At 62.0% G+C, this 57507-nt stretch carries 55 protein-coding genes and 1 other RNA gene (2 of these 56 cut by a window edge); 37 read left to right on the top strand and 19 right to left on the bottom strand.

The window, feature by feature from the left end; genetic code table 11:
- From ACFY5D_RS16905 to ACFY5D_RS16895, 3 genes are all read left to right on the top strand, one after another.
- Window positions 1–1037, top strand: the 3' portion of a protein-coding gene (locus ACFY5D_RS16905; protein ID WP_387532430.1) for a hypothetical protein. Its footprint begins 172 nt before the window's first position; the window shows 1037 of its 1209 coding nt (coding positions 173–1209); its start codon lies off the left edge, out of view; it ends in the stop codon at window positions 1035–1037.
- Between the two features lie 17 nt (window positions 1038–1054).
- Entirely contained in the window at window positions 1055–3481 is a 2427-nt protein-coding gene (locus tag ACFY5D_RS16900; protein WP_387532427.1) for a lanthionine synthetase LanC family protein, read from the top strand.
- Between the two features lie 274 nt (window positions 3482–3755).
- Entirely contained in the window at window positions 3756–4181 is a 426-nt protein-coding gene (locus ACFY5D_RS16895; RefSeq protein WP_387532424.1) for a Fur family transcriptional regulator, read from the top strand.
- A gap of 118 nt (window positions 4182–4299) precedes the next feature.
- On the opposite strand, the gene ACFY5D_RS16890 is transcribed toward ACFY5D_RS16895, so the two are convergent.
- The 5 genes from ACFY5D_RS16890 to ACFY5D_RS16870 all read right to left on the bottom strand — a co-directional run bounded on the left by ACFY5D_RS16890 (window position 4300) and on the right by ACFY5D_RS16870 (window position 9482).
- Window positions 4300–5175: a metal ABC transporter permease gene (locus tag ACFY5D_RS16890; protein ID WP_387532421.1), complete on the bottom strand. Its 876-nt coding sequence runs from the start codon at window positions 5173–5175 to the stop codon at window positions 4300–4302.
- Window positions 5176–5179: 4 nt separating this feature from the next.
- Window positions 5180–5980 carry a metal ABC transporter ATP-binding protein gene (locus ACFY5D_RS16885; RefSeq protein ID WP_387532896.1) on the bottom strand — a complete coding sequence of 267 codons (801 nt, stop codon included), beginning with the start codon at window positions 5978–5980 and terminating at the stop codon, window positions 5180–5182.
- Window positions 5981–5984: 4 nt separating this feature from the next.
- A complete protein-coding gene (locus tag ACFY5D_RS16880; RefSeq protein WP_387532418.1) occupies window positions 5985–6998 on the bottom strand; it encodes a metal ABC transporter solute-binding protein, Zn/Mn family in 1014 nt (337 codons plus the stop codon).
- Window positions 6999–7065: 67 nt separating this feature from the next.
- Window positions 7066–8133 (bottom strand): hemolysin family protein, encoded by a 1068-nt coding sequence (locus ACFY5D_RS16875; RefSeq protein WP_387532415.1) that lies wholly within the window; start codon window positions 8131–8133, stop codon window positions 7066–7068.
- Window positions 8130–9482 (bottom strand): hemolysin family protein, encoded by a 1353-nt coding sequence (locus ACFY5D_RS16870; protein WP_387532412.1) that lies wholly within the window; start codon window positions 9480–9482, stop codon window positions 8130–8132. The genes ACFY5D_RS16875 and ACFY5D_RS16870 overlap by 4 nt, the downstream gene beginning before the upstream one ends.
- Window positions 9483–10168: 686 nt before the next feature.
- Here ACFY5D_RS16870 and ACFY5D_RS16865 point away from each other — a divergent pair.
- From ACFY5D_RS16865 to ACFY5D_RS16855, 3 genes are all read left to right on the top strand, one after another.
- A complete protein-coding gene (locus tag ACFY5D_RS16865; protein WP_387532409.1) occupies window positions 10169–13957 on the top strand; it encodes a multifunctional oxoglutarate decarboxylase/oxoglutarate dehydrogenase thiamine pyrophosphate-binding subunit/dihydrolipoyllysine-residue succinyltransferase subunit in 3789 nt (1262 codons plus the stop codon).
- A gap of 128 nt (window positions 13958–14085) precedes the next feature.
- Window positions 14086–14691, top strand: a complete 606-nt coding sequence (locus ACFY5D_RS16860; protein WP_387532406.1) for a GDSL-type esterase/lipase family protein — start codon at window positions 14086–14088, stop codon at window positions 14689–14691.
- A gap of 126 nt (window positions 14692–14817) precedes the next feature.
- Entirely contained in the window at window positions 14818–14892 is a 75-nt protein-coding gene (locus ACFY5D_RS16855; protein WP_374954809.1) for a 50S ribosomal protein bL37, read from the top strand.
- 138 nt (window positions 14893–15030) lie between these two features.
- Here ACFY5D_RS16855 and rsrA read toward each other — a convergent pair whose 3' ends face one another.
- Complete coding sequence (gene rsrA / locus ACFY5D_RS16850; protein ID WP_387532403.1) at window positions 15031–15297, bottom strand: mycothiol system anti-sigma-R factor; 267 nt, start codon at window positions 15295–15297, stop codon at window positions 15031–15033.
- On the bottom strand, window positions 15297–16016 hold the full coding sequence (locus tag ACFY5D_RS16845) for a sigma-70 family RNA polymerase sigma factor (protein WP_387532400.1): 720 nt from the start codon (window positions 16014–16016) through the stop codon (window positions 15297–15299). Before ACFY5D_RS16845 ends, rsrA begins: the two co-directional genes overlap by 1 nt.
- Window positions 16017–16353: 337 nt before the next feature.
- On the opposite strand from ACFY5D_RS16845, the gene aroA reads away from it, so the two are divergent.
- From aroA to ACFY5D_RS16825, 4 genes are all read left to right on the top strand, one after another.
- A complete protein-coding gene (gene aroA / locus ACFY5D_RS16840; protein WP_387532397.1) occupies window positions 16354–17700 on the top strand; it encodes a 3-phosphoshikimate 1-carboxyvinyltransferase in 1347 nt (448 codons plus the stop codon).
- A 4-nt stretch (window positions 17701–17704) separates the two neighbouring features.
- Entirely contained in the window at window positions 17705–18808 is a 1104-nt protein-coding gene (gene rsgA / locus ACFY5D_RS16835; RefSeq protein WP_387532394.1) for a ribosome small subunit-dependent GTPase A, read from the top strand.
- A gap of 81 nt (window positions 18809–18889) precedes the next feature.
- Window positions 18890–19690: a histidinol-phosphatase gene (hisN, locus tag ACFY5D_RS16830; protein ID WP_387532391.1), complete on the top strand. Its 801-nt coding sequence runs from the start codon at window positions 18890–18892 to the stop codon at window positions 19688–19690.
- Complete coding sequence (locus ACFY5D_RS16825) at window positions 19690–20361, top strand: metal-dependent transcriptional regulator (protein WP_387532388.1); 672 nt, start codon at window positions 19690–19692, stop codon at window positions 20359–20361. The genes hisN and ACFY5D_RS16825 overlap by 1 nt, the downstream gene beginning before the upstream one ends.
- Window positions 20362–20423: 62 nt before the next feature.
- On the opposite strand, the gene ACFY5D_RS16820 is transcribed toward ACFY5D_RS16825, so the two are convergent.
- Window positions 20424–21782: a DUF2568 domain-containing protein gene (locus ACFY5D_RS16820; RefSeq protein WP_387532385.1), complete on the bottom strand. Its 1359-nt coding sequence runs from the start codon at window positions 21780–21782 to the stop codon at window positions 20424–20426.
- A 429-nt stretch (window positions 21783–22211) separates the two neighbouring features.
- Between ACFY5D_RS16820 and ACFY5D_RS16815 the strand changes: the two genes are divergently transcribed.
- On the top strand, window positions 22212–24059 hold the full coding sequence (locus ACFY5D_RS16815; RefSeq protein WP_387532382.1) for an HNH endonuclease signature motif containing protein: 1848 nt from the start codon (window positions 22212–22214) through the stop codon (window positions 24057–24059).
- A gap of 178 nt (window positions 24060–24237) precedes the next feature.
- On the opposite strand, the gene ssrA is transcribed toward ACFY5D_RS16815, so the two are convergent.
- The 10 genes from ssrA to ACFY5D_RS16765 form a co-directional block, all read right to left on the bottom strand.
- Window positions 24238–24608: a transfer-messenger RNA gene (gene ssrA / locus ACFY5D_RS16810) on the bottom strand.
- Between the two features lie 100 nt (window positions 24609–24708).
- Complete coding sequence (gene smpB, locus ACFY5D_RS16805) at window positions 24709–25212, bottom strand: SsrA-binding protein SmpB (RefSeq protein ID WP_387532379.1); 504 nt, start codon at window positions 25210–25212, stop codon at window positions 24709–24711.
- Window positions 25213–25247: 35 nt separating this feature from the next.
- Window positions 25248–26657, bottom strand: a complete 1410-nt coding sequence (locus tag ACFY5D_RS16800; RefSeq protein ID WP_387532376.1) for a peptidoglycan DD-metalloendopeptidase family protein — start codon at window positions 26655–26657, stop codon at window positions 25248–25250.
- A gap of 98 nt (window positions 26658–26755) precedes the next feature.
- Window positions 26756–27670, bottom strand: a complete 915-nt coding sequence (gene ftsX, locus ACFY5D_RS16795; protein ID WP_387532373.1) for a permease-like cell division protein FtsX — start codon at window positions 27668–27670, stop codon at window positions 26756–26758.
- Window positions 27667–28473 carry a cell division ATP-binding protein FtsE gene (gene ftsE, locus ACFY5D_RS16790; RefSeq protein ID WP_387532370.1) on the bottom strand — a complete coding sequence of 269 codons (807 nt, stop codon included), beginning with the start codon at window positions 28471–28473 and terminating at the stop codon, window positions 27667–27669. Before ftsE ends, ftsX begins: the two co-directional genes overlap by 4 nt.
- Before the next feature lie 320 nt (window positions 28474–28793).
- Window positions 28794–29909 (bottom strand): peptide chain release factor 2, encoded by a 1116-nt coding sequence (gene prfB, locus ACFY5D_RS16785; protein WP_387532367.1) that lies wholly within the window; start codon window positions 29907–29909, stop codon window positions 28794–28796.
- 111 nt (window positions 29910–30020) lie between these two features.
- The gene (locus ACFY5D_RS16780) at window positions 30021–30563 is read right to left on the bottom strand and encodes a hypothetical protein (protein ID WP_387532365.1); all 543 of its coding nucleotides are present in this window, start codon (window positions 30561–30563) and stop codon (window positions 30021–30023) included.
- The gene (locus tag ACFY5D_RS16775) at window positions 30556–31071 is read right to left on the bottom strand and encodes a hypothetical protein (protein WP_387532362.1); all 516 of its coding nucleotides are present in this window, start codon (window positions 31069–31071) and stop codon (window positions 30556–30558) included. The genes ACFY5D_RS16780 and ACFY5D_RS16775 overlap by 8 nt, the downstream gene beginning before the upstream one ends.
- Window positions 31064–31567: a TadE family protein gene (locus ACFY5D_RS16770; RefSeq protein ID WP_387532359.1), complete on the bottom strand. Its 504-nt coding sequence runs from the start codon at window positions 31565–31567 to the stop codon at window positions 31064–31066. Before ACFY5D_RS16770 ends, ACFY5D_RS16775 begins: the two co-directional genes overlap by 8 nt.
- Window positions 31568–31619: 52 nt before the next feature.
- Entirely contained in the window at window positions 31620–31778 is a 159-nt protein-coding gene (locus ACFY5D_RS16765; protein ID WP_387532357.1) for a hypothetical protein, read from the bottom strand.
- Here ACFY5D_RS16765 and ACFY5D_RS16760 point away from each other — a divergent pair, their 5' ends adjacent.
- The 6 genes from ACFY5D_RS16760 to ACFY5D_RS16735 all read left to right on the top strand — a co-directional run bounded on the left by ACFY5D_RS16760 (window position 31779) and on the right by ACFY5D_RS16735 (window position 37568).
- Complete coding sequence (locus ACFY5D_RS16760; RefSeq protein WP_387532355.1) at window positions 31779–33329, top strand: recombinase family protein; 1551 nt, start codon at window positions 31779–31781, stop codon at window positions 33327–33329.
- Window positions 33330–33773: 444 nt separating this feature from the next.
- On the top strand, window positions 33774–33938 hold the full coding sequence (locus tag ACFY5D_RS16755; RefSeq protein WP_387532352.1) for a hypothetical protein: 165 nt from the start codon (window positions 33774–33776) through the stop codon (window positions 33936–33938).
- Window positions 33939–34068: 130 nt separating this feature from the next.
- Window positions 34069–34365 (top strand): hypothetical protein, encoded by a 297-nt coding sequence (locus tag ACFY5D_RS16750; RefSeq protein WP_387532349.1) that lies wholly within the window; start codon window positions 34069–34071, stop codon window positions 34363–34365.
- A gap of 181 nt (window positions 34366–34546) precedes the next feature.
- Entirely contained in the window at window positions 34547–34966 is a 420-nt protein-coding gene (locus ACFY5D_RS16745; protein ID WP_387532346.1) for a hypothetical protein, read from the top strand.
- 134 nt (window positions 34967–35100) lie between these two features.
- The gene (locus ACFY5D_RS16740; RefSeq protein WP_387532344.1) at window positions 35101–37110 is read left to right on the top strand and encodes a hypothetical protein; all 2010 of its coding nucleotides are present in this window, start codon (window positions 35101–35103) and stop codon (window positions 37108–37110) included.
- Window positions 37110–37568, top strand: coding sequence for a hypothetical protein (locus ACFY5D_RS16735; RefSeq protein ID WP_387532341.1), 459 nt, complete (start codon window positions 37110–37112; stop codon window positions 37566–37568). The genes ACFY5D_RS16740 and ACFY5D_RS16735 overlap by 1 nt, the downstream gene beginning before the upstream one ends.
- Window positions 37569–38099: 531 nt before the next feature.
- On the opposite strand, the gene ACFY5D_RS16730 is transcribed toward ACFY5D_RS16735, so the two are convergent.
- Complete coding sequence (locus ACFY5D_RS16730) at window positions 38100–39332, bottom strand: hypothetical protein (protein ID WP_387532338.1); 1233 nt, start codon at window positions 39330–39332, stop codon at window positions 38100–38102.
- A gap of 564 nt (window positions 39333–39896) precedes the next feature.
- Between ACFY5D_RS16730 and ACFY5D_RS16725 the strand changes: the two genes are divergently transcribed.
- From ACFY5D_RS16725 to ACFY5D_RS16630, 20 genes are all read left to right on the top strand, one after another.
- The gene (locus ACFY5D_RS16725) at window positions 39897–40655 is read left to right on the top strand and encodes a DUF732 domain-containing protein (protein ID WP_387532335.1); all 759 of its coding nucleotides are present in this window, start codon (window positions 39897–39899) and stop codon (window positions 40653–40655) included.
- Between the two features lie 151 nt (window positions 40656–40806).
- Window positions 40807–41127, top strand: a complete 321-nt coding sequence (locus ACFY5D_RS16720) for an HNH endonuclease (protein WP_387532332.1) — start codon at window positions 40807–40809, stop codon at window positions 41125–41127.
- A gap of 166 nt (window positions 41128–41293) precedes the next feature.
- Window positions 41294–41533 (top strand): hypothetical protein, encoded by a 240-nt coding sequence (locus ACFY5D_RS16715; protein WP_387532330.1) that lies wholly within the window; start codon window positions 41294–41296, stop codon window positions 41531–41533.
- Between the two features lie 107 nt (window positions 41534–41640).
- Entirely contained in the window at window positions 41641–42999 is a 1359-nt protein-coding gene (locus ACFY5D_RS16710; RefSeq protein ID WP_387532327.1) for a hypothetical protein, read from the top strand.
- A gap of 59 nt (window positions 43000–43058) precedes the next feature.
- Window positions 43059–44561, top strand: a complete 1503-nt coding sequence (locus tag ACFY5D_RS16705) for a phage portal protein (protein WP_387532324.1) — start codon at window positions 43059–43061, stop codon at window positions 44559–44561.
- Window positions 44561–45286: a hypothetical protein gene (locus ACFY5D_RS16700; RefSeq protein WP_387532322.1), complete on the top strand. Its 726-nt coding sequence runs from the start codon at window positions 44561–44563 to the stop codon at window positions 45284–45286. Before ACFY5D_RS16705 ends, ACFY5D_RS16700 begins: the two co-directional genes overlap by 1 nt.
- A 324-nt stretch (window positions 45287–45610) precedes the next feature.
- Window positions 45611–46129: a hypothetical protein gene (locus tag ACFY5D_RS16695; RefSeq protein WP_387532319.1), complete on the top strand. Its 519-nt coding sequence runs from the start codon at window positions 45611–45613 to the stop codon at window positions 46127–46129.
- A 35-nt stretch (window positions 46130–46164) separates the two neighbouring features.
- A complete protein-coding gene (locus tag ACFY5D_RS16690) occupies window positions 46165–47043 on the top strand; it encodes a phage major capsid protein (protein ID WP_387532316.1) in 879 nt (292 codons plus the stop codon).
- 188 nt (window positions 47044–47231) lie between these two features.
- A complete protein-coding gene (locus ACFY5D_RS16685) occupies window positions 47232–47648 on the top strand; it encodes a hypothetical protein (RefSeq protein WP_387532313.1) in 417 nt (138 codons plus the stop codon).
- A gap of 2 nt (window positions 47649–47650) precedes the next feature.
- Entirely contained in the window at window positions 47651–47989 is a 339-nt protein-coding gene (locus ACFY5D_RS16680; protein ID WP_387532310.1) for a hypothetical protein, read from the top strand.
- The gene (locus ACFY5D_RS16675; protein WP_387532308.1) at window positions 47986–48300 is read left to right on the top strand and encodes an HK97 gp10 family phage protein; all 315 of its coding nucleotides are present in this window, start codon (window positions 47986–47988) and stop codon (window positions 48298–48300) included. The genes ACFY5D_RS16680 and ACFY5D_RS16675 overlap by 4 nt, the downstream gene beginning before the upstream one ends.
- Window positions 48300–48674: a hypothetical protein gene (locus ACFY5D_RS16670; protein WP_387532305.1), complete on the top strand. Its 375-nt coding sequence runs from the start codon at window positions 48300–48302 to the stop codon at window positions 48672–48674. Before ACFY5D_RS16675 ends, ACFY5D_RS16670 begins: the two co-directional genes overlap by 1 nt.
- A 27-nt stretch (window positions 48675–48701) precedes the next feature.
- The gene (locus ACFY5D_RS16665; protein ID WP_387532302.1) at window positions 48702–49358 is read left to right on the top strand and encodes a hypothetical protein; all 657 of its coding nucleotides are present in this window, start codon (window positions 48702–48704) and stop codon (window positions 49356–49358) included.
- 114 nt (window positions 49359–49472) lie between these two features.
- Window positions 49473–49643, top strand: coding sequence for a hypothetical protein (locus tag ACFY5D_RS16660; protein ID WP_387532299.1), 171 nt, complete (start codon window positions 49473–49475; stop codon window positions 49641–49643).
- Window positions 49644–49666: 23 nt separating this feature from the next.
- Window positions 49667–49987, top strand: a complete 321-nt coding sequence (locus ACFY5D_RS16655) for a hypothetical protein (RefSeq protein WP_387532297.1) — start codon at window positions 49667–49669, stop codon at window positions 49985–49987.
- 11 nt (window positions 49988–49998) lie between these two features.
- Entirely contained in the window at window positions 49999–50442 is a 444-nt protein-coding gene (locus ACFY5D_RS16650) for a hypothetical protein (RefSeq protein WP_387532294.1), read from the top strand.
- A gap of 70 nt (window positions 50443–50512) precedes the next feature.
- Window positions 50513–54499, top strand: a complete 3987-nt coding sequence (locus tag ACFY5D_RS16645; RefSeq protein WP_387532291.1) for a peptidoglycan DD-metalloendopeptidase family protein — start codon at window positions 50513–50515, stop codon at window positions 54497–54499.
- Entirely contained in the window at window positions 54499–55371 is an 873-nt protein-coding gene (locus ACFY5D_RS16640; RefSeq protein WP_387532289.1) for a hypothetical protein, read from the top strand. Before ACFY5D_RS16645 ends, ACFY5D_RS16640 begins: the two co-directional genes overlap by 1 nt.
- Window positions 55372–55511: 140 nt before the next feature.
- Window positions 55512–56534 carry a hypothetical protein gene (locus tag ACFY5D_RS16635; protein WP_387532288.1) on the top strand — a complete coding sequence of 341 codons (1023 nt, stop codon included), beginning with the start codon at window positions 55512–55514 and terminating at the stop codon, window positions 56532–56534.
- Window positions 56535–56610: 76 nt separating this feature from the next.
- On the top strand, window positions 56611–57507 hold the 5' portion of the coding sequence (locus ACFY5D_RS16630; RefSeq protein ID WP_387532286.1) for a hypothetical protein. The gene runs 573 nt beyond the window's last position; only the first 897 of its 1470 coding nucleotides appear in the window; its start codon is at window positions 56611–56613; its stop codon lies beyond the right edge, outside the window.

The following is a 57507-nucleotide window of genomic DNA, read 5'->3' as shown; positions in this document are numbered from 1 at the left end:
CCCGACCTGGTTCCGGGTTGGAACCACGAAGTATTTCAACCGATACCGCCCTTCTCGTCCTGACGCTTCAGACTCCCGGACCGATTCCGGGTTATGCGGTCCGCAACGCGGAAAGCAATATCGTGAAGGCAATCCAGCGACTGGTGCTCGACGGTGTCTTGCAGGTCCTGCACGGTGGGGAGTTTGTGTCGGGCCCCCTCGCCGCGCCGCTCTTCACGGCCCCCGGACAGCCTGCCGGGCAATCCGGCGTCAGGGACCTGTCCGTGGCGGCATTGCGATACGGACAGGAACTCCTGTGGCTCAACGAACGAGATCTCACCCTGCGCCTCTACTTCTATGGGCGACAGGCCCTCGCGCCTGACCTCGACCGGGAGTTCGGCGATCCGGATGTCTTGGAGCAGGATCTGGGTCTCACCTCAAACGGGTCCTTGCAACGAGTTCTGGGAAGCCAATGGTTTCGGTTGCCCGGCGTGGAGGGGGTGCACGAGCATTGGTGGCAGTGGGGCAGACGCCCCTCCTCAAGCGCAAGACCGCCGGCTGGCGGCCCGACCTACAAGCTATATGTCAGCCCATCCGTCAGCGAGATCCACAACGCACTGGGGGAAGTGGCGGCCGCGATGGCAACGGCCCGAGGTGCCACCGGGTTCAAGGTGGGCGCCGGGCTGGAAGGAATCTGCAGGCCGGACAAGATCGTCGTCTATTTTCCCCAGTTGGACGACCTGCGCCGATTTGGCTGGCTCCTTTCCGAGCGGCTCGGTGGCTGCGCCGCCCATGGGGTCCCGTTCACAGCGGAGGTTTCGGCCGACAGGCTGCTCTCCTGGGGCGTCGATCCTCCGGTGACCGGGCACGGCGACGGAAGCCGGAGGACAAGCTGGCGGATGTGGGTGGCCGGCCGGCTCGCCGAACACCTCAAACAGGCGTCCGATGCACAATTGCCCGGCCAACAGCCATGGCAATACGCCCTTGCCCGGCTGGGAGTCGGCGGCATCGACACGGAGACGTGGATTCCGGTCGACATGGCCTGGCCCGAACTGTAACCGGAGAGGAAACGCCCATGAGCATAGTCGACCCCTTGGTCCTGCCTTCCGACGTCTTCGTCGAGCCCGTGTCAGGACTTCCGCCGGAAACCAGGTCCCGTTTGGACTGTGAGGACACCGATTTCGTCGTCAGCAGGCCCCGGACGCGGACGGCGTCCACGATTGTGGACCGGGACATGGCAAAGCTTCTCGAGTTGTTCCGTTCCCCCACGTCGATCACGGACGCAGTGGTGGCCTTCAGCACGGCCCATGCCTTGGACCCCTACGTGATCCTGGAGAGTGCGTTTGGGCCGCTGAGCGCGCTGATCACGGACAAGCTGCTGGTGCTCGCCGGCACGGACGCGGGGAAACCCGTCGCATCAACCTTCCAGGCCGGCACCGTCATCGGCGACATCCAGATCCTCGAGGTCGCCCACCTGCTCGACGACACCGAGGTGTACCGGGGCAGGACGAGTGGCGGGATGGATGTCGCGGTCAAGATTGCCGGTCCCGCAGCGACACCGCAGATCATCGCCGCACTTCGCAACGAGGAATCGGTGCTCGACCGCCTCGACGGCAAGATCGGACCGCGGCTTGTCCACTCGGGCCATGCCGACGGGCGGCCTTTCATTGCCACGACTTGGCACTCCGGGTGCGACCTTTACGAGGCTTCCGCCAGCACAAGGGGTCTGGGACCGACCGAGATGGCACGTGAACTCGTGATGCTCTCCGAGCGTCTCCTCGAAGCCTACGAGCAGCTTCATGCACACGGCCTTCTCCACGGCGACATCCATCCGCGCAACGCAATCGTCGATGCCTTCGGCCGGGTCACCCTGTTGGACTTCGGACTAACCGTGCCGATCGGGTCGAGCCGGGGCTTCCTCCGGGGTGGCATCGACCTGTTTCAGGCGCCGGAGGCCGGTGCCGCCGCCCTGGCAGGCAAGGAACTGCCACCCTTGGCACCGAGTGCAGAAATCTACTCCCTCGGAGCCATCTTGTACCAGCTCTTCACCGGAAGCCCGACGCACGCCTTTTCCCTGTTGCGCGCCGAAATGAACAGGCAACTGGCCAACGACGCCCCGAGGTCGTTCGCGGAACACGGGATTTCAAACCTGCAAGAAATTGAGCTCGTGGTTCTTCACGCTTTGGCGAAAAACCCCGACGATCGCTTTTCGTCTGTCTCGGAAATGCTGCGCGAACTCCGTCAGGCAGCGGCGCGCGACCTGGACAACGCAGAGGGCGGCACGGACCGCCTCGCCGAAGCGGCGCGCAAGGACCCTCCCGCGGCAACTTCGATGTCCCGTTTCGAGGCTCCGGGCCAAGCCTTCGCCCGGGGTCTGGAGCCACCAACGGCGTCGGTGTTCCTTGGCGGTGCGGGGCTGGCCTATGCGCTCCTGCGAACTGCTCGGGAATGCGCCGATTCCGCCACCTTGGCCAGCGCGGACCTGTGGGCCAGCAAGTCGGAGCACGAACACCGCTCCGACGATGCGTTCTGGACCGCCGAGCTTGGCGTCGGCGTGGAGGTCTTTGGCCGGACCTCGCTGTTCCATAGCGTCACCGGCGTCCACTGTGTGCAGGCACTCGTCGCCCACGCACAAGGCGACACCATGCGGCAGGCGGCCTCCGTTGAGGCCTTCATCGAAGCGAGTCTGCGCCCCGACCATCTGGATGTCCTGTTCGGTCGGGCCGGCCTGCTGCTTGGAAGCGTGTTCCAGCTTGATACCCTGCCGGAAAACGAGACTGCCGGCAGGCTTCGGGCTCACACCAACGCGCTCATGGACGACCTTTGGCGCCAGCTCGACCGGCAACCTCCGATCCACCTCAACAAGGACATCCAGCTACTGGGCATCGCGCACGGGTGGGCAGGGCTCCTCTATGCCACGATGCTCTGGTGCGAGGCCTCGAACGCCGCTGTTCCGGAACAGCTGCCCCTGCGTTTGCAGCAGCTCGCGGACCAGGGAATACCCACCGGGCGATCCATCGTTTGGCCACGCAGAAACGACGGAGTCGTTGACAATCCCCTGCTGGCAGCAAGCTGGTGCAACGGCGCGGCCGGCCACGTCCACCTCTGGACGGCCGCCCACCGGCTCTTCGGCGATGACCGCTTCATGCGGCGGGCATACGCGGCCGGTTGGGGTGCCTTCGACGGTCCCCTGGACGTTGTCGCCGACCTCTGTTGCGGACTGGCCGGCCGCGCCTATGCACTCCTCCGCCTCTACCGGGAGTTCAGCGACCCCCAGTGGCTCGCCCGGGCCAGGGCGCTGATGAGGATGGCCGATTCACAGCCGGCCGTTGCCGGACATCGCGCGCACAGCCTCTTCCACGGCGACGTCGGCATCGCGCTGGCTGCGGCAGATGTCGAAGCCGCAGGGCTTGCGGGAATGCCGTTCTTCGAACGGGAAGGCTGGCACGGGCAGGCCCAGTCCCCTACGGAGGCATCTTCAGGAATCCAACTGCGTCGGTAGCGGAACCTCCGGCTCTAAGGCTTCGCGAAGATGGTCCGTGGAACGCCCTGTGCCGGGCGGGTCACGCGGCTCGGGTGCGGAAGCCGATTCATTTGCCGGGTTGTGAAACCGCGCAGCACCACGCGATTGCACCGACCGGAGCCGGCCACCCCCTCGCCATCGGGCGCCCACTGGTAAACTTGGGGAGTCATCGGTGTTTTGTCGCCGCGCCGATTCCGGCGCCCCATGACGCCCACCGACGATGTTGTGCTGATCTATAGGAGTGCTTCCACCCATGACCAATCCCACGACCGAGCGGCGCGGATCCGAGCAGCGCGTCACCAAGCAGCGGCTGGCGGTTGTCGCCGCCCTTGGCCAAGTCGATGACTTCGTGACCGCCCAGGAGCTCCACCGCTGGCTTGTCGACGAGGGTGACAAGGTTTCGCTGGCGACCGTCTACCGCCTGTTGCTGTCCATGGCCGAGGACGGCCAGGTCGACGTGCTGCGCAGCGCCGACGGCGAGTCCATGTACCGCCAGTGCCAGGCCGAGCACCACCACCACCACCTGGTGTGCCGGACCTGCGGCAAGGCCGTCGAGGTCGAGGCACCCGCCGTCGAGCAATGGGCCGCCCGAGTGGCCGCCGAGAACGGCTTCACCGCTCCCACCCACACCGTGGAGATCTACGGGCTGTGCCCCGCCTGCTCCGCGGCCGGGCAATAGCAGGACCCTCCAACGGCAAGACCCGCAAAACGTCTCAAACGCCTCGGGCGGTACCCCATCCAGTGGATGGGGTACCGCCCGAGGTCGTTTCCGGTCCCTACGTGGTCCGGGGACCCGCCTATGCGGCCAACGCCGCCGTCTTGATGTGCCGCACCCTGTCGCGGCGCCAGGCGATCAGCCGGCAGACGACGTAGATGAGGAACGAAATCGTCGTCACGTACGGGCTGATCGGCAGGCTGCCGGCCAGCGCCAGCAGGATGCCGCCCACCACGGACGTCACCGCGAAGAACACCGAAAGGCTGACGGTGAGCACCGGGTTTGCGCTCACGCGCATGGCCGCGGCCGCCGGGGTGATCAGCAGCGAAAGCACCAGCAGCGAACCGACGACCTGGATGGACAGCGCCACGGCCAGGCCGAGCACCAGCATGAAGGCCACCGAAAGCTTGGCGGCGGGAATGCCGCGGGCCGTCGCCACCGCCGGGTCCACGCTGATGAAGGTCAGCGGTCGCCACATGGCGACCAGCGCGACCAGCACCACCACCGAGCAGACGGCCAGCAGGCCCAGCTGCACCTGGTCGACGGCCACGATCTGCCCGGTCAGCAGCCCGAACTTGTTGGCGCTGCGCCCCTCGTAGAGGGCCAGGAACAGGATGCCCAGGCCGAGGCCGAAGGGCATCAGCACGCCGATGATGGAGTTCCGGTCCTTGGCGGCGGCGCCCATCATGCCCAGCACCAGGGCGGCGATGACCGACCCGATCAGCGAACCGAACACCACGTTGGCGCCGATCAGCAGCGCAAAGGCCGCGCCGGCGAAGGACAGCTCGGCGATGCCGTGCACCGCGAAGGCCATGTCGCGGAGCATCACGAAGATGCCGATCATGCCGCCCACCAGCCCCAGCAGGGCGCCGGCGATCAGCGAGTTGGTGACCAGCGGCAGGATTTCGGCGTAGTCCTGGAAGCTGAAGACCGTGTTCCAGATATCTTGCAGATCCATGCGCTCAGACTCCTGCCGTCGGGTGGGTGTGGCTGACATTTTCGGGCATGCCGACCACCACGATGCGGCCGTTGGATTCGAAGACCTCGATCGGGCTTCCGTAGAGGTCCGAGAGGACGTCCGATCGCATGACCTCGGCGGGGGTGCCCACGTGGAAGCGCCCGCCGGCCAGGTACAGCACCCTGTCCACGTACTGCAGGATCGGGTTGATCTCGTGGGTCACGAACACCACGGCGGACCCGCGGTCGCAGGCCTGGCGGTGGATCAGCCCGGAGACCGCCTGCTGGTGGTGCAGGTCCAGCGAGAGCAGGGGCTCGTCACAGAGCAGCAGCCGCGGGTTGTCCGCCAGTGCCTGAGCCGCGCGCAGCCGCTGCTGCTCGCCGCCGGACAGCACCCCGACGGGCCGGTCCGCGTAGGAGGAGGCCCCGACCAGTTCCAGCAGCTCGTCGACGCGCTTGCGGATGGCCCTGCGCTTAATCCTGATGCCCCATTGGTGGCCGTCGATGCCCAGTGCCACCAGGTCGCGGGCGCGCAACGGGGTGTTCTCGGCAAAGGGACGTTGCTGCGGGATGGTTCCCACCAGGCGCGAGCCACGGGTCGCGGGCTTCCCCGCCACCTCGACCGTTCCGCCGGAGAGCTGCTGCAGGCCCAGCAGGGTCCTGAGCATCGTGGTCTTGCCGGAGCCGTTGGGGCCCAGCACGGCCAGGAACTCGCCCGGCGCGATGTCAAGGTTCAGCCCGTCCCAGAGCAGGCGGTTCCCGAAGCTCAGCGAGGCATCGCGCAGCCGGACGACGGGTTCGACCATCGGGTCACTGGTTTGCAAGGGCCACCTCAAGTTGTTGCACGTTTGAATCCATCCAGGAAATGTAGTCCTGCCCCGGGGGCAGGGTTTCGGTCATGCTGATGATCGGAACGCCGGCTGCCTCGGCGATGGAGCGCACCTTGTCCGTCTGCGGTCCCGAGGTCTGGGTGTTCAGCGCCAGCAGCGCGTATTCCCTGTTGACCAGGCCGTCGTTCAGGTGCTTGAGCAGCAGCGGGGAGACGTCGTCGCCGGATTCCATCGCGGCGCTGAAGCCGGAGGGTGTCGCATCCTTCAGCCCGGCCTCGGTGAGCAGGTAGTAGGACACGGGTTCGGTCATCGCGAACGTCTTGCCCGCGGTGGAGGGCCGCAGGGCGTCGATGCGTCCGGCCAGCGAATCCACCCGCGCCTCGAAGGCGCGTGCGCCCGCCTCGAACTCCCCCGCATTCTCGGGCCGGAGGGCTGCGAACTTGTGGGCCAGGCCCTCGGCCAGGGCGCCGACGGTGTGCACGTCGTACCAGACGTGCTCGTTGGGCCCCGAGTGGTCGTGCCCGGCGTGGGATCCCCCGGCGGCTTCGGCATGCTCGGCGTGTTCCGCGCCACCGGCAGGCTCGTCATGGTCGTCGCTGCCCTCGTGTGCTTCGGTCTTTTCGGCGAAGTCGACGGCGTGCAGGATCGCGCCCGGCGGCAGTTCCAGCCCGCCGGCCAGCGATTCCATGAACGGGTCGTAGCCGTCGCCGTTGGCGATGATCACGTCCGCCTTGGAGAGGGCAAGCATGTCCCGGGCCGTGGCCTCGTAGGAGTGCGGGTCCTGCGAGGTCTTGTCGACGATCGCCTTCACCTCGACGTTCTCCCCGCCGACGGCGCGTGCCACGTCCGCGTACACGGAGGTCGAGGCGACCACGTTAAGCACGGAGTCCCCACCGCCGGTCCCGGCTGCGCCTTCGGCCGACGCCGTGGTGGCGCAAGCGGAAAGCAACAGTGCCGAGACGAGGACGGTGAGGACGCTCAGTGGTCTGCGCATGCGGTGTTCGCGGGCCCTTTCGAAGGAAGCTGGAACACCAGACTATCTCAAATGCGAGTCATTCGCATTATTGGGCGCTCCGGTTCTCGCGCCGGATGCCGCGCTTCTGGTTCTGGTCGTCGATTTCGCCGACCAGCTGCTCCAGCACGTCCTCGAGGAACAGGACCCCGAGCGTGTTTCCTGACGGATCCACCACGCGGGCCAGGTGCTCGCCGGCGGCGCGCATCTGCTCCATGGCGTCCTCGATCTCCGCGCCGGGGGCCACCACGCCCATGGTGCGCAGCTGGGCATGGGCAATCGGCTCGCGGTACTGGGAATCGGGCAGGGACATGATGTCCTTCAGGTGCCAGTAGCCGACGAAGTCGTTGCCATCGCTGATCACGATGCGGGAGAACCCGGTGCGGCCCACCGTGCGCTCGAACTGCTCCACGGTCGCCCCGAGCTCCAGGCTCACCACACGGTCGCGATGGATCATGGTGCCCTCGGCCGTGAGGTTGGAGAACTCCAGCGCCTTGGACAGCATCAGCGCGTCTTCCTTCTGCATGGCCCCGGACTTGGCGGAGCTGGCGATGATCGACTGCACCTCCTCTGCGGTGAACGCGGAGGTCACCTCGTTCTTCGGCTCGACCTTCATCAGGCGCAGGAACGCGTTGGCGATCGCGTTCAGCGAAACCACGATCGGGTGCACCAGCTTGGAAAGCAGCAACAACGGGCCGGCCAGGACCAGCACGGCCTTGTCCGCCATCGACACCGAGATATTCTTCGGGACCATTTCGCCGAAGGTCACGTGCAGGAACGTGACGATCAGCAGCGCGATGATGAACGCGATGCTTCCTGCCAGCGCCTCGGGGATGCCCACGAATTCAAGGGGCACCACAAAGAGGTGGTGGATGGCCGGCTCGGCCACGTTGAGGATCAGCAGCGAGCAGACGGTGATGCCCAGCTGGCAGACGGCCAGCATGAGGGACACCGATTCCATGGCGCGCAGCGCTCGGATGGCGTTCTTGTTGCCGGCATCGGCCAGCGGTTCGATCTGGGAACGGCGTGCCGACATGACGGCGAATTCCGCCGCCACGAAGAACGCGTTGCCCAGCAGGAGGATGACAAGCCAGAAGATTCCCGCCCAGTCGCTCATGCGCGGTCCTCCAAGTCCTCGTCGGGGCTGATGGTGACAGCCTCGTCGTCATCGGGGTTGGCACGCGGCGTGAAGTGCAGCTCCGCGACGCGACGCCTGTCCAGCGCGGTGACAACGAAGACGCCGCCTTCCGTGGCGACCTCGTCGCCCACCGACGGGATCCTGCCGAGTTCGGCCATGACAAACCCGCCCACGGTTTCGTAGGCGGCATCCTCGGGGATCTCCACCTCGCCGATCAGTTCATTGACCTGGTCGGGGCGGAACATGCCCGGGATCATCCAGCTTCCGTCCGCGAGCTGGCGCACCTCGGGCAGCGCCGAGTCGTGTTCATCCGCGACTTCGCCGACGATTTCCTCGATCAGGTCCTCCAGGGTGACCATTCCGGCGGTTCCACCGTACTCGTCCAGCACGATGGCCATTTGCAGGTTTGCCGTGCGCAACTGCACCAGCAGGTGGTCAAGGTGCACGGTCTCCGGCACAAAGATCACGGGTGTCTTGTTCTCGCCAACTTCCTTGCCCTCGCGCTTGTCGCGCGGGATGGCGATGATGGTCTTCACGTGGCAGACGCCCTTGATCTCGTCGCTGGACCCGTCGGTGACGGGGAAACGCGAGTAGCCGGTCTCCTTGGCCAGGGCGATGACGTCCTGCACGTGGGCGTCGTGTTCGATGGTGCGCATCTTGGTGCGCGGGGTCATCACGTCGGCCGCCGAACGGTCGGAGAATCGCAGGGTGCGGTCCACGAACAGCGCGGCGTCCTTGTCGAGGGTTCCTAGTTCCGCGGAGCGGCGGACCAGCGAGGCGAGCTCTGCCGGGGAACGGGCGCCGGAGATTTCCTCCTTGGCCTCAAGGCCGAAGAGGTGCAGCACCTTGTTGGAAAACCCGTTGAGCAGCACGATGGCCGGCTTGAAGATCGCCGTGAAGATCAGCTGGGGGCGCGCCACGGCGCGGCCGATGTGGAAGGCCTTGGCGATCGCCAGGTTCTTCGGCACCAATTCACCGATGACCATGGAGAGCAGCGTGGCAAGCACCATGGCGGTGACCAGGCTGACCGGAACCGCCGAGTCCCCCAGGCCCACCGCATGCAGGGGTCCCTGCAGCAGCTGGCCCACGGAGGGTTCCATCACGTAACCGGTCAACAGGGTGGTCATGGTGATGCCGAGCTGGCAGGAGGAGAGTTGCGTGGAGAGCGACTTGAGGCAGCGAAGCAACGCTTCGGCCTTTTTGTCCCCGTCCTTCACGGCCTTTTCGACGGTGGCGGGATCCAGTGCAACAAGGGAAAACTCGACCGCGACGAAGAAGCCCGTGCCAAGGATCAGCAAGAGGCCGACGAGCAGGAGTAACCATTCCATTTAGTGTTTCACCGCCCCGGCGGTGAAGGTGCACTGGCGCATCAGTGATGGCGTGCAGTAGTTCTTATGCTTTGTCTGCGCCGGACTAGAAGGCTCCGATGCTGATGCAGAACTGGGCAAACAATGACGTGTATGGCCGGCACCGCGTGTATTCACGACTGGCCGGCACAGAGAGTGGCTGTCCATTATGGATTCAGTCTAACCGAACCCCGACCTGCATTCGCTCGAACCTCCGCGGAAACTATCCCGGAAAATCCGGCCATCAAAGGTGTCCCGCCCTTGTCCCGCGCGGCGACGGCGCGGGACGGCCCCGGCGGGCCGGGCAGCCCGCGACACGCCGGAGCCGAAGTCCTCGCCATTGGCTCTGCACGGGCCAGGCAACGCACCGGCCACCGTGATCCGGGCATCCGGCAGGCCCGTCACGCCCCTTGCTGACTTGGGGCGGATCCGCGGCGAGGATGCCGCTTCGGGCATCCGGCGGAGATACCCTCCCGCGATCCCGCCGGGGCCGCCTCGGCGCTGGATCCGACCGCTTGGCGCAACTGGCGTGTGATGCCCAACTCAATGATTCCCATCTGCGGGTCAATAGTCACTAGACTACTTAGCAGGTCTAGAACTATGCCCTCGTGATGGTTGTGTCACGGTGGCGCTTGGACAAACGGAAATCAGGGAAGAGGCGTAATACCGTGCCAGATCAATCGCACCACCGACTCACCGAAGAGTTCGGCGGGAACGAATGGCTAGTCGATGAGCTGTATCAGCAGTTCCTCAAGGACAAGAACTCGGTAGACAAGAAATGGTGGGACATCTTTGCGTCCCTCAATTCGGATCAGGCAAGTGCCTCCGACGCCCCGGCCCCTGCGGCCCCGGCCGCCGCGCCAGCGCCTGCTACCAGTGCACCGACCGGAACGCCGCGTGCGGCTACCCAGGCCCGCGTCGTTGATGTCACCGGATCGACTGCAGCATCTTCCGCCGAGTCCTCCGCGGCCACCGGCGCAGCTGCGGCCGCGCCGCGCGTGCCGGCGGATCCGGCCCCGGTCACCAAGGCACAGCCGATCCCGGCCCAGCTGCCGAAGACCGCGGTTCCCGCGGCAACCGGCGAGGAAAAGCGCACCCCGCTGCGCGGACCGGCCAAGGCGATCGTCACCAACATGGAGCAGAGCCTGACCGTTCCGACGGCGACCACCGTGCGCGCCGTGCCGGCCAAGCTGCTCATCGACAACCGCGTGGTCATCAACAACCACCTCAAGCGCGCCCGCGGCGGCAAGATCTCCTTCACCCACATCATCGGCTTCGCCGTGGTCCGGGCCCTGAAGCTCTTCCCCTCGCAGAACGTCACCTACGCCGAGATCGACGGCAAGCCCGTTGCCATCCAGCCGGGCCACGTGAACTTCGGCATCGCGATCGACATGCCGAAGCCGGACGGCTCGCGCATGCTCGCCGTGCCGAACATCAAGGCCGCCGAGACCCTGAGCTTCAACGAGTTCTGGGACACCTACGAGGGCCTGATCAAGCGCGCACGCGCCAACAAGCTCACCGCGGACGACTACGCGGGCACCACGGTCTCGCTGACCAACCCCGGCGGCATCGGCACCGTCCACTCGGTTCCGCGCCTGTCCAAGGGCCAGGCCACGATCGTCGGCGTCGGCGCACTCGAGTACCCGGCGGCCTTCCGCGGCGCGGCCGATGTCACCGTTGCCAAGCAGGGCGTCGGCAAGGTCATCACGCTGACCTCCACCTACGACCACCGCGTCATCCAGGGTGCGGGCTCGGGCGAGTTCCTCCGCCTGATCGAATCGCTGCTGTTGGGCGAGCAGGGCTTCTACGACGAGATCTTCGAAGCGCTGCGCATCCCCTACGAGCCGGTTCGCTGGGCCGTCGACAACCAGGTCGACATCGAGTTGCAGGTCAACAAGATCGCCCGCATCCAGCAGCTGATCCACTCCTACCGCGTGCGCGGCCACCTGATGGCCGACACCAACCCGCTGGAATACGTCCAGCGCCGCCACCCGGACCTGGACATCCAGACCTACGGCCTGACCCTCTGGGACCTGGACCGCGAATGGGTCACCGGCGGCTTCGGCGGCAAGGACCGCCTGCTGCTGCGCGACATCCTCGGCGTGCTGCGCGATGCCTACTGCCGCACCACCGGCATCGAGTACATGCACATCCAGGATCCGGTGGAACGCAAGTGGTTCCAGGACGAGCTGGAGCACAAGTACTCCAAGCCGACCCGCGAGGAACAGTTCCGCATCCTGGGCAAGCTCAACGCCGCCGAGGCTTTCGAGACCTTCCTGCAGACCAAGTTCGTCGGCCAGAAGCGCTTCTCCCTCGAGGGCGGCGAGTCCCTGATTCCGCTGCTTGACGGCATCATCTCCGACGCCGCCGACGAGGGCATCGACGAGGTCGGCATCGGCATGGCCCACCGCGGCCGCCTGAACGTGCTGACCAACATCGCCGGCAAGACCTACGCACAGGTCTTCCGCGAATTCGAGGGCACCGCCACCCCGGGCTCCGTCCAGGGCTCCGGCGACGTGAAGTACCACCTGGGCACCGAGGGTTCCTACACCTCGGACTCGGGCAACCAGACCCGCGTCTATCTGGCCGCCAACCCCTCGCACCTCGAGGCCGTCGACCCGGTGCTCGAGGGCATCGTGCGCGCCAAGCAGGACAAGTCGGAGTCCAAGGACTTCAACGTGCTTCCGATCCTGGTGCACGGCGACGCGGCCTTCGCGGGCCAGGGCGTCGTCTCCGAGACCCTCGCGTTCTCGCAGCTGCCGGGCTACAAGACCGGCGGCACGATCCACGTGATCGTGAACAACCAGGTCGGCTTCACCACCGCCCCGACCTCCTCGCGCTCCTCGGTGTACGCCACCGACGTCGCCAAGCAGGTCCAGGCACCGGTCTTCCACGTCAACGGCGATGACCCGGAGTCGGTTGTCCGCATCGCGCAGCTGGCCTTCAAGTACCGCCAGCGCTTCAACAAAGACGTCGTCATCGACCTCGTGTGCTACCGCCGACGCGGCCACAACGAGGGCGACGACCCGTCGATGACGCAGCCGATGATGTACAACCTGATCGAGGCCAAGCGCTCCACCCGCAAGCTGTACACAGAGGCCCTCGTCGGCCGCGGCGACATCACGCAGGACGAGGCCGACCAGGCGCTGCGCGACTACCAGGAACGCCTGGAACGCGTGTTCGCCGAGACCCACGCGGCGCAGACCTCGCCGATCCCGGTCATCACCGCCGGAACCTCCGCCGTCAACGACCTGGAACTGCCCGCAGCCCAGCGCGACGACGAGGCCGCACCGCTCACGGAGAACCCGACCCGGATCAGCACCGAGACGCTGGCCCACATCGGTGCCGCGCACGTGGCGATCCCGGCCGACTTCACGGTTCACCCGAAGCTCAAGGTGCTGCTGGAACGCCGCGAGAAGATGAGCCGCGAGGGCGGCATCGACTGGGGCATGGCGGAAATCGCCGCCTTCGGTTCGCTGTCCATGGAAGGCGTGCCGGTTCGACTGGTGGGCCAGGACTCGCGACGCGGCACCTTCGTGCAGCGCCACGCGGTCTTCCACGACCGCCTCAACGGCGACGAGTGGTACCCGCTGCTTAACCTCTCCGAGGACCAGGCACCGCTGTCGATCTACGACTCCCTGCTCAGCGAATACGCGGCACTCGGCTTCGAGTACGGCTACTCGGTGGAACGCCCGGACGCCCTGGTGCTCTGGGAGGCGCAGTTCGGCGACTTCGTCAACGGCGCGCAGACCGTCATCGACGAGTTCATCTCCTCCGCGGAGCAGAAGTGGGGCCAGCGCTCTTCCCTGGTCATGATGCTTCCGCACGGCTACGAGGGACAGGGCCCGGACCACTCCTCCGCCCGCATCGAACGCTTCCTGCAGATGTGTGCCGAGCAGAACATGGTCGTGGCCCAGCCGTCCACCGGCGCAAACCACTTCCACCTGTTGCGTCGCCAGGCCTACGCCCGTCCGCGCAAGCCGTTGGTCATCTTCACCCCGAAGCAGCTGTTGCGCCTGAAGGCCGCGGCTTCCTCGGTGGAGGACTTCACCACCGGCACCTTCCAGGAGGTCATCGCGGACACGGCCAACCTGAACCCGGCCGACGTCGATCGCGTGCTGCTGGTTTCCGGCCGCCTGTACTACGACCTGGCCGCCGCGCGCACCAAGGCCGAGGACACCAAGACGGCGATCATCCGCGTCGAGCAGCTATACCCGCTGCCCGCCGAGGCTATCGCCGCCGAGCTGGCCAAGTACCCGAACGCCGAGGTCGTCTGGGCGCAGGACGAACCTGCGAACCAGGGCCCGTGGCCGTTCGTCGGGCTGAACCTGCCGGGCGAGCTGAACAAGCACATCCGTCTGGTCTCCCGCAAGGCCTCCGCCGCCACCTCGACCGGCACGCACAAGCGCCACGAAGTGGAGCAGGCCCAGCTGATCACCAAGGCCTTCGCGCGCTAGATCACGCGATGGCACTGGTGAAACAGTGAATTGACAACGCCTCAGGGGCGGGACGCGACAGTGTCCCGCCCCTGAGGCGCTTAATCGACTGCTAGTGTTGGTGCGTACGCGCCCCAGAAAGGTCTTTCGTGGAATACCGCACTATCCGACTCACCGCCATTGGCGACGAACTCCTGGCCGGCCATGGGGATCCCCGGGCCCTGGGCTGGTACGGGCGCGTATTGGCACGAACCACCAGCAACGAGGTGCGCATCGAGAGCTACACGCTCGCGGCACCCGGCGAGGGGTCCGAGGCGTTGAGCACCCGCTGGTTCGACGAGGCGTCGCGCCGCTTCGGCGAGAACGTCGACAACCGGCTGGTCGTCGCGCTCTCCGACCGCGACCTTGACCTGGGCCTTTCCACGGCGCGCAGCCGGTTGAACCTGGCGAACATCCTTGACTCGGCGTCCCAGATGAGTATCAAGGCGCTCGTCGTGGGCCCCGCCCCGGGCCTGGATCCCGAACGCAACCACCGACTGGCCGAGCTCTCCCACGTCTACGGGGACGTGGCCACGCGCCGGCGCCACCACTACGTGGACACCTTCACTCCCCTGCAGAACCACGCCCAGTGGCGCAGCGACCTCAACGCCAACGGCGGGCTGCCCGGCCAGGCTGGCTACGGGCTGATGGCGTGGCTGGTGCTGCACCGCGGCTGGTACTCCTGGCTGGGGCTTCCGGAGCCCGCGGCCGGCTGACGACCGTCGGCGCGCTTCGCGACGCCGCCGCGCACCGTGTCGCGGCCCACTTTGTCGATCGGGGCAGGTGTGTGAAAGACTGGCAAAAGTCCAAACATGGCCCAGATCACACAAGGGAGTCAGCAGATGAGCAAGCGTTCACGTAAGCGCAAGGACCGCAAGCGCGGCGGAGCCAACCACGGCAAGCGTCCAAACAGCTAATTCGCCGCTCGCCGCCCGCACCGCCGGGTGGCGTGAAGCAAAAAGTTGGTCCCCCTACTCCGGAGTTCCGGAGTAGGGGGACCAACTTTTTTGTGCCTGCGGCGAGGGCCGTCCGTGCTTGATGCGCCGGCTGTGGACCTAGCCGTGCCCGATTTCGACGCGGATCTCGCTGATCCGGGAAATGATCTTCGACTTCAATGTCTCAGGCGCGATTTCCTGGCAGCTGCGGCGCACCACCGAACGGATGATGCACTCCAGGTCGTATTCCTCGGCACATTCGGTGCAGTGTTCCAGGTGGGCCTTGACCTCCGAGAGGTCCTGCAGCGACAAGGCGCCATCGAGGTACTCGTAGAGGCGAACGATGCGCTTGTCGTCGCAATCGCCCAGTGAATAGCAGTCGCCCATTACTTCTTCTCCGCTCCGGGCTTGGCCGCCCCTTGGGTCTTTGGTGGCTGGCCGCCGCCACGCTCGTGGGCGTAGTCGGCCAGCAATTCTCGCAATTGTTTACGTCCGCGGTGCAACCGTGACATCACGGTGCCGATCGGCACACCGAGGATTTCCGCCGCCTCCTTGTAGGGGAAGCCCTCCACGTCGACGAAGTACACTGCCAGCCGGAATTCCTCCGCGATGGCCTGCAACGCGTTCTTCACGTCGGAATCCGGGAGGTGGTCAAGCGCCTCGACCTCGGCCGAGCGCAGCCCCGTGGGGGTGTGTTCGGCGGCCTGTGCCATCTGCCAGTCCTCGACGGTGTCGGTGCTGGTGCGCAGCGGTTCGCGCTGCCGCTTGCGGTACAGGTTGATGTACGTGTTGGTCAGGATCCGGTACAGCCAGGCCTTCAGGTTGGTCCCGGGCTTGTACTGGTGGAACGCCGAATACGCCTTGGTGTAGGCCTCCTGGACCAGGTCCTCCGCGTCGGAGGGGTTCCGTGCCATGCGCATGGCGGCCGAATACAGCTGGTCGACATATTGCAGGGCATCGCGTTCGAAGCGCTCGCGGCGCTGTGCTTCGGTCTCATTGGCTGCCGGTACGGTGTCGGTGCCCTGGATATCTTCGGTCATCACGGCCCAGTCTACGCGTAGCGGCGCCACTGCAGCACTCGGGGCAGCGGCCTCTAGCACAACCATATGTTCCTCCACCTGTTGGCAACCATAGACGCCGGTAGGTCGCATTCTGCCCCCGCGCCCCAACGGCGTGGCACGCGTGGACAGACACAACATCCGGTATAGGGGTAACACCGGGCGGCCCCGCGCTATTCCGGCCCGTGCAGGTTCACACCGCCCATCCGCCTCCAGCTCCCCCGGCGCACCGCGCGAACGGCTAGGATTGAGGGCAGGCACTGCGCCCGGGCCACGGCTCAGGTTCCGCGGCACGCCCGCGTTTTACCCCGCGGTCTTCCACCGCACACCCGATCCCCCTGGCCGGGGCCCGTCCCGGCCACACGTTCACCACCGGAGGCAGCCGATGAGCATGCAGAACACCGTTGATCAGTTATGGGACGCCCCGCACCCGGGCACGCCAGTGAACGGCACGGTTGTCGTGCCCGCATCCAAGTCGCTGACCAACCGTTATCTGCTGCTCGCGGCCCTCGCCGACGGCACCTCGCGGATCCGCAACGCCCTGGCCTCCCGCGACTCCGACCTGATGATCGCGGCGCTGCGCGCGATCGGCGCGGACATCGAGGTCCTGCCGCAGGCCGACGGCACGATCGACCTGCTGGTCACCCCGCTGGCCCCGGCCGGCGAAACGGCCGGCGCCGGCTCCGCGCCGGAGAACGTCGCCATCGACTGCGGGTTGGCCGGAACCGTGATGCGCTTCGTGCCGCCGCTGGCGGCCCTGGTGCGCGGGGAGTTCTCCTTCGACGGGGATCCCCACGCACGGCTGCGCCCCATGGCGCCCATCGTTGCCGCCCTGAAGGACCTGGGCGTGCAGGTGGCCGAACACGGCGCGGACGGCATGCTGCCGTTCACGGTCACCGGCACCGGGGCCCTGGCCGGCGGGAGCATCGTGGTCGACGGGACCAGCTCCTCCCAGTTCATCAGCGCGCTGCTGCTGATCGGCGCCCGCACGACGAACGGGCTGGAAATCACCGCCGCCCCCGGCCCGATCGCCAGCCCGGACCACATCGAAATGACGGTGCAGACCCTCGGCGAGCTCGGCGTCACTGTCACCCGGCCCGACGCGCGCAGCTGGAAGGTCGAACCCGGGGCCATCGGCGCCTTCGACAGGGTCATGGAGCCGGACCTCTCCAACGCCGGCCCGTTCCTGGCCGCCGCCCTGGTCACCGCCGGCACCGTCCGCATCCCGCACTGGCCGGCCGCCACCACGCAGGTCGGCGACCGCTGGCGCGAGATCCTCGGCGCCATGGGCGCCAAGGTCCGCCACCTGGCCGACGGCACGCTGGAGGTCACCGGACCCGCGGAGATCAGCGGCATCGACTTCGCCGACGCCTCCGAGCTCGCCCCCACGCTGGCCGCGCTCTGCGCCCTGGCCACCGGCCCCTCGCGGCTGACCGGCATCGCGCACCTGCGCGGGCACGAGACCGACCGGCTGGCGGCGCTGGCCACCGAGATCAACAACCTCGGCGGCAAGGTCACCGAGCTCGAGGACGGGCTGCTGATCGAACCGGCCCAACTGCACGGCGGGGACTTCGGCACCTACGCCGACCACCGCATGGCGACCGCCGGCGCCATCATCGGCCTGGCCGTGCCGGGCGTGCGCGTGGTCGACATCGCCACCACCGCCAAGACCATGCCCGACTTCCCCGCACTCTGGATGACGCTGGCCACCAGCGGAAAGGCCGCACACTAAGCACATGGCACGCAACACTGAGGACTGGGAAGACTTCACGGTCCGCACCCGCCCGAACAAGAAGGGCACCCGCCCGCGCACCAAGGACCGCCCCGCGTACGAGGAGGCGGTGATCGGCCGCATCATCACCGTGGACCGCGGGCGCTACACCGCGATCCTGGACGAGGACACCCCGGACGAGCGCATCGTGATCGCAGCCCGCGCCCGCGAGCTGCGCCGCAACCCCGTGGTGCCCGGCGACTTCGTCGCCCTGGTCGGCGACACCACCGGCGAGCCGGACACGCTCGCCCGGCTGGTGCGCATCGAGGAACGCTCGACGCTGCTGCGCCGCAGCGCCGACGACACCGACCCGGTGGAGCGCGTGGTCGTCGCCAACGTCGACCAGCTGGTCATCGTGGTCGCCGCGGCCAACCCGGAGCCGCGCACCGGATTCATCGACCGCGCCGTGGTCGCCGCGTTCGACGCCGGCATCCGCCCACTGCTCTGCGTGACCAAGGCCGACGTCCGCGACCCGGAGCCGTTCCTGGAGAACTACCGGCACCTGGACATCGACATCGTCATCTCCCGCACCACCGCGCAGGACGCCACCGGCATCGACGCGCGAAGCGCCGACGGGCTCTCCGCGCGCCTGGCCGGCACCCCCGTGGAGATGCTGCGCGAGCACCTCGCCGGCAAGGTCTCGGTGGTCATCGGGCACTCGGGCGTGGGCAAGTCGACGCTCGTGAACGCGCTCACCGGCGCCGAGCGCGCCACCGGCAACGTCAACGCCGTCACCGGCCGCGGCCGCCACACCTCGTCGTCCGCTCTTGCTTTGCGCGTGGACGACGCCCCGGAGGGCACCTGGATCATCGACACCCCCGGCATCCGCTCCTTCGGGCTGGCGCTGGTGGACCCGGAGAACATCCTCAAGGCGTTCGACGACCTGGAGCCGATCGCCGCGGACTGCGAACGCGGCTGCACGCACAAGGCCTCCGAGCCGCACTGCGCGCTCGATGCCTGGGTCGCCTCCGGCGAGGCGGGACCCATCGGCACCGCCCGGCTCGATTCCTTCCGCCGCCTGCTCGGCCAGGACGAGACCACCGAGGCCAAGGAGCTGGGCTCCTTCTAGCCGGCCCGGCATCCTACCGGGCCCGACGCGGACCTGACACGGATCGGCCGCCGCGGGCCCGGGTGGGATAGGTTTAACAGCATGAACTCCGATGTGATGACGTACAACGACGACCTGCGCCTGGCCCACGTGATTGCGGACTCGGTCGACTCGTTGACCCTCTCCCGCTTCAAGGCCGTGGACCTGGTGGTGGAGACCAAGCCGGACCTCACCCCGGTCTCCGACGCGGACAAGGCCGCCGAGGAAGCAATCCGCTCGCACCTGGCCCGCGCGCGGCCGCGCGACGCCGTCACCGGCGAGGAATTCGGCACCACCGGCAAGTCCAACCGCCACTGGGTGATCGACCCGATCGACGGCACCAAGAACTTCGTGCGCGGCGTCCCGGTCTGGGCCACGCTGATCGCACTCATCGAGGACGGGGAGCCGGTCGTCGGGCTGGTTTCCGCCCCGGCGCTGGGCCGCCGCTGGTGGGCCGCGAAGAACATGGGAGCCTACACCGGCAAGTCGATGGCGGCCGCCCACAGGCTGCAGGTCTCCTCGGTCTCCAGGCTGGAGGACGCCTCGCTGTCCTACTCCTCGCTCTCGGGCTGGAAGGAGCGCGGGCAGCGGGAGAACTTCATCGAGCTGACCGACGCGCTCTGGCGCACCCGCGCCTACGGGGACTTCTGGTCCTACTGCATGGTCGCCGAGGGCGCCGTGGACCTGGCCGCCGAGCCCGAGCTGAACCTCTACGACATGGCCGCCCTGGTGCCGATCGTGCGCGAGGCCGGCGGGCGCTTCACCTCGGTGGAGGGCGTCGAGGGCTGCGACGGCGGCAACGCGGTCGCCAGCAACGGCCTGCTGCACGATGCGGCGCTGGAAATCCTGAACGCCGGCCGCTGATGCCGCTCCCGCACCCCCTGCCGCTGACCGCCAGCGAGGAAAACTACCTCAAGGCGCTGCATGCGCTCACCGAGTGGGAAAACGACCCCGTGACCACCGGGAACATCGCCGCGCAGCTGGGCGTCGCGCCCGCCTCGGCGACCTCCATGGTGGCCAAGCTCGCCGGCAAGGAGCTGGTGGTCCACCCGCGCTACGGCGCCATCGAGTTCACCCCCGCCGGGCGCCTTGCCGCGCTCTCGGTGGTGCGCCGGCACCGGCTCATCGAGACGTTCCTGCTCAACGAGCTCGGCTACTCCTGGGACGAGGTGCACAACGAGGCCGAACAGCTCGAGCACACGGTCTCGGACCGCTTCATCGAGGCACTCGCGGCGCGGCTCGGCCACCCGGCCGCGGACCCGCACGGGGACCCCATCCCGGGGCCCGACGGCACCGTGGTGATGCCGCCGGCCATCCGGCTTGACCGCTACCTCCATCCCGATGCCGGCGAAGTCACCGCAGCCGGCCCCGGGGCGCCCACGTGGGCGATCGTGAGCCGGATCAGCGACGAGGACCCCGCGTGGTTGCGCCGCTGCACCGAGCTCGGCATCGCCCCCGGCGCCGTGATCGAGCTGCCGCATCCGGAACTCAGCGACATCGACGCCACCATGTTGTGGGTCCTGCCGGCCGAGTAGCGCTCGTGGGCCGCTGGCCCCACAAGTCGTGGCGGCCCCGCGGTAATTTCCAGCGCGAATTTCTAGCGCGCGGCGCGGCGCCCGGAGCCCTTCGACTTCCGACGGCGCTTCGCGGCCGCGGCATTTCCGACGGAATCCTGGCCGCGCGCCAGCAGCGTCAGCACGATGCTGACTGCCGTGAGCGCGCCCATGGCGATCGCCAGCGCCGGATGCCCGGCAACCACCAGCAGCACGGTCCCCGCAGCGAAGAGCGCGTGGCTCAGCAACGCATGCGGCACGGGGGAAACCCTGAAGCGCGCCTTCGGGGACATGAACAGGCCCCAGAAGACCATCAGCGGGATCACCGTGACCAGCACGGCGACCACCGGAGCCAGCGACAGCGCACCCAGGGCCCACAGCGCGCCGGCGCCGAGCAACGCGACCTCCAGCACAAACGAGACGCCCATCAGTGCCGCGACCGCCACGGCGTGCACGTCGGCCTTCGCCCGGGCCTCGGCCGGGGCAGCCACCCGCACGTCAGCAACCTCAGGGACTTCGGTCGCCGCCGGAGTCGCCGCCGGAGCCGCCGCCGAAGCCGCCGCCGGGGCCTTCGCGCCGGCCGGCTCGGCAGCCTCGACAGCCTCGACAGGCGCCGCCGCTACCGCAGGTTCGTCGGAGGGCGCCGGCTCGCCGGTCGAGACGGTGTCCCGTCCGGTTGCAACGTCTTCGGCCGTCGGCATGAACGCGTCCGGCGCAGACCGTCCGACGGGTTCCGCTGCGGCCGGTTCGTCGGCTTCGGTGACAAGGGGAACATCGGTCAGTTCGGCGGCGGCGGGAACGCGACCTACCGACATCCCGAGCTGCTTACCGTCCCCGGTGACCGACGACTGCTCCGGCACGGAAGCCGCGGCCCGATCCGCCACCAGCTCCGCCTGCCGTGGCGCATCACTGTTGTCCCGCACCGCGGGAGCAGGCTTCGCGCCCTGAACACCCTTGTCTCCCGGAACGGCGTCGTCTCCGTGAACATCATTGGCCCCGGGAACGGAGTGGCCCGGCAGTGCGACCTTCGTGGGAGCGGGTTGCACAGGCACGACGACGGTTTCCGGCGCAGCGGCTCTCGGGGCGGGCGTCTTCGCCGGTGCCGGTTTTCCTGGCTTCGCCTCCGACGTGGTGCCCTGCGGCTTGCCCGCAACGGGTCGCGGTGCGGCCGGTCCGACCGTCGATTCGCGGCCGATGCCCGCCTTGACCGTCGGCAGGACACGGTGCGGCTTCATCATGGCCGGCGTGGGCCTCACGACCGACGTCGCGAGCCCGCCTGCGGCGAGATCCGACTGGGAACCTGCACCCTTGCCGGCACCCGGCGCGGCGGCAATCCCGGCACCCGGCTTCGGGCCGACGGCAGGCTTGGGCGCCTCCCCGGATCCGGTCTTCACAACGCGCATGACCGTTTCCACCGGCTTGCCCGGCTTCGAAGCGACCTTCGGCCCGGGCTTCGGCGCCGGCTTTGCCTGTATCTGTGTCTGTGCGTGTGTCTGTGTCTTGGCAGCTTGCTGCGGCCCCGGTTTCGGGACTGTCATTTTCTCCGTGGCAGGGCGTGCAACATCGCCTCGGGCACCTGCGACACCGGAATTCTCCGCTGGTTTCCCGTTACTGGACGCTGGTTGCTTCTGCATGTGGTCTAACCTCACCAAAACTCGTCATTGCCCGGCCTTCGCCAAGCTCAACACTTACACCTCAAGTCTATGTCGACGCTCCCCGCGCCCCCAACGAGCCACCCGCCGTCCGGCCCCGACAGCCCGCCGGGGACGCGTTTTCCACATCGCGCAGCCAACCGCTTTCGGCACACACCGCGCTGGGCCCATGATCGTGGCATGAACACCGAGCAGTTCATCGATCATCTGGCCGAGGAGCGCGGAGAATCCGCGTCACCCGCCAGGCCCGGGCATGCAGGGGCGAGGTCCGACCGGGTGCGCGCCCTGCTCGCCGCGGAAGAGCTCTTCGTTGGCCTTGCCACGGACATCGCGGCCGACCACGGCTCCCCGACCATCGCCGCGTTGTTGGGCATGATCACCGAACGGGCCCACCGGCGCGTCGGATTCACCCAGATCCTTGCCGCGGACGCGGCACGTGCCGCCCTTGCCCATGAGCTGCCCGCCGGCACACTGAACCAGCTGCGCGGCATCGTCAGCGACCCGAGGGGTTTCCTCGCGGGCACGGAGGCATTGCCGGAGGACCCCCGCACGGTTCCCTCCGGCAGGCCACCGCACAAGGACACCCCCGAATTCCTTCAAAAAACCCTGGGCATCAACTTCTTCGAGGCCCGGGACCGCGTCCGGGCGGCCGACGCCCTGCTGCCGCACACCGACATCAACGGGATCCGTGAGCCCGCCCGATACCCCGGGATCGCCGGCGCACTCGGCAACGGCCGGCTCGGTGTGCGCGAGGCAATGCGGGCGGCCAAGAAACTCGACAGGCTGCGCCCCGCGATCACCCGGCAACCCCATGCAGCGCGCCTCGCCGCGGAGGTCGAGGCGCAAATCCTCGACTCGATGCTCACGCAGAACGAACAAAGCACCAACACGCTCGTCGACGCCATCGAACAAAAGCTGACGCAGACCCGCGAAGCCGAGCCCGGCAACGAGGAAATCCAAGCCAAGACCGGCATCTTCCTCACCCGGCGCACCACGCATTTCACCTACCTGAGCATCTGCGTACGCAATGCAGACGCGGAGCTGTTCTTCTCGCATTTTGCTCTGTCGGACAACCCACGCACCAACGCGGGCAATCGCAGGGCACTGGCCGACGACGCCTCCCGCAACGCCGTCCCGCGCTCCCCCGCGCCCGCTGGCAACGACGGCCCGGCAGGGTCCGCCGATGGGGCCGAGACAGGCTTGACTGCCACACGGGACCAGGCACCACGGATTCCCGAATGGGCGGTCGCGCCCGGCACTCCGATCGAAGAGCGTCCGGTGACCGCCTACACGGACCTTGGCAGGGTCATTGCCCACAGTGGGCACCAATCCAACGATGCCGTACCCGGTATCGCCCCGCCCGGCGATCCGAACCGCGGCAACGGCGAACCCTTTCCTGGCTGGCTCAACAGCACCGACCCGGGTGCGGACGGACTCACCCCGCCCATGCGGCACCTTCAAACGCTGCTCAACATCATGAGGTCGGCCGGCGGCGCCGACTCGCCGGGCAAGACCGGGTTGCCCAGATCCACCATGGTTGTTTACTGCCAGCTCACAACGCTGCTCGGCCTGGCCGAGGACGCGGGCCTGACCCAGCACGGGATTCCCGTTTCGCCGGGCGATCTGCGCCGTACGCTCTGCGAAGCGGAGGTGATCCCCATGGTCCTCAACGGCCAGAGCCAGATCCTGGACCTCGGACGCGCCGAAAGGTACTTCCCCGACTACATGCGCCAAGCCATCCTGGCCCGGGACGGCGGATGCATCGTTCCCGGGTGCACGGTCCCTCCGGAGCACTGCGAGATCCACCACCTCAAACCATGGTCGGAGGGCGGGCTGACCCGTTTGGAAGACGGGGTTCCGCATTGCAGCTCGCATCATCATGCCATCCATGCGGGCCAAGTCAAGGATGTCCACGACGATGACGGCTTGCCTGCAGTGATTCTGGCCGAGTACATCGACCCCGAGCAAAAGCCGCGGCGCAACACCTACTGGGGACAGCAGGCCCAGACCCAGAGACCACTTTTCTGAGTCGGAGCGGCACCGCTGGAGAAACACGCCCTCGATACCGCGAACAATTCGCGCTGCAGGTACCAGCCGGCAACCGTCGTACAGGGCACGGGTCGGGTCCGGCAGAACTAAAGATCTGGATATCGCCGCAAGTTAAACAAATCCGGCTCCGGAATCACGTGGATTCCGGAGCCGGTAATTGTGGAGATGGGGAGAATTGAACTCCCGTCCGATGTGGTGTTGCCAGGTCTTCTCCGGGCGCAGTTTGCAGTGGAATTTCTCTGCTCCAGCCGTCACGCAAACAAGCGGCTGATCCGAGCACAGTTACCTAAATTATGCAGGTCGTTCCGGTAACGCTAACTTCCCGCAGTGGCTATCTAAATGACGCTAGGATCAGGGGCGATAGCATCCCCTGGCTAACGGACTGGTCTGGCTGCTTAGGCAGCGAGAGCGAAGTCAGTGCGCTTTGAGTCGGCACTTATTGTTTTGCAAAGAGCGTTTACGAGATAACTTTGCATCCTCGGCCCGCTTCACATGTCGCGACTCACACCGTCGAAACCGATCATCCCCGTATTTTGTTGTCAACGAACGACTTGCGCCGTTCCAACTCCACGGTTTTATCCGTGGATACCTAGTCTAACGCACAAATGCGTTACGTCTATTCCCGATTTTACTCGCGGTTTCCCCGATTGCGTTCGCGCATGGTGCGCAACGCCTCGCGGTTGTCCTGCTTCTCCCGCAGGCTCTGGCGCTTGTCGTATTCCTTCTTGCCGCGGGCCACCCCGATTTCGATCTTGGCGCGCCCATTCTTGAAGTACAAGCTCAGGGGAACGATCGTCAAACCCGACTCGGAGATCTTTCGTTCGATCTTCGTCAGTTCCTGGCGGTGCAGCAGCAGTTTCCGACGGCGGCGTGCCGCATGGTTAGTCCAGGAACCGTTGAGGTACTCGGGGATGTACACGTTCTCGATGTACAACTCGTCACGGTAGAACTGGCCAAACCCGTCAACAAGCGATGCCTTGCCTTCGCGAAGCGACTTTACCTCGGTGCCGCTGAGCACCATTCCGGCTTCAAAGGTATCGAGGATTTCATAGTCATGCCGGGCCTTGCGATTGCTCGCAATGATCCGTTCCTCCGGGTCTTTCTTAGCCACGTCGGCAGCTCCTCTCCACATAAGGCTTCACAGTTCAGCGAAATTACAGTTTACCGCTAGAGAAGTCCCAATGGGTTCACGGCCGTGCCGTTGACGATGGTCTCGAAGTGCATGTGACAACCGGTGGAGTTGCCCGTGGTGCCGACATAGCCAATGACCTGCCCCTGCTTGACATGCTGCCCGTTTCTGACGTTCAGACTCTGCATGTGGTGGTAGTTCGTTGCGAGGGCCTTGCCTCGAATCACGCCATGGCTGATCGTAACCTTGTTGCCCGAAGTTCCGCCCCATCCGGCGAACCAAACTTCGCCGTCAGCCGCAGCCCGCACCGGCGCACCGCACTGGCCACCGAAACCCCAGTCCACACCTGCATGCACGTAACCGCCACGCCCACCATAATCAATGGTCCCCGCGGGAGTTGGACGCCACCCGAAGCTCGAAGTCTGACGGCCTCCGCTAACGGGCTTGATCAAACCCCAAGAGCTGCGCTCGGCTTCGGGAACTTGGGCCTTGGGCGGAACGTACTGCGGTTTCACATACTTGTTCGGCTTTTTGGCGGCTGCCGCCTCTTTCCTGGCTTTTTCCGCCCGAGCGGCTTCCTCACGTTCCCACTTGGCCTTGGCCTCGGCAATCCGCTGGCGTTCGGCTTCCTCGGCCTTGCGCTTCTTCTCCGCGGCCTCCCGGATAATGCGATCCTGGCGTTCCTTGAGGGCCGCATTGTTCTGGGCCTGGGCGGATTCCTCCGCCTTCAGCTTTTCCTGGATCTGAGGACGCTTGGCCAACAATTCGGCACTCAGCGATTCCGTCTTCGAAATGATTCCATCAAGTTCAAGCTTCTTGGATTCAGCTTCATTGCGCGCGACTTCTTCTCGGGCCAATGCCGCGTCGGCCTGCGCCTTGAAATCGGAAATCTCTTTTTCGACGGCAGCAAGGCGCAATTTAGCGTTCGCGTCCGTTGCCGATTGCTGGCTCAGGGAATCCAGGGCAGCATTCTGGGAACGCATTGCCTGATCCGCCAGGTCCATACCGGTCGCAAGATTGCCTGATGAACTCACGTTGAGCATCAAGGTCAAGTCCGAGGAAACGCCGCCGCGCTTGTAAGCCTGGGTGGCGATCTGGCCGATGACCTTCCTGGTGTCCTCGAGCTTGGCCTTGTCCTCTGCCATTTTCACGTTCAGTTGGTCACGCGTTTCACGCGCAGCCTGGAGCCTGCGCTCAAGATCGGCGACCTCATCGGAAGCACGCTGCACGCGCCCCTGGGCATCAGCCAGTGCCAGGCGGGCACTCGGCAACTGGGCCTGATAGCCCCGAAGCTCCGCATCGGCAGCCTTGATGTCGGCGTCAAGGAACTCCATGTCTTCCGACAGGTCGTCGATGTTCTGCTGGATCTCTACTTTGCGATCGTCGAGCTCATCAGAGTGTGCACCGACCCCGCCAGAGACCAGCAGCGCAGCTGAAATCGCGCCCACTACTCCTGCACGTGCGACCCGAAACCATACTGCTTTGGCCAACATAAGTTTCCTTTGTCCCGGTAGATTCTTAGTGACAAACATGAAAATACGACGCACTAAACCTTCAAGTAGCGCCGCAAGGTTACGATCGACGATACACCAGCCAAAACGACGCCGAGTAGGATCAACGCCGGTGCGACCATGAATACCTCGCCGGTGGAGATGAAAGCCGTATCCGGATATTCCTTGGCAAGCTTGCCGTCAATGAAGAACTTGGCCATGCCCCACAGCACGCCGGATGCCATGAGCGCACCCACCAGGCCGGCGATAACGCCCTCCACCACAAAGGGCAGCTGGATCGAGGCCTTCGACGCGCCAACCAAACGCATGATCCCCGTTTCACGCCGCCGCGTGAACGCGGACAGCCTGATCGTGGTTCCCACCAAAAGCACCGCACAAACGATCATGACGCTGGCAATGCCGATGGCCACGACCGAAGCGATATTGATGATCGAGAAGATTTTTTCAAGAAGGTCGCGCTGATCGATCACGACGTCAACGCCCTTCATGGATGAGAAGAGCTCGTTGATCACGTCATATTTTTCAGGGTCGACCAGGGAGACACGGAATGATTCCGGAAGCTGGTCTGCAGTGACGGTGTCTACGATGGCGGAGTTTTCAAACTGCTGACGGAAGTGCGCCAGTGCTTGTTCCTTGGATTCATGTTCGAAGCTGGCCACGTACGGTTTGACCGCGGCCGATTCGAGCATGGCCTGGATGTCGCTGCGCTGTGCGTCGGTCACTGCACCGTCTGCACAGGTGGCCGACCCGTAGTCTTCGCCGCAGAGGAAGACAGCGACCTGGACCTTGTCGTACCAGTAGCCCTTCATCTGGGTGATCTGCATCTGCAGGAGGGCTGCGGCACCCACGAAGGTCAATGAAACAAACGTGACCAGCACGACGGAAATCACCATGGAAAGGTTGCGACGCAGGCCGTAGCCTACTTCGCCAAGAATAAATCCGAGCCTCATGGCATGTCATCCTCTGTGTCGAACGGGGCGAAGGCTTGGCTGCTGGGTGCGCCCTTGCTCAGCTCGCCGGGTCCGGCAACGCGCAATTCGCGCGTGCCGTCCTGGTTGATCACCGGGATCATCGACGTGTATTCACCGGCCGTCTCGTCACGCAGGATCTTGCCTGCGGAAAGCTCGATCACGCGGCGGCGCATCGAGTTAACGATGCCGTCATCGTGTGTGGCCATCAGGACCGTGGTGCCGTTTTGGTTGATGCGGTCCAGGACATTCATGATGCCGACGCTGGTCGCCGGGTCCAGGTTGCCGGTTGGCTCATCGGCCAACAAGATCGCCGGCTTGTTGGCAATGGCACGTGCAATGGCGACGCGCTGCTGCTCGCCGCCGGAGAGCTCATTCGGCTTGCGCTTTTCCTTGCCCTCGAGGCCCACCATTTTCAGGACCTCGGGTACGTGCTCGCGAATGGAATTCCGGTTCTCGCCGATGACCTGCATGGCAAAGGCAACGTTGTCGAAAACGTTCTTCTGCGGAAGTAGCCGGAAATCCTGGAATACGACGCCGATGCCGCGGCGCAGCTTGGGCACGCGCCAGGAAGGAATGCGCGCCACATTCTGCCCGGCGACGTGGACCGAACCGCTGGTTGCGACAAGTTCCCTCAGCACCAGGCTCAGGAAGGTGGACTTACCGGATCCCGAAGCGCCGACTAGGAACGCAAAGTCGCCACGATCGATCTCGATACTGATGTTGTCCAAACCTGGACGTGACTTCTGGTCGTAGACCATAGTGACGTTTTCGAATCTAATCATCACAGCTCTGCCCGTCGGACCGCCGGCAGAAGGATCCAGGGAACGGGACTTTTGTTTTATAGGGAGATTCAAGGCCAGCCCTTGCACTCTATCGGCACCGCAACGACTGCACGGCGCTCATGGCAGGCGTGTCCCGAAACTGTGAATCTCCTCGCAGGACGCTCCGAACCAAATCATGTCGGCTGTCCGGCCACTTCACGGTCCGCGAAGATCACCCGCGTCGCTACCGCCCCGAACTGCGGCTGAATGCAAAGAAGCCCTCGTCGATACGGATATCAACGAGGGCTTCGCGCAGGAAGGCACGCTCCTCCGGGTGGTGCCTAGGCAACCGGACGGCGCTGGGTTGCACGCCATCGGATGCCGGCATCGATGAAATCGTCGATTTCCCCGTCAAACACGGCTGAGGTGTTGCCGACCTCGTGCTCGGTGCGGAGGTCCTTGACCATTTGGTACGGGTTCAACACGTAGGAGCGCATCTGGTCGCCCCACGACGCCTTCACGTCGCCGGCCATTTCCTTCTTCTGGGCGTCCTGCTCCGCCTTCTTCACCAGCATCAACCGGGACTGCAGCACGCGAAGGGCCGCGGCACGGTTCTGGATCTGCGACTTTTCGTTCTGCATCGACACCACTATGCCCGTGGGGATGTGGGTCATGCGCACCGCGGAGTCGGTGGTATTCACCGACTGGCCGCCGGGGCCGGAGGAACGGAACACATCGACGCGGATCTCGTTTTCCGGGATCTCGATGGAGTCCGTTTGCTCGATCAGCGGGATGACCTCGACCGCGGCGAACGAGGTCTGGCGACGCCCCTGGTTGTCGAAGGGGGAAATGCGCACCAATCGGTGGGTGCCGGCCTCGACGGAAAGGGTGCCGAAGGCATAAGGCGCGTTGACCTCGAAGGTCGCGGACTTCAGCCCTGCTTCTTCGGCATAGGAGGTGTCCATGACGCGGGTCGAGTAGCCGTGCTTCTCGGCCCAGCGCAGGTACATGCGCATGAGCATTTCGGCGAAGTCGGCGGCATCCACGCCGCCGGCGCCGGCGCGGATCGTCACAACGGCCTCGCGCGAATCGAATTCGCCCGACAGCAGGGTGACGACCTCGAGGTCGGCGAGGGCCTTGCGCACCGACTTGAGTTCGTCTTCCGCCTCGCGCAGCGAATCCTCGTCGGCCTCCATCTCGGCGAGCTCGACGAGCACCTCGAGGTCGTCGATGCGGGTGGCAAGGGTGGTCAGCCGCTCGAGTTCGGACTGGCGGTGCGAAAGCTTGGAGGTCACGACCTGGGCGGCGGCCGGGTTGTCCCAGAGATTCGGCACACCGGCCTCCTCGGAGAGCATCTCGATGTCGGCACGAATGCGCGGAACATCGGACACCTCTTCGATCGAGGCGTAGGTGGAGCGCAGTGCGCGGATTTCTGCGGGGAAGTCAGTTGAAGCCATGGTGGTTCCAGCCTACGACATTTGCGGGCCATCTCTTGGCGGACGACGGGTTATTTCCGACCTGCGCGTGTTCGGCTCGCCCCGTGGACGAACTTGGCCGGGGAACGCCGGCTACCTGGAGAGCAGGGTCCGTGCCTTGGATTCCACGGAGATGCCCACGCCGGCGGGCACCACCCAGCCGACGATCGGCGGGTGGACCACCGCCCCGAGCCGCAGCTGCGCCGTCACTCCGTCGCCCTGGACACCGGCCGACACAATGCGCAGATCGACGAAATCAGCGGCGGCGCCGATGTCATCGAGGTACTTTGCCGCGGCCGACCTGACCTCGGCCGGGTCCAGGTGAAGTGTCGCATCGGACTGCCCCGTGGCGTCGAGCTCGAAGTTGTCCGCCGCCGCGGCGACTGCCCCGTCGGCGACCGACAACAGCTTCCGGGCCTGGACGTTGACGGCTGTGGCGGCCAGCACGACGCTGATCGTGAGCAGCGCAAGGGCGATCATGCCGATGATCAGGATGATCGATTGCCCGGCCTCGGCGTCCGCCGTCCCCGGGGTGGGGACGCGGGCGCGGATGCTGCCGTTCCGGCTGCGACCGTGACTGCGGCTCGGGGTGCGGCTGCCGGTGGCGTCGCGGCGGCGGCAACCCGGGCTACCCATACCGGTCCACCCGGTGGGTGGTGCTTGAGCTGATCTGGCCCGTACGCCAGTTCCAGCCCTGCGGCAGCAACGGCAGCACCGTGTCGATCGAGACGCGCACCGTGACGGTGCTGCCCGGCGAGAGGCAAGCCCCGTTGCAGCTGTAGCTGAAGTTCGCCCGGCCCCGGTCGATGCCCATGTTTGCCGCAGCGCGGTCCACCGCATCGGCCACACGGTCGCCGGCCTGGTCCTCGGATTCGGCCGTGACGAAGACCTTGGCCCCGTGGTCGGCCGCCCCCACCGCCGCATAGGTCGCCGACTGGAGCTGCGCGGCCCCGATCACCAGGTAGACCAGCGGCACCATCAGCAGCACCACCAGGAAAATGAACTCGATCACCGCCGATCCGGCTTCGCGGTCGCCTGCCGGTGCCGGTGCCGGTGCCGAGTCGATGGTGCGGGTCCCGGTGTTTGTCCCGGTGCCGGTGCCGAAGCGCTGAAGCTCCGGGGCACGGACGCGCCGCCTACCCATAACGCACCGATTCCCCGTGCACCACGAACTCGCCGAAGCCCTGGATCATGCCGATCAACGGGATTTTGGCCCGCACGGTGATCACCAGCCCCGGACGGCCGCCGATCTCCACGGACTGGGCCTGGACGTCGCCGGCGAATCCGCCGTTCAGCGCACCCGAGATCAGTTCCCGGGTGCGCTGCACCCCGTCGGTGGGACCCCGGTCGGCCAGTGTGCCGTATCGGGCGCCGCTGGCGGCGGCATCCATCAGGGTGTTTCGCACGTGCAGCGCAAGCGCCAGTTGCAGCACCCCGATGAACACGGCGATGAGCAAGGCGCTGACCATGACGAACTCGGCGACCGCGGACCCCCTCTGGCCGTTGCTTCTGCCGTTGATGGTGCCGGTGTCCGAGGCCTCGGCGGTGGCGCGAGGGCACGGGGATCCCGCACTATGGGCGATCATGGGTCGCGCCGGTGGCATGGCGCGGCGCTGTGGCATGGCGCGGCGCTGTGGCATGGCGCGGTACGGTGACATCGCGTGCAACGGGGACATGGTGCGTGGCGCCGCCCTAGCCCAGGCCCGCGACGTTGTCGATCGCCTGGTTGAACAGGTCCTGCAGCCGCGGGCCCGCAATGGCAAGCAACGCGGCAACCAGCAGCGCGCTCATGAGCGTGATCATGACCCAGCCGGGAACCTTGAATGACTTATTTCCGTTAGACTTCTTCATATGGTCAAGGTAGCGGCAATCTACGCCAGAATCTCTAGGGACAAGAAACTTCATACGGAGGACGAGGGAGCCTCTGTTGCCTCCCAAATCAAGGCCTGTCAGGAGTTCATCGCCTCGAAGGGCTGGACTCAGGGCGAGGTCTACCAAGACAACTCCATTAGCGCCACGTCAGGGGCCGAACGACCGGCGTTCGAGCGCCTCCTCACAGATGCTCCCCCGCTTGTCGTTGCGTTCAAGCAAGACCGTCTCAGCCGTGACGTGATGGACACCCTCCGCATCAAGGCCGCTGGGATCACCGGCCACATGTGCGACGGCGGCAAGCTGGACTTCTCATCCTCAGACGCTGGCATGATCACCATGTTCCGATCTGTCATCGATGCCGCCGAGGGCGAGAAGAAGTCGGAACGCCAGAAGCTGGCCAACCAGCGCATCGCCGATTCGGGCCAGTACCGGGGTTCGATCCGTCCGTTCGGCCAAGAGCGCTCCGGGGATTGGGTGCCGGGAGAGGCCGAAGCCGTTGTCGAAGCCGCCGAAAAACTGGTCTCAGGCGAGTGGTCCTTCTATCGGGTCTCCGAAGTGTGGAACCTCCAAGGCCTCAAGACGCCGCAGACTGGTAAGCAAGGCGGCAAGCAGTGGACCAGCGGCACCGTCCGGAACTACTTCACCCGGCCTCGGCTCTATGGAGTTCAGGACTACGAAGGCAAGCTGTATCCCCTCAAGAACTGGAAACCGTTGCTCACCGAAGACCAGTTCAACGCAATTCAGGTGAAGATCGAGAGCCAACGAACAGGCAAGCGGTCCACGAGCATCACACGCCACGACGTTCGGCTCCTGACCGGAATAGTCTCGTGCGCGGAATGCTCGCGAGGGATGAATGCGGGCCAACGTGGTGGCGCTGGCTCGACTCGCTGTTACAAGTGCCCCACCACCAAGCACGTGACGATGGTGGCCGAGCCACTTGAGCGTGCGATCAGCACCCACGCCTTGGAGCTTCTCGGCCAGCACAAGGAAATTCGGACCCAGCAGGAGGGCACCACCCGCCGCCTAGCCGAGATCGAAGGGGAACGACTACGCCTCAACACGGAACACGACGAATGGATTACGGAAGCAGTAGAGGCAGGGCTCAGGCCAAACGTGATCGCAGCCAAGGAAGCCCGCTACGAGAAAAGCATTTCCGAGTTGGACGACGAACGGCTGACCCTGAAACAAGACCAAACGGTCAGCATTTTCGAAGGCTACAACCTCGAAGGTTGGGAGGCCTCCCCCACCGCCATGCGCCGGGATCTACTGACTTCCGTATTCAAGAAGATCGAAATCAGCCGAGGCAAGCAAGGCCAGCGGTTCAACCCGGATGTGATCAGCTACGAGTACACCCCACTGGGCCGGAGGCTCTACGACGATTGGGCAGAGGCCAACACGGTGAATCCGTGGAAGCTCAAAGAAGGGTCCGCATCCTCCCGAGAACCCGTCGAAAGCCGCATCCAGCGGATCAAGGCGAACAAGACCACCCTTGAAGACTGGATCGGCAACGCGCCCCAGCCGAAGGCATAGGCCACGGGAGTCGCCACCGGGTTCGCCCTTGCGCCTCCCCTACACTGCGCCCAAGACCGGAAGTGTCTCGCTCTCTCACGGAAGCGGGGCCTTCTGGGCACCGGGAATAAACCAACGCCCTCTGGTGTTGTACAACGCGGAGCCACACAGACTCCACTCACCCGAACTGCTTGACGAGCCGGGATAGTAACACGCCCTGCACGTGGGTCAAAATTCTGTGGTACAATGGATATACGAGCCGCTCCGATGCGCTTGACCGAATTACTTCTCTCTGACAGAACTTTTCATTCGGTCATCTATTTCCCGGAGACTCCATCCCCCCTCGGTGGCCATTCATGGTTCCTTTTGCCTGACCTTTCAGCGCCCAAAAGACCCGGCCACCATTCTTTTCCTAACTTATAGATCCTGAGGTCTATTTCCGCATCCCTAGAAATGGAGTCCAAAATGCATACCCGTCAGCGCGAACCTCGCGGTGCGATGTCCACCGCCCGCTACCGATTGACCTGTGCTCAACTACGCGTCGAAAGGCTCAAGGCCCGCCTCGCCGAGGACATGAACCTCATTGCGTCGCTCACCGAAACCATCAAGAACCTAGACGAGGACCACTGATGACCACACTCCTACTGGCACTGGCCACGGTGTCCGTCCTACTCGAATTCATTTCCACCCAGCGCCAGCTCAGAACAGCTCGGCACCAAATCCATGAAGTCAACGAATATCTCACGAAAGGAACTGCACGATGACCAACAGCAATGAAGTAACCACCTACCCTTGGGGCAAGATCCCCGGATTCAACAGCCTCGACTACTCAGCCGAGGAGAACATTGCCTACTACCGGATCGATCTAGGCCGACAACCCCAAGGTTGGTCGGAGCTTGATGACCTGATCCGCGAAGCCGCTGGCCCTGATTCACGTTGTGTGGGCATGAGCAACGCCAGGTGGAAGTATCTGCCGGTCGAGGCGTGGGAACGTGTCTACGAGGCACTGGTGGCCGCTGGTGTGGCACACCGAGTCGAAATCAGCATTCCGGAATAGAGGACTAGATAAACGCTTGCGCTTGCGTAATTTGAAGTTCATTGATAGACTCGACCTTCCGAAATTCACCAACAGAAAGAGAAGTGCCCCTGACAGAAACCCTACTGAACCAAAATCACGTAGCGGAAGCCGAAATCGGCTCCCGTTTTTTGCTTAACAAGAAGAATGAAAGAAGGAAACAGTGAACGTAGATATAAAGACCCTAGACAAGCTAGAGGGCGTTGGCTCGGGTGAGCCTATTGCCTCGGCATGGACCACCTACGAATGGCAGGAAGCGTTGGGGCTAAAAGGCAACAAGAGCTTCTGGCGAGAGCTTGAACCGGGCCTAGGACTTTACCGGATTGACAAGGGCAAGCAGCTCGACGGCTGGTGGACGATGGACAATATTATTCGGGTCCTTAACGGCGGCCAGCCGGGGTTTGGCGGTAGCGCTTCGCGGCATTGGAACCGACTGGACCACAAGGTTTTGCAGCAGGCAAAGGCTCTTTTCCGCATGATGGGCCTAGACCACCGCTTGGAACTTTGCGAGAACCCGGACTACTTCCCTGAAGACCACGCCCACAACGAAAAGTTCGACATTCAGGAAACGCTCAAGAGCTAGCAGTATCAAAATCTGAAGTGCAACCCCCTAAGAAGGAAATTTCTCAGATGAGCACCACCGTCGCTATGACATCCACCAAATTCATCGGCCCGCCCCACAGGGGCGGGCCACCGTAACCCAAAGGAGTTTTATTTATGACCAAGCTTTGCCTCACGACCAACTTCACCGGTTCCAGCGAGCCGGACCTACACTTCCTCGTATTGGATCAGTCCGACGCAAAATCTCTCGCTGATCTCGGGTTCAGCGCCCACGCCCTCGGGATGGACGGCAAGCCGATCACCGACTGGACCACCGGGAAGGGCGTGGCCGAACACGAACTGGCCGGGGTTCTCAATGGCCGATCCCACCTGATTCTCCTACTCCCCCGCTACGTCCATGAGAACGCCAAGGTCAAGAAACTGGCCATCGCACTCGGTGATTTCTCCCGCAACGTCGGAGCCACCTTCTACAACCCGCCCATCGAGGCAGGGTCTCCCGTGGCCGATCTGATCGAGCACTACGGCACGAGCTTGTTTGCAACCCTCGCTGCACAGGGCCACCTCAAGGTATCGTCCGACGCTGTCGAGGAAACCACCGGCGGCTTCGCATCCGACGACGACCCGGCCACCGTGCTATTCGGCCTTGTTGCCGACAACTTCACCCTTGCCCGTACCGCTGATCGGGAACGTCTGTTCGTTCTGCCGAACGAGAAGGCCAAGCTCGGAGCACGTGCCTACGAAGTAGGAAGCTCAGAACTCAAGCATTGGATGACCCGCACCTACTTCCAAGCCACCAAGAGAGTTGTGCCCAACGGCGCTGTTGGCTCGGTCGAAGCCACCATCGAAGGCATGTGTTCCGCCTCGAACTACGTCTACAAGCTGGCCAGCCGGACCTTCCAAGACGTATCCGGCGACATCTGGATTGACCTCGGGACCGACAACAACAACGCGGTACTCATCAAGGATGGCGACTGGACCCTCCAGTCATCCCTTCCATACAGCACCGGAACCGCGTTCCTCCGCAACGAGGCAGTCCTGCCGATTGGCACGCCGAACACGGTAAGGCTGACGGACACCCGAACACAGCTCGAAACCCACTTGCTTCCATACGTGAATGCATCCCACGAGGACTGGCCGCTGGTGGTGGCGTGGATGGTCAACCACCTGATCCCGAGCCACGACAGCCCGATCCTGATGCTGCTGGCCACCGCTGGTTCCGGCAAGAGCACCGCGACATCGGCAGTGAAGTTCGCCGTTGAAGGCGGTCTCGAAATGGACCGCGTCAGCACGTTCAAGGACAATGAAGACGATGTCATGGTGGCAATGTCCAAGGCACAGGTCACAATGTTCGACAACGTCTCCAAGGTCTCTGCCGAGCTGTCCGACCGCCTGTGTCAGGTGGTCTACGGGACGACGCACCAGAAGCGAAAGCTCCGCACCGACTCCGAGGTCATCACCCTCAATGTGAAGTCCAGCCTCATCCTGAACGGCATCGAGACCGGGCACCTCCGTGGAGACCTGAAGAGTCGCATGGTTCCAATTAACCTGAACTCCGGTCTGCTCGCCCAGATGGGTGGCCGGGAACTGAAGACCAAGATCGTTGACGCGCACCCAAGCATCTACGGTTCCATGCTGACCCTCGTGGCAAACGTCCTGCCTCTACTGGATCAAGCCCCGGCCTTCGCGTCCGAAGGATCACAGGGACTGCGCATGCAGGATTACGCCCGAGTCCTTTGGGCGCTTGACCACCTCTGGGGAACGAAGGGCCTCAGCACGTACGTCACCGCGCTCAACGGCATGTCTGAGGACTTGCTGGACGATCCGTTCCTTCTGGCAGTTGCTTCCCTCGTGCGCCAACACGGGTCGTACAACTCCGAGGATGGGTCCTACACGGGCTTGATCGGGACCAAGGAGATGCTTACTCGGTACCAAGCTTCAACGATGTCCGAGCGCATACAGGACGCGCTAGGCAACCGGCCAACGATCAACGCACAGGGCATTGGTGGCAAGCTCACCCGAGCTGAGAACGAATGGTCCCGCTTGGGCGTGAAGATCAAGAAGGAGTCGCGCACCACGATTCGTGGCGAACAGCAAGTGACATACTGGTTCCGTATCGACAATCAAGGTCTGATGGATCAGGCAGCACGGGTTTCGGTGGGTGTGTAATGACGACACCTAGCAACGCATACATCTACGTTCCGCTCGCTGGCCCCATCCAGCTCCACGTCAGCAACGGCGGGAAGTGGGTTCGTCCGTGGCTTACCGACAACCTGAACCTTCGAAAGCTGGACAACCAGAAGGTCAACGACGCTCTGTGCTGGAACATCCCACGCGCGAAGCTCCAACGGTTGGTCACGCTGATCAAGGAGACGGCCAGCCACGCTGAGGTTCTCCGTGACCAGAAGCCTTCTAAGCGGAAGTGCGACACGCGATGCACGGGAGCCAAGGGCGTGAATTGCGCCTGTGAATGCAACGGCGAACACCACGCACTCGGTTCCGCGTCGATCCCGATCTATGAAGGTTGGGCACATGTGGGAGAATCGACCCTGATCGAGAACGACAAGCCGCTCATCCGGGTTCTTCTTCGGCTGGAGACCAAGGTCCACGAGACAGCCGCAGAGTGATCCTCAAGATAGTAGGGACCATCCGAAAGGGTGGTCCCTGTTGTTTTGGGTCCCGGTTGCACAGAGCTGTGCATTTTCGGCACAGAGAATTTTTCCTCCGCAACCCCTTTTACAACCCTATCTACCCCTCTACTTCCCTTTATATACAACACTTTTACTACTATTAGTATCTATCTATATCTATCTACTTGCACACTTGCAGAGGACATGGCGGCAACACCCATACGGTCACAGAAGAAGAAACCAGAAAAAATGTTCTTACGGCCCTTTGGTGGAACGGGCCAGACCTCTGCAAGCGCAGGTTGAAGGCTCGAAAGTCGATCTAGGCCCGGAATCTCGGGGTTTTTGGCATGAACCGATGCGCAAGCGCACTGTGCATGTACGGTCGACTCCTCGGAAGCGCCGCCCCTCCCACGCCGACCGGCAGTCGGTAGCCGGCCCGAGAAGAACGGCCAGCAGACCGTCAGTTCCGAGGAAGCCCAAGGAAGGAAACCTGAAGGTCGCAGGTGCCTTCGCACAGAGGCAGCGGGCCTAGCTCGACGTGAAGATCTTCCAAGACGGTCTTTGCTCCAGTCCTTCGACTCCTTCGCGGTCGAAGTAGATGTTCTGGACCGAAGGGCCATGTTCCGTTCCCCAACCTATGGAGTCCTTGACCATTTCCTCTGTCAGTTCATCCCCGAAGGTGCTGATCAAGATCTTCGGTTTCACGGTCTTCCGAGACAGCGCATTCCGCAGTTCAATATTCACAGACTCATCCCGGAAGCTATATCCGACAATCAACCAGTGGTCCGAAGTTGATAGACCATGAGCCATGGCCTTATACGCCAGATCAAATGGGTACTCCTTGACGCGCCGAGGCTTTTCACGCGAATTCGCGAGAACGACAGCCGGGATCATGTTCTTTGAATTGACATCTAGGTCGGTGAAGATGTTATGCGTACGAAGCGCATTGAGGGGAATCTTCACAACTTCCCCCGTGTTCATGTCCTTCCAGAACGTAAGCGATCCGTGGGGATGTACAAGTCTGATCCTCTTGTTGAAAGGGAAATCAAGCGCGTCACGCAATGACCACCCCTCGTACTCGCCTACGACTTTGACCTCTCCAGCCTCATCGTCCGTGAATTTGATTTGTGCTGGCCTTCGCGGGTCTGCTAAGTCGCAGAACGGCAGTCCGAGCATGGCCAAGCACGAAAGAACAAGGCTGTCGTAGTTCAAGTTCGCAAAGGTAATGTCGCCTGAGTATTCATGGCATATCTGCCGAAAGAACGGATGCATGTGGGCCGTTGCGTCCCAGCCTGTAGGTGCCGAGTCAAGGATGGTCTTCAGGATAATTCCCGTGCCCTTCTTCAACAGATCACCCGCAAACCCACGGACTTCAAGCAAGGATGCCTGAAGACTCGTGTTTCCCTCACCAGCCAATCCCGTCAGATCAGCCAAGTCTTCCAACAAAGCCGCCTGACTTTCGAATGCCCCAACCAGTTGCTCGAAGTCTCCCTCATCGAAGGACCCGTCGTCTTCAATCCGGCCAGCGATCTTCGCCAGCGCTTGAAGCACTTGATCTCCGTTGGGCGCGATGGCCGATAGTTCGTTCTTTAGCTTCTCCGTGATGGTTCCCAGCACCAAGTCATTGGAAAAGGCAACGCTCAGCCCATTTCCCGCAACGACGGCAAGATTCCTTACATCAACCAACGCATTCCCCTCAGTATCTATCCGGTCGATCCCAAGCCGTTCTTCCGACCGATTGGCTGACTTCAATCCTGCCATTCCAGCCAGACATATGAGAGACGACGTTGCTGTTAGAAGCGGCCCTAGCATGCGCGTTTCACTAGGGAACACGCATTCGTGGTAATGGAGTCAGGGGCCAGACACATGGCCGTTGAAGAAATTCTTACCCACGTTTTCGGGGTTTCGGCTTCACTAGAAAACTTGGCATGGTGGCCCCCCAACGATTGTGTATGGGTCACAGACTGAACACTGCTCCGCTCCTAGCTGAAAGGAACAGAAAACATTAGCTAGAAACTAGTGGAAGCCGGTGGAGCACATGGGTTGGGTGGCCGTCTATGAAGGTATCGGAAGAAGTCCGAGCCATACAGACTCCGCGTGAGCATCGACGGCGACGAATCCCATTCCGAAGGGAATGCCTACTTGCCTCGCAATCCAAGAATGCGTTGTCCGGTACGCCGGTATGTGCGCTCAATAAAGGATTCCAGAACTGACACAGGTCATCGAAAGGCCTGAACATCAAAAGTGTCGTTTGCCGTAGGTAATATCGAATTAAACGTCCCGACCGCACTACGGAGGGACGAAATCACTGGTATTGGGGGAAGCATGAGCAAAAAGCTTTTATGGATATTGATTTCGGTAGTCGCACTGGTTCTGGTTGCGACAGTGTCTGTTGTTTCGGTGAATGCGGTCAAGGCCAGCAAGATTGAAGCCGAACGGAAAGAAACTGTAAGAGAGGCGCAGCGCATCGCGGACCGAAACAATCTATTCGCGGCAGGCCTGCGTCGGGATACAAAGAGCTTTAGCGAGCTAGACCCTCAACTGATCATCAGAACGGGCAAGTATGCCTGTGAGTCCATGACAAATGGGACGGCACCCAACGAAGTGGCATACACCATGTTCAAAGACGATACCCCGGTCATGATGTCGTCTAAGGATTCGGGGACCATAGTTTCCCGCTCGGTGGAAACGCTTTGCCCGGAACGGGGCCCAGTTTCTGCCAGCGAGATCAATGACTACGTAAGTCAGAGATTATTTAGTGAAAACGAAGCTGAACGAAAAGCTGCCGAAGAGGCCAGCCGCAAGAAAGCCACCAGTAGCGGCTTCTACAAGGACATTTCCTCCCAGATCGCACTCTTTGGCGAGAAGGGCAAGAAGTGGTCAGTGGAATTTGCCGTTGATCAATGCTTCTGGGTGGACGACGCCACATCCGTGGAGAATCGAATCCAAGAGTTCGAGCGTGAGCACAATGCAACCCGGTCGGACGCAATTGGTGCGGTTGCGGTGTCAATCAAGTACGCCTGTCCGGAAAGTTACGACTTCGTGGAGGAATGGCAACTGAACGACATGGGCATCTCGGACTAGGCCGTAGGCATTTAGGCGCTCTTTGGATGTGACAACAGAATAACGCTGGATCAGTTCCAGCAAGGAAGAACCCCTACATCTGTCAGGGGGTTCTTCTCTTTAACAAGAAGCATGAATCAACATACACATACTTACATGGACTGGAGGGCCAATGGCCGAACTAACCAACACTGGCGAGACAGTGCAAACAGGAGAGCGCAACCGTGATGCCAGTTGGCAAAGAGCACGGGCCAAGATCATTGCCGAACAAGAACTGTGCCACCTGTGTGGCGAGGCGGTGGACAAGCAAGCCAAGGCTCCCGATCCAACATCACCGAGCGTTGACCACATCACGCCATGGAGCCAAGGGGGCACTGATGCCATCGAGAATCTTGCTTTGGCTCACCTCGGATGCAACATCAAGCGAGGCAAGAAGCCATTGGATGAGGTCAGGCGCACGCCGTACTCGGAGGACTGGGGCTTGGGCTTCTAGCCTCAAGATCAACGTTTAGGCAACCGCCTCAGGTTGTTATTGCCACCAATTTTAGGGTAGTGGCACCCCTACCCCTCCCCCACGGCGTGGCTCCTACCCAGCGACTGGCAATAAATCTCCCCACGCCATTTTCAGGCCACCTACCAACTTTCAGAAAGGTTCCACCATGCCCAACGCAACAACGGAATCCGTACTTCAGACGGTCCAAAACAACGATTACCGCACTTCCCTCGTGGCACTCCGTGACAAGCTGGCCGCTGACATCGACAGCCCCGAGACCACGGCCCGAGACCGAGCCGGAATCGTCAAGCAACTTCAGTCCGTTCTAGCGGATATCGAGTCCATCCCGGATGCCGAGAAGTTCGCCCACACGCCACTGGACCAGATCCTAGGTGGTAGTGGATGAGCTACGACGTAAACCTAGAAACCCTTATCGGAAGCCGTCAACCAACATACGCATATGAATCTTCGCTAGCCGTAGACTTCACCGATTCAAAACGTGCCGTACAGCTCATGAGAAGCTACGGCCCCACACCGGACCCGTGGCAGGAAGATCTACTCACGGCATGGCTGGCCCGAGGCAAAGACGGCAAGCTTTCCCACAAAGTGGCGGCAACCTCCATCCCCCGCCGAGCCGGAAAGTCATGGCTGATCGAAGCCCGAGTCTTCTTCGGCATTGTCGCACTCGGTGAGTCGGTCATTGTCACCACCCACCACCTGACCACAACCACGGAACTTTTCAACCGGCTCACCTCCTACTTCGAAAATGACCAGTACCCGGAACTTAAGGCAATGGTCAAGGTCATCCGGAGAGCAAACGGCCAACTTGCCATCGAACTCGTGAATGGCGGTAAGGTCCGATTCATTGCCCGTACCAAGTCCGGTGGTCGTGGTATGGCCGCTGACCTATTGATCGTGGATGAGGCACAGCACTACTCCGAGGAATCGTCTTCAGCCCTAATCCCGATCATCTCTTCCGGACCACGTAGCGATTCCCAACAGATCCTTGCCGGTACCCCGGAAGTCTCGGGTGGAGACGCAACCATCTTCAAGGGCGTCCGAACCAAGGCTCTCGCCAGCGAATTGGGCAAGGGCTGTTACCACGAATGGTCCATGGCTGACGGGGATGACACCAACGATCCCCTCGTTTGGGCTAAAGCCAACCCATCCCTAGGAATCCGACTTAGCGTTGACGATGTCGAGGCTGAACTTTCCTCGATGTCCGAAACCAACTTCGCCGTCGAGCGTCTTGGCTCATGGTCAACCAAAGCCCTCGTTGCCGTCATCGACCAGAAGACATGGCTAGGCCTGATCGATCAAGAATCGAAGATCGTTTCCGGGCACGTGTTGGCCGTTGACGTAAACCCCAACCGAACTGACTCAACTATCGCCATTGCCGGTATCCGAGCCGATGGCCTCTACCACGTGGAAATCGTTGCACACCAAACCTCCGGTGTCGGATGGGTCGTTCCCAGCGTCCTGAAAGTCGCAGAGCTGAAGGGCATCAAGTCCGTTGTCATCGACAACGTCGGCCCAGCCGCATCAATTGCCGAGGCCTTGTCCCGAAACAAGTCCTTGAAGGTCGTCACCACCGGCACCCAAGACGTGACCAACGCCTGTGCCCAGTTCTACGACGCGGTCCAAGACGGAACCCTCAGACACATCTCCCAACCAGCGCTCAACATGGCCGTTGCCAACGGTCGAAAGCGCCGGATTCGTGACGCGTGGGGTTGGAACCGCGCCACCGCCACAAGCGACATCACCCCCTTGGTAGCCGCGACCCTCGCTCTTTGGGGCGTAAACACCAGCAAGGTCCGGAAGGCAAAGACCGGGTCCACAACCAACAAACGAAAGCGCATCATTTCATGCTAATAACCAGTACCCCGGATGTCTCAAGCAAGATGTCCGGACCAGAATTCCAAGCGTTCGCCATGATGGTTGAACGCCTCCAGTCCAAGCAACACCGCCATCGAATGAGGCGGCACTACTACGATGGCACCAACGCGCTCAAGGATTTGGGCATCAGCACTCCCCCGAGCCTTCGCAATCTGGATGTCGCTCTCGGCTGGCCAGCCAAGGCCGTTGACTCCCTGTCGAAGAGGGTCAACCTCGAAGGCTTCGTTATCCCCGGACATTCGATTGAAGACTTCGGCGTTGATGAAATCTTCCGGGACAATCGCCTAGCCGTCGAAGCCCCACAGATCCACACATCGGCGTTCATTCACTCCACGAGCTTCCTTGCAACCTTGCGCGGCGATCCGGCTTTTGGGGAACCGGATGTCCTGATCCAGTCCTTCAATGCCACACAGGCAACCGGACTATGGCAACCGTCAACACGTTCCCTAGGTGCCGCACTGTTGGTCCTGAACTCCGACAGCACCGGGCCAACCCGAATGGTTGTCATCTTCCCCCACGTGGTTTACTCCATCTGGAAGACCGGGAGCACTTACGGCTGGGAAGTCTCATCCATCCCCAACACCCTAGGGTTTGTTCCCGTCGAGCCGGTAGCGTTCCAGCCCCGCTTGGACCGTCCGTTCGGCCAGTCCAGAGTTTCCCGAGCCGTGATGTCGTTGACCGATAGCGCCATGCGCACAGTTATTCGAGCGGAAGTCGGAGCCGAGTTCTTCTCAGCCCCTCAGCGATACCTCTTGGGTGCAGATGAAGACATGTTCATGGATGAGAATAACAACCCGACCTCCGGATGGAGCTTCCTCACCAACAGACTTCTGGCGGTCCCGACCAACGAAGAAGGAGAAAAACCAGAGATTGGGCAGTTCAGCCAGATCAGTATGCAACCCCACAGTGACCAGATGAGGATGTGGAGCCAGCTCTTCGCTTCGGAAACCAGTCTTCCAGTCGGCTCCCTCGGAATCGTTCAGGACAACCCCTCCAGCGCCGAAGCAATTCACGCGGTCAAGGAAGATCTCCTGATCCTCGCTGAATCGGCAATGGATGGTTTCTCACCGGCTTGGGTACGCTCCATGCAGACTGCCGTCCAACTCCGGGAAGGACTCGTAACCCTTCCGGCTGAACTCAACAAGCTCTCCGTTCGCTGGCGTGACCCTAGCACCCCGAGCCGAGCACAGGCCACGGATGCCACAATGAAGCTCGTGGCCGCTGGAGTCATCCCGGCAACCTCGGAAATCGCATTGGAAATGGTTGGCCTGAGTCAGACCGACATCGAGCGCATCATATCCGAACGTCAGCGCGAAGCCGCACCAAAGATCCTTGATTCGATCCTCAACCGAACCCCGCAGTCAGATCCCGAACAGGCCGTCAAGGAAACTGCAATCTTGAAGAACAAAGCCGATGCCCTAGGTCTACTTCGAAGGGCAGGGGTGACCGCCGAAGCCGCCGCCAAACAGGTTGGTCTTGAAGGTCTTGAGTTCATCCCCGGAAACCCAATCACGATCAAGGTTCCGGAGGACAACTAATGGCTTTCGAACTGAGTTACACGGAGGTCGAAGCCCAGCGACAGACCACGATGAAGCTGATTGAATCAGCGCTCCAAGAACTGGCGATCATCTGGGATGCCATCCCCGACAAGACAGATGGGGCCATCGTTCGCATGGTTCTTGAAGACGCACTTGGAGACATCATCCAAACCTACGGGCAGGTTGTGGCAACCCATGCCGCACAACAGTTCGATTCCTTGAGGGCCGCGAACAAGGTACCGGGCCGCTTTACGGCACTAGTTGCCAAGACACCGGAACGGGCAAGGGTCAACGCACATATCGGTGCTGTCATCGAACCGATCTTCCGTGGTGCTGGCTCAAATCCTGGCCTTGCCTACAAGCAAGTCCAAGGCCTCGTAGATCGGATGGTGCAGGAACCATTCCGGCGAACCATTGACGAGAATGTTGGCCGCAGTGGTTCACGCGCTCAAGGGTATGCACGGGTTCCGTCCTCCAGCGAGCCATGTGACTTCTGTCTGATGCTGGCTTCCAGAGGTGCCGTCTACGGCCCCAAGTCTGGCAAGTACCGCGCTGACGGGAAGAAATTTCATAGCCTGTGCTACTGCCAATTGATTCCGGTCTTCGATGACAGGACCGAGATTGAAGACTATTCACCGGAGGCTCTCCTTGAGCAGTACAAGGACCGGCAAGCCGAGAAGGCCGAGAAGGTACTTGCCAAGTCTGCCAAGTTGTCAGAAGCATAAATCAACCTACGCATGATGTCGTGGGCACCTAGGCGCTCTCTGTAGATGTAGGAACAACGGTAGTCACTGGCCCAAGTTCCCGTCGAAGAAATCCAACATCTCAAGCGTTGGTCAGGTCCGATCAGTCACCTGTGAAATCACTGAAGATCCACCACGTGCCATTCGGTGAGATCCCCCTTGCAACTTGCTCCCGGTTTTTCCTTCCTTTCGCCGGGGAACGCAGTTCCGAGGGGTTGGCACTTTTTCTACGGTCTCCCGTAGCGGTACCTGACCGTTTCAGGGTCAAGCGCCACACCAAGGCCTAACAATTTTGGGAGCAACACAATGTCAGAAATTCTCGACAACACCGATACCGCACCAGCGGGAGAACCAACCACTGAAGACACGTTCAAGGCACCTACCACACAGGGAGACCTAGACCGAATCATTCAGGCACGCCTAGCCAAGGAACGCGCAAAGTACAGCGATTACGACTCGCTCAAGACCGCCGCCCAGAAGCTGGCCGAGATCGAAGAGTCCAACAAGACCGAACTCGAAAAGGCCATTGCCCGAGCCGAGGCCGCAGAGCAGAAGCTCACAGATTCTGAGTTCAACGCAATGAAGGCACGCGTGGCCGCAAAGTTCCAGCTTGAGGACGAGGACGTTGAACTGTTCCTCACCGGCAGGGACGAGGAATCCCTCACCAAGCAAGCCGAGCGTCTGGCCTCCAAGAAGTCAGTAGAAGCGCCAACCGACACGCATGAATCAACACGAATTGGCTTCGGCATCGACCTCAAGAACCGCGACAGCGAAAAGGTCAACAGCTCCAACGACGAGCTAGCCCGAACCATCTTCGGCGTATAATCCACCAATTTCTATTCTCACAAGGAGAAACCCACATGTCTTTCACCCTTAATGGCAAGTCCATTGAACTTCCAAAGGAGTTCACCGACTCCGTCTTCCTCAAGGCTTCCGAGGAATCCCTCGTTGCACGCCTATCCGGCCAGACACCTCTTACCCTCGCTGGCGCGACCGTGCCGATTTACACCGGTGGCATCTCTGCCGGAATCGTTGCCGAGGGCGCAAACGCTCCTGTTGGTGACGCTGGCGTATCGCTCAAGTACATCAACCCAAAGAAGGTCTCCGTTGTTATCCCGGTCTCCAAGGAAATGGCTTCGGCCAACCCCGGCGATCTGATGGCCCACGTAAAGGCTGACCTTTCAGCCGCTATTGGCCGCGCGCTGGATGACCTGACTCTTCATGCTAAGGACTCCATCTCCGGTGCTCCTGTCGCTGGCTACGTAGCACTGACCGCCACTTCCAACGAGGTTGAGCTTGTGGGTGCCGATTACAAGTCCGCGATCCTCGCTGGCTTCGATCTCGTTGGCGCTGAGTACGACGTAACCGCCGCTGGCTTCGATTCACGCATCAAGGGCAAGATCCTCAACGTCACCAACGAAGTCCAGTTCGGACTCCCGAACCTCACCGGTCAGGAAGTCTATGTTGCTGGTGTACCAGCTCAGTTCGCACGCACCGTTGGCCGCGTCAACAACGTGGATACGAAGGTACGCGGCATCGTTGGCGACTGGTCCAAGGTCCGCTTCGGCTTCGCTTCCGGTATCGAACTGGAAACCTCCGATCAGGCAACCATCACTGACGGTTCCGGTAACAACATCAACCTCTTCCAGAGCGGCATGATCGCACTCAAGGTAACCGCTTCCATCGGTTCGGTTGTCCTAGATGACAAGGCTTTCGCAACCATCGTTGACAAGGCCTAACCATGGCCCTTCTCACCAACTCCAAGGGTGGGACGGTTCGAGCCACGGGTGAATCCCTTCAGGCTCTCAAGGCTAGCGGGTGGGTGGAGGTAGAGGCTCAGGCTTCTACCCCATCCCCCGCTCCCGAGGCCAAGCCAAAGGCCGCTCCACGTACTCGAAAGACCACCAAAACCGCATAGGAGGTTTCCATGGCAATTCTCGAAATCGCACTTGAAGACCTCCAAGCCTTCGACCCGGACATCTCCGAAGCCAAGGCCGCAATCATGGTCAAGGATGCTATCGCACGGGCCAAGCAACTGGCACCTTTTCTGGCATCCGACGATCTGGACCAACCCTCGGCAGATGCCGCATCAGGCGTTATCCGCAGGGCAGTGCTCCGCTGGAACGATGCCGGAACTGGTGCCATCACCCAAGAATCCCAAAGTGCCGGAAACTTCTCACAGTCCAAATCAATCGACAACCGGGAGACCTCCAAGGTTCTATTCTTCCCCTCCGAGGTTGACGAACTCCGAGCACTTGGACCCGTCAAGCCCCGAAAGGGCAAGGCGTTCTCCATTGATATGGCTTCTGAAGCCTATGTCGCCCAGCCGAATCTCTGGGGGTAGCCGTGAAGAACGTTCTTTCCAGCTTCCCGGATTCGTGGAAGGTCACCATCACCGTCCTATCCGGTGGAGGTGATGACAAGTTCGGAAACCCCCTACCGACCACCAGCCGGGAAGTCACCGGATGCCTCCTGTCACCCCGAGCCACTTCGGAATCCAACAACCAATCGGACTACGTCCAAGGCGAGGCCATCCTCTACGCGCCAACCGGAACAGCCTTCCGGTCCACGGACAAGATCCAGACCCCCGAGGGAGCGCCGATCCGAGGCATGTGGGCCGTCAACGGCGATCCCGTCAACTGGCCATTGGGCGTGGAAGTCCAACTACGAAAGGACGGCACATGAGCAAGAGTGATTACCGGATGGACCCCCAAGGTCTGAAGGCTTTGGCCAACACCTCCGGAATGTCCGAGGCAATGGTTCACGCCGCCCAATCTGGCCTCAACATGGCCCGAGCATCAGCACCCCGAAACACCGGCAAATTTGCCGACAGCTTCAGGGTTCGAGCGGAGAAGTTCAAGTCAGGCCGTCGAGGCGAGGAACGCTCCGGGGCAGTCATCGAGAGCACCGTGGATTACGGCGCATACGTTGGCGGCAAGGCTCCTAGGAACTTCATGCACTCGCTCGTGGCGCACGTCGAGGCAGGTGCCAAGTAATGGAATTCCCGGACACCGAGCTTGCCCTGATCGAGCTACTTGAATCCCCCGATGCCGAAGCCGTACTTCGCTTGTCAGCCGACATGGATCAGCGTCTTCCGCTCATCCACATCACGGCGCTACCGAGTACGGCACAGGCCGAACCGTTCCTCCGGACGGACAGAATCCAAGTCGATGTGTACACGAATAGCCGCTCAGGTTCCAAGGATCTTTCCGAGGCAATTAGGGGCCGGCTGATGGGTTCACACCTGACCGACGAGGGTTTCTTGGATGACATTTACCCCGAGATCGAACCCTACGAAACGCCATATACGAGCGATTCCATCAAACTCGTCACGGCCATTTACCGCGTCGAGACCAGACCCAAACGATAATTCTTCCCTTTGAAAGGGGTACCCCCTATGAGCACTTTTGCTGAACTAAAGAACACCGCCGACTCTCCATCACAGGTCCGCAAGATTGTTGAAGCCGTGGCGTTCCTCGCTCCAGCTTCAGCCGATGCCATCGAAACCCTGACCGGCCCAGACGGTTCCATCACGGCACTACCCGCCGCATACAAGCCGGTTGGCCTAATCACCAAGGACGGCTTCTCGTTCTCCGGTGACACGAACGAAGAAGACGTTGAAGCCCTCGGCTATGCCGCTCCGGTACGCTCCGACATCACCAGCGTTTCGCGCGAAGTGAGTTTCACCGCTTACGAGGTCTTCCGACGCGAGCTTCTGGAAGTCGCCTACGGCATGGACCTCAGCGCCGTCACTCAGGGAACCAACGGCGAGATCGCCTTTGACCGCCCAGCCCTTCCACAGAAGACGTACTACCGCCTTCTGGTCATCGGCAAGGACGGCGCTGGCACTTCGGAAATTTTCCGCGCCAAGTTCTTCCCACGCGTTTCCATCTCTTCCATCCCGGAAGAGGCATGGGGCGAAGATGCACTCACCCTTGAGTTCGCTTTCAAGGCGTTCGTTGACGAAGCCGTTGGCACCTCGGAGCGAGAGTTCATTGCCGGTGTTGGCGCAAAGGCCGACAAGCTCGAACTTGGTTTCACCCAGTCCGTCTAATTTGAATCATCAATCAACATTCACGTGTTGGTTGCCAATACCAGTGGTGGCAGGTCTTCATCGGGTTTACCTGCCACCACTTACCCACCAACCCGATCAACGTAAGGAGGCCTCATGGCCAAGACACAGACCCTCGTGAAGGGCGATCACAAGATCACCACGTCACTACCGGCAGAGGCCGTGAAGCTTCGCTCACTCGGATACGCCGACTACGTGGCACCCAAGGCACCGAAGGCAGTCAAGCCCGAGGCCACCGAACCAACAAAAACCCCAGCCAAGAGCTAACTTCCCGAAAGGAAAAACCCGATATGACAAACCTAAAAGTCAACGCAAACCTCTCCGCACTGGATGTCGAATCTGATGTCCAGCCATACCGCATGGCACTCAGCAAGAACAAGATCATCACCTTCCCGAACCCGGCTGACATGCCATGGGATGAAGCCGAGGAATTCATGGCCCAGATCACCAGCCCGGATGTTTCGATCTCCGACGTGTTCAAGGGCTGGCTATCCGAAGAGGACTACCAGAAGCTCATTGACGAAAAGCTCACCATGGCACAGGTCACCAAGCTCGCCCAGAACGTATCCGCTCATTTCGAATCCGTTTTCGGTACAACCCCAAACGCCTAAGGCTGTATGCCTTGCTGGATAAGTTCGGTCCACAACTCCGGGCCGATCTCCAGCAGGTATACGGCGTAGATCTAGCCGTCCTCTTCAAGGCCCGTCGATACGTCCATTTGCTGGCACTCATCGATGGACTCCCCGCCCATAGCCGGTACATGGAGGCGTACCTGAATGACGAGGAAATCGCCACGGCAATCCTCGATTCCGGCCAGTCGGAAGCATCCGGTGACTATCACCCACCGCTCAGTAGCTGGACCCCGGAGCTAGCCATGCTCACGGAAATCAAGGACACGCTAGCGGCCAGCATAGCCACACAGGTTGGTGTCGCTGGAGGCAAGGCCAAGAATCCCAAACCTTCCCCGAGGCCAGTCACGGCCATCGACCGGATCAAGGAACAACGCTCCCGCGAGGCACAGCAACAGATCGTGGATCTCTTCGGCGGCAAGAGACACAGCAACTAAACACACCCATAAGGAGGCCTGTCCACAACGGATGGGCCTCCTTTTTCTTACCCATTTTTAGGAGGTATCAATGAGCAATCCAATGAACGTGGGCTTCGCAACCGTGACGGTCCAACCATCGTTCAAGGGGTTCCAAGCCGCAGTTTCCAAGGAGACAGGTTCCGTCTTCCCCGCCGCTGGCCGAGCCGGTGGAGCTTCGTTCGGCAGGGCCATAGCCGAAGGGTTCAAGGACTCTAGCTCGGATCTGAAGACCGAGGCCAAGAAGCTTGAGGACAGCCTCTTCAAGGCACAAGACGCTTTGAAGAAATCGAAGGCCGCAAACAAAACCGCTACGGATGCCGAGGCAAAAGCCAACGGAGATCTCCGTGTTGCTGAACTCAAGCTTGCAGAGGCACGGGAGAATTCCAACACCAAAGCTTCAGCACTGGCCAAGGCCGAGGAAGACCTAGCCGAGAAACAGCGCAAAGCCGCTGATGCTTCGGCAAAGGCCACTGCCGCACAGAGCGATCTCAAGACCTCATCCGAGAAACTTGTTGCCGCTGAAACGAGCCTCAAGACAGCCACGGACAAGGCAAATCAGGAGTTGGCCCAGTCCCCCGCCGAAGCCGCGAAGGCCAAGAAAGGTCTCAAGGGTCTACGGGACCAGACCGATAACACCAAGGCTGGACTCAGCAAGCTAGGCGACTACATGAAGGGTGCCTTCGTTGGTGCCATTGCCGCTGTCTCATTCGGCGCAATCATCGGCGGGATGAAGGATGTCATCTCCCTTGCCGGTGACTACCAGCAGTCAGTGGGTGCCGTTGACTCCGTCTTCAAGGACCAATCCGGGAAGATGCACGCCAAGGCAGGAACCGCCGCCGTTGACGTAGGTCTCGACAAGAACGCATACAACGAACTCGGTTCCGTACTCGGTTCACAGCTCAAAAACGCCGGAACCCCTATGGACCAGTTGTCCGAAAAGACATCGAACCTGATCACCCTTGGTGCCGACCTCTCCAGTATGTTCGGCGGGACAACCAAGGAAGCAATTGAGGCTGTTTCCAGCGCGCTCAAAGGCGAGATGGACCCCATCGAACGCTACGGAATCACGCTCAACGAATCAGCGCTTCAAGCCGAGGCACTGTCAAAGGGTCTCATCAAGCCGATTGTGGATGCCGACAAGGTGTCTGACGCTTCGATCAAGATGCAGGTTGCCCAGAAGAAGTACAACGAGGTTGTAGCCAAGCACGGCAAAGACTCCATGGAGTCCGCTAAAGCACAGGTCACCTTGAATTCTGCACAACGCGCATTCGACAAGGCCACCGAGGGTAAGATCCCGAAGCTCGAAGGTGAAGCAAAGGCGCTGGCAGTCCAGTCAGCTCTCTATGCACAGAGCGCCGACGCTCAAGGCAACTTCGCCAAGGAGTCAGGCACCCTACAAGGTCAGCAGTCACGGCTAAACGCCGAGGTTGCCAACATGAAGATTGCCGCTGGAACCGCCTTCATCCCGGCCATGACCTCCATTGTGTCGGCCATCCGAACCACAGTTATCCCAGCCCTTCAAAACATGGGCCAGTGGATCAAGGACAACCAATCGTGGCTGAAGCCTCTAGCCGTGACCATCGGTGTAACCGCAGGGGCCTTCCTCCTGTTCTCTGGGGTCTCCGCAATCATCGGAGGGATCACCTCCGCGATTGGACTTCTCAAGGGTGGATTCGCCGCACTGAATGTTGTGATGAAAGCCAACCTGATTGGCATCATCGTCACGGCGGTAATCGGGCTGGTGGCCGGATTCATCTACCTGTGGAACAACGTTGAAGGATTCCGGAACTTCTTCATAGGAGCTTGGGACGGTATCAAGAATGCCGTCATGGGCGCTTGGAACGGGTTCATCAAGCCAGCCTTCGATGCCATCGTTGGCTTCGTTCGGGACACCCTTGTTCCACTCTTCGTCAACTTCTACAACGGAGTCATTCTCCCGGTTTGGTCAGGCATCCAAGGCGCCATTGCCGGAGCCGTAGGCTTCATCACCGACTCGGTCAACAACGTGGTTGGATTCTTCCGAAACGTTGTGGCTCCCGTCTTCGTCTGGCTCTACCAGAACATCATCATGCCGATCTGGACGGCCATCAAGGTTGTCATTGCCGTTGTCGCTACCGCCGTGACCCTCTACGTCATGGGCTGGGTCTGGGTCTTCAAGAACGTCCTTGCCCCGGTCTTCAAGTGGCTTTACGGGAGCGTCATCCTTCCCATCTGGAACGGCATCAAGACAGCCATCTCCGTCGTGATCATGGCCGTGAAGGGTTACATCAACCTATGGGTCTCGCTGTTCAAGAACGTCCTTGCCCCGGTCTTCACTTGGATCTACAACACGATCATCAAGCCGGTGTTCAACGGCATCATGTCCACGATCTCAACGGTATGGACCGCCATCAAGGGCACCTTCCAATCCATCGTGAACTTCATCCGGAACACGCTTTCGCTGGCGTTCACGTGGCTACGAGACACGGTCATCAAACCGGTATGGAACGGCATCAAGACCGCAATCAGCACGGTATGGACCGGGATCAAGACCACGTTCCAGAACATCATCGACTTCATCCGTGGAACCCTGTCAGCGGCCTTCACGTGGCTCCGTGACACGATCATCAAACCGATCTTCAACGGGATCAAGGACACGATTTCCAACGTCTGGAACAACGGCATCAAGCCAATCTTCTCGGCACTCGGAAACTTCATCAAAGACAACGTAGCTCCAGCCTTCAAAAAGGGCGTGGACGCTATCTCCGGCTTCTGGGAAAACCTGAAGAAGATCGCCGCAACACCAATCAATTTCGTCATCGACGAGGTCTACAACAACGGCATCCGAAAGGTCTTCAACGACATTGCCGGGAAGATCGGCCTTGGAGATCTGAAGCTCCCCGAAGGCGTGCCAATCCCGGCGTTCGCCAAGGGTGGCCAGATGAAGAGCGGTTGGAAACTCGTTGGTGAAGAGGGACCGGAGCTAATCAACACGGCTCCGGGTTACGTCTACACCGCCAAGGAAACCAAGCAAATGCTGGCCGGTCAGGCACAGGCTCCACTTGGCTCTCTGCCGATGTTCAACCGGAACGAGAAGTCATCCCCGCTCCCCATCGGTGGCTGGATGGATAACCTCGGATCGTTCGTTGGCGACGTTGGCCGGAACATCGGCAACGCCAAGAACTGGGTTCTAGGCCAACTGGCCGAGGGTGCCAAGGCACTACTCAACCCGGTCAGGAACATCATCACCAACGCTCTCCCGGCCAACGGGTTCCCCGGAGCCGCACGCCAGATCTCGTTGAACGCCATCGACGGAATCTTCGATTGGACCAAGAAGAAGGACCAGTCAGCCCCTGCCGCTGGCGAGTTCGCCGGTTCCTACGACGGCCCCCGAGGATCATTCTTCAGGCCTTCAGCAGGACGCTACACATCCATGTTCGGCCCTCGTGGTGGAGGCTTCCACGCTGGCATCGACATTGCCAACGGTGAAGGTTCCCCGACCTTTGCCGCACTCAACGGCATCGTCAAGCGCGTGGGATGGGGTGGAGGCCTTCCGGGTCGAACCGGCAACGGCATCGTCCTTGATCACGGCAACGGGTTCCAGACCTACTACGGCCACAACCCGACCAACGGCGTGGTGGTCAAGCCCGGACAACAGGTCAAGGCAGGTCAACACATTGGCGCTCAAGGCTCCACGGGCAATGTCACCGGACCCCACCTCCACTTCGAAACGCTACTCAACGGCCGTCCGGTCAACCCGTTGAACTACTTGGGTGGCCGAGTCCGAGGCGGTGGTTCAAGCGCCGGGGCCAAGCTCTACGACAACGGAGGTTGGTTGCCACCGTCATCCGGAATCCAGCAGGTCCAGAACCTGACCCGGAAGCCGGAACCGGTCCTCACCAGTGGGCAGTGGGACTCCATCAGTTCCCTTGCCCTGTCCAAGACCGTGGGTGGCAACACCATCAACGTCACGGTCCCGAACCCCGGAGCAACCGGGCCTCAGATCGCTGATGCCATCTACCACCAAGCACGAGTCCAGAGCCGAGGAGGCCGCTAATGAAAATCAAAATCGGAAACGTCGAAGCCGGTGGCAACACCGGAAAACTCATCATCACCGAATACGCACCCGGAGCAACCGATGTACGCACCAACTACGTGGACCGCCCGAACGGGGATGGCCAGATGGTCGGAAACGACTGGCTCGGCTCCAGCACATGGGCCTTCGACATCTCAACCAACACCAAGAACCTCAAGGAGGCCGCTGATGCAGTGGCCTCCCTTGAAGGGGAATGGAAGAAGCCCGGAACAAGGCTCACGCCGAACGTCCCGGTCCCGCTCTCATACTCCAACGATGACGGCACTAGCTGGTACCGGATCTACGGAAGGCCCGGAAAATTCACCGGCATGGCCCCGAACGTGCTGGCTACCTTGGGCGTGGGTAAGGTCAACGCGGATTTTGTCCAGACCATCCCACTCCACTTCGAGGACACGGAACAGGTCGAGACCATGGCCATTGTTCCCCCGGTCCAAGGTGGCCTGATGGCTCCGCTCATGGAACCGCTGACAACCATCGGGACGGGTTTGGAGCGCGCTGGCTTCGTTGAGAACACCGGCAACGCACCAACCCCCATGACCATCGTCTTCCATGGCCCGATCCAGAATCCGAAGATCCGGTCAGCCAAGGGTTGGGAAGTGGGTTACCGGGGAACGATTGCCGCTGGCGACTACGTCACCATCAATCCCCTACTCGGAACGGTCAAGACCAAGAACGGAACCAACGTGGCAGGAATGCTCACGGTGAAGACAAGGCTCTCCGCTGTGACCCTGCCGGTTGGCAAGTCGGAAATGTTCTATACCGGCACCGACACCACCAACACAGCAACGGCCCAGCTCAAGTGGAGGAACGCCTTCATTTCCATGCAGGCCTGATGAGCTAGCTGGCGCTCTCTATTAGCAGAGATAGCCAACGGAAAGCCCCTGTCTCACGGCAGGGGCTTTCCCATTCCCTCACAAGATTTATACAGAAACACGTGTCAACACGTGGATAACAACTTACGAAAGTAGAACACATGATTGACCAGACCCCATGGTTCGTATCCTCCCCCAACGCACAACACAGCTCCGAAGTCGCACGCGTGATGGCCTATGCCGGAACCGGAGGCAAGGAAGGCATTTCAGCTCCCGGAGATTTGAAGGTCACCGCGCAAAGCGTCCCCAACGGGACCGTCCGTGTTGCTCCGGGTGGAGGCGTGATGCTGTCCCGCTATGCCGGTGGGACATCCCAGAGCTACGTAGGCCGCAACGCAACGACCACCAACGTGGCCATTGCCCCGACCACGTCCGCTGGAAAGCGCTCGGATCTGGTGGTGCTCCGCGTCTTGGACCCAGCGTTCGAAGGCCAACCGCCCAGCGATCCAACCAACTTCGACTACACCCGATTGACCGTCATCCAAGGTGTAGCGGCAAACACCACAGATGCCGCCAAGCTCAACCTCAGCTACCCCGCCATTGCACTGGCACGCATCGACATCCCGGCATCAACCGGAGCCATTACACAGGCCATGATCAAGGACGTTCGACGCGTGGCAAACCCCCGCGAAGAGTCCCACGTCATTGCAAGGCCATCGGTCATGGGCGATCAGGGGCTAACGCTCACCAGCAAATCCGCATACCCGGACGGCGAATGGATGCCGAACTTCGGCGGCGATTCCAACAACGGTGTACACACCTTGCACGTGCCATCGTGGGCAACCCAGTTGGAAATCAGGGCCGAGTGGCTGGGAGTTCGATACAACAACAAGGCTGGCTACGGATACTACTGGGTCACGTTTGGACCCGATGCCACTTCGGCCAACCCCTCCGGAAAGACACAAGCCTTCTCTTGGGATGCCGACGAAAGCGCGAGCATCTACCGCTCCAACTGGATTCTCCACGACCAGAACGGAATCCCGGCCTCGTGGCGCGGAACGGACATCAACTTTGTCCTCCGCGCCAATCGAAGGAACACCAACGCACAGGCCGGAACCGTCTCCCTCGACGGCCTTTCCGGAATCACCCTGTCAGTCCGGTTCCTCGAAACCTCGGATGACTAACAACCAAACACCAAACCCGACAAGGGCCGCTGACCGTCAAAAGTCAGCGGCCCACCCTATTTAAAGGAGAACACCCATGACATGGCGGTATATCGCCCAGTCCGTTCCCAGCGGCGAATTCATAGATCTTGACCTCCCCCTTACCAACGTCTCGGTGACCAAAGCGATTTCCGGTCCCGGCTCCATCACGGGAACCATCCCCATCGAATATGCGGCTCTCCGTAAATCGAACGGCCAGCTTGCCCTACGCGAGTGGGGAACGATGATCCACATCGAAGAGGACGGAGTGATCCTCCAGTCCGCAATCGTGGATCAACTTGAAATCGACGGAGACCAACTAACCCTCCAAGCCGGTGGGTTCAGCATGATGCCGAACGCTACGCCGTGGCTCGGGAACACCAAGAACTACATCAACGCCGACCCGCTGGATATTCTCCGTGACATCTGGGACCACATCCAATCCCAGCCAAACGGGGATCTCGGCATGACCCTTGATCCACTGAAGTCCCCAGCCCGAGTGGGAATCCCGGAGGCGAAGAACCTCACCGCCGCCAAGGGCTTCGAGGCCAAAGCCAAGTTGCTCTACGAGAACGAGGTCAAACGGTCAGAGGCATATGCCAAGGACGTTGAGACCGCAAAGAAGGCAGTCTTCTACACGGCCAACGTCACCCCCGTGGGCCAGATCTACGTTGCCAAATCGGCTCCGTCCGGAGACAAGAAGGCACGCGGCAACATCTGGATCGACTCCGACAGCAACAACGCACCGTACACGGTCATTGGCTCCACATGGGAACCACCCAAGGTCTTCGAATCCGAGATCCAGACGCTGGCCACCCGGATCAATACCTATGTTCTTGCCACCAAACAACTGGCTGACCACAAGCAAGTGTTGGCGAACGCCAAGGAGAACCTGTCCAAGGCCACCGAGAAACGCAAGGAACTCTCGGACGGCGAAGCGAAGCCAATCAGGCTG

It is taken from the genome of Paeniglutamicibacter sp. NPDC012692, from assembly GCF_042901625.1.
Classification (GTDB): domain Bacteria; phylum Actinomycetota; class Actinomycetes; order Actinomycetales; family Micrococcaceae; genus Paeniglutamicibacter.
Note: the sequence above shows the minus strand (reverse complement) of the source record. Positions and strands in the feature narration are given on the sequence as shown.

Coding starts and splice junctions, on each gene's coding strand:
- ACFY5D_RS16900 (WP_387532427.1), top strand. CDS start 1,055: ATGAGCATAGTCGACCCCTTGGTCCTGCCTTCCGACGTCTTCGTCGAG.
- ACFY5D_RS16895 (WP_387532424.1), top strand. CDS start 3,756: ATGACCAATCCCACGACCGAGCGGCGCGGATCCGAGCAGCGCGTCACC.
- ACFY5D_RS16890 (WP_387532421.1), bottom strand. CDS start 5,175: ATGGATCTGCAAGATATCTGGAACACGGTCTTCAGCTTCCAGGACTAC.
- ACFY5D_RS16885 (WP_387532896.1), bottom strand. CDS start 5,980: ATGGTCGAACCCGTCGTCCGGCTGCGCGATGCCTCGCTGAGCTTCGGG.
- ACFY5D_RS16880 (WP_387532418.1), bottom strand. CDS start 6,998: ATGCGCAGACCACTGAGCGTCCTCACCGTCCTCGTCTCGGCACTGTTG.
- ACFY5D_RS16875 (WP_387532415.1), bottom strand. CDS start 8,133: ATGAGCGACTGGGCGGGAATCTTCTGGCTTGTCATCCTCCTGCTGGGC.
- ACFY5D_RS16870 (WP_387532412.1), bottom strand. CDS start 9,482: ATGGAATGGTTACTCCTGCTCGTCGGCCTCTTGCTGATCCTTGGCACG.
- rsrA (WP_387532403.1), bottom strand. CDS start 15,297: ATGGGCGACTGCTATTCACTGGGCGATTGCGACGACAAGCGCATCGTT.
- ACFY5D_RS16845 (WP_387532400.1), bottom strand. CDS start 16,016: ATGGTTGTGCTAGAGGCCGCTGCCCCGAGTGCTGCAGTGGCGCCGCTA.
- aroA (WP_387532397.1), top strand. CDS start 16,354: ATGAGCATGCAGAACACCGTTGATCAGTTATGGGACGCCCCGCACCCG.
- rsgA (WP_387532394.1), top strand. CDS start 17,705: ATGGCACGCAACACTGAGGACTGGGAAGACTTCACGGTCCGCACCCGC.
- hisN (WP_387532391.1), top strand. CDS start 18,890: ATGAACTCCGATGTGATGACGTACAACGACGACCTGCGCCTGGCCCAC.
- ACFY5D_RS16825 (WP_387532388.1), top strand. CDS start 19,690: ATGCCGCTCCCGCACCCCCTGCCGCTGACCGCCAGCGAGGAAAACTAC.
- ACFY5D_RS16820 (WP_387532385.1), bottom strand. CDS start 21,782: ATGCGCGTTGTGAAGACCGGATCCGGGGAGGCGCCCAAGCCTGCCGTC.
- ACFY5D_RS16815 (WP_387532382.1), top strand. CDS start 22,212: ATGAACACCGAGCAGTTCATCGATCATCTGGCCGAGGAGCGCGGAGAA.
- smpB (WP_387532379.1), bottom strand. CDS start 25,212: ATGTGGAGAGGAGCTGCCGACGTGGCTAAGAAAGACCCGGAGGAACGG.
- ftsX (WP_387532373.1), bottom strand. CDS start 27,670: ATGAGGCTCGGATTTATTCTTGGCGAAGTAGGCTACGGCCTGCGTCGC.
- ftsE (WP_387532370.1), bottom strand. CDS start 28,473: ATGATTAGATTCGAAAACGTCACTATGGTCTACGACCAGAAGTCACGT.
- prfB (WP_387532367.1), bottom strand. CDS start 29,909: ATGGCTTCAACTGACTTCCCCGCAGAAATCCGCGCACTGCGCTCCACC.
- ACFY5D_RS16780 (WP_387532365.1), bottom strand. CDS start 30,563: ATGGGTAGCCCGGGTTGCCGCCGCCGCGACGCCACCGGCAGCCGCACC.
- ACFY5D_RS16775 (WP_387532362.1), bottom strand. CDS start 31,071: ATGGGTAGGCGGCGCGTCCGTGCCCCGGAGCTTCAGCGCTTCGGCACC.
- ACFY5D_RS16770 (WP_387532359.1), bottom strand. CDS start 31,567: ATGCCACAGCGCCGCGCCATGCCACAGCGCCGCGCCATGCCACCGGCG.
- ACFY5D_RS16765 (WP_387532357.1), bottom strand. CDS start 31,778: ATGAAGAAGTCTAACGGAAATAAGTCATTCAAGGTTCCCGGCTGGGTC.
- ACFY5D_RS16760 (WP_387532355.1), top strand. CDS start 31,779: ATGGTCAAGGTAGCGGCAATCTACGCCAGAATCTCTAGGGACAAGAAA.
- ACFY5D_RS16755 (WP_387532352.1), top strand. CDS start 33,774: ATGCATACCCGTCAGCGCGAACCTCGCGGTGCGATGTCCACCGCCCGC.
- ACFY5D_RS16750 (WP_387532349.1), top strand. CDS start 34,069: ATGACCAACAGCAATGAAGTAACCACCTACCCTTGGGGCAAGATCCCC.
- ACFY5D_RS16740 (WP_387532344.1), top strand. CDS start 35,101: ATGACCAAGCTTTGCCTCACGACCAACTTCACCGGTTCCAGCGAGCCG.
- ACFY5D_RS16735 (WP_387532341.1), top strand. CDS start 37,110: ATGACGACACCTAGCAACGCATACATCTACGTTCCGCTCGCTGGCCCC.
- ACFY5D_RS16730 (WP_387532338.1), bottom strand. CDS start 39,332: ATGGCAGGATTGAAGTCAGCCAATCGGTCGGAAGAACGGCTTGGGATC.
- ACFY5D_RS16725 (WP_387532335.1), top strand. CDS start 39,897: ATGAGCAAAAAGCTTTTATGGATATTGATTTCGGTAGTCGCACTGGTT.
- ACFY5D_RS16720 (WP_387532332.1), top strand. CDS start 40,807: ATGGCCGAACTAACCAACACTGGCGAGACAGTGCAAACAGGAGAGCGC.
- ACFY5D_RS16715 (WP_387532330.1), top strand. CDS start 41,294: ATGCCCAACGCAACAACGGAATCCGTACTTCAGACGGTCCAAAACAAC.
- ACFY5D_RS16710 (WP_387532327.1), top strand. CDS start 41,641: ATGAGAAGCTACGGCCCCACACCGGACCCGTGGCAGGAAGATCTACTC.
- ACFY5D_RS16705 (WP_387532324.1), top strand. CDS start 43,059: ATGATGGTTGAACGCCTCCAGTCCAAGCAACACCGCCATCGAATGAGG.
- ACFY5D_RS16700 (WP_387532322.1), top strand. CDS start 44,561: ATGGCTTTCGAACTGAGTTACACGGAGGTCGAAGCCCAGCGACAGACC.
- ACFY5D_RS16695 (WP_387532319.1), top strand. CDS start 45,611: ATGTCAGAAATTCTCGACAACACCGATACCGCACCAGCGGGAGAACCA.
- ACFY5D_RS16690 (WP_387532316.1), top strand. CDS start 46,165: ATGTCTTTCACCCTTAATGGCAAGTCCATTGAACTTCCAAAGGAGTTC.
- ACFY5D_RS16685 (WP_387532313.1), top strand. CDS start 47,232: ATGGCAATTCTCGAAATCGCACTTGAAGACCTCCAAGCCTTCGACCCG.
- ACFY5D_RS16675 (WP_387532308.1), top strand. CDS start 47,986: ATGAGCAAGAGTGATTACCGGATGGACCCCCAAGGTCTGAAGGCTTTG.
- ACFY5D_RS16670 (WP_387532305.1), top strand. CDS start 48,300: ATGGAATTCCCGGACACCGAGCTTGCCCTGATCGAGCTACTTGAATCC.
- ACFY5D_RS16665 (WP_387532302.1), top strand. CDS start 48,702: ATGAGCACTTTTGCTGAACTAAAGAACACCGCCGACTCTCCATCACAG.
- ACFY5D_RS16660 (WP_387532299.1), top strand. CDS start 49,473: ATGGCCAAGACACAGACCCTCGTGAAGGGCGATCACAAGATCACCACG.
- ACFY5D_RS16655 (WP_387532297.1), top strand. CDS start 49,667: ATGACAAACCTAAAAGTCAACGCAAACCTCTCCGCACTGGATGTCGAA.
- ACFY5D_RS16645 (WP_387532291.1), top strand. CDS start 50,513: ATGAGCAATCCAATGAACGTGGGCTTCGCAACCGTGACGGTCCAACCA.
- ACFY5D_RS16640 (WP_387532289.1), top strand. CDS start 54,499: ATGAAAATCAAAATCGGAAACGTCGAAGCCGGTGGCAACACCGGAAAA.
- ACFY5D_RS16635 (WP_387532288.1), top strand. CDS start 55,512: ATGATTGACCAGACCCCATGGTTCGTATCCTCCCCCAACGCACAACAC.